Origin of the sequence: Marinomonas foliarum, from assembly GCF_003337275.1 — a bacterium.
Lineage (GTDB): Bacteria > Pseudomonadota > Gammaproteobacteria > Pseudomonadales > Marinomonadaceae > Marinomonas > Marinomonas foliarum.
This window is the reverse complement of record NZ_QPJQ01000026.1, coordinates 1-57,671: the sequence shown is the minus strand read 5'-3', so window position 1 is coordinate 57,671 and position 57,671 is coordinate 1. Positions and strand designations below refer to the sequence as shown.

Here is a 57,671-nt window from a genome sequence, read left to right as displayed (position 1 = left end):
TCATTTTATTAGGCGATAAAGATCAACTCGCCTCGGTAGAAGCGGGCAGTGTGTTAGGGGATTTATCTTACGGCATCGAAGAGGTCTACTTTCAACCAGAGTGGGCGGGTCGCCTCGCTCATCTAACCGGAGAAAATCTGGCGCCGTTTGGTAATCCGTCGGCACCGCCAATGAGTCGCGGGTTAACCTTATTGCGTACCAGTTATAGGTTTGATGCAAACAGCGGTATTGGGCACTTGGCAAAAGCAATGAACGCTGGTAACAGCTCTGCCGTGTTGCGTTGCCTTGAGTCTAATTACACCGATGTAGAGTGGCGAGTACCGGAAGATGGACAGAGCAAAGCCGATATTGCGACCTTGGCAAAAGGCTATGATGACTACTGGGACGCAGTACGTCAGAATTTAGATATTACCAAGCTCTATGAGGTGTTTTCCCGTTATCAGATTTTGACCGCTGTGCGCCAAGGTGAGTTTGGCGTCGAGAAGATCAATGCTCAGCTGGAACAGTATTTCTATCAACGTGGACGAGTAAAGGATCCGCATGTTTGGTATCCAGGAAAAGCGGTGATGCTAACCCGAAATGATGCCGCCTTGGGCTTGTTCAACGGTGACATCGGTCTTTGTATGCCTGATGAGTTTCAGCGTCTTCGAGTCTGGTTTATGCAGTCTGATGGCTCTTTTACCGGCTTGCTGCCGAGTCGTTTGAGTGAATTTGAAGTGGTGTTTGCAATGACAGTACATAAATCCCAAGGCTCTGAGTTTGATCAAGTTGCTTTGCTGTTGCCTCTGACGCCATCGCCAGTGTTGACCAAAGAGCTGCTTTACACTGGCATTACTCGGGCGAAAAAGTCTTTTAGTTTATGGGGATCGAGCGGATTAATTCGGGCAGCAAGCAGTGCGCGTATTCAGCGGGATTCTGGTCTTATCGGAGAGCTTTGGCATTGATATTTCATTATTCGCATCCATTATGGATAAGATATTGAATATAGGAATAAATAATCTTGTTGTGCGATTCTTGATGTGATTTTTTTATGTTAGGGTAAGCGGCATTTCAACACTATAAAATTTCAAATTTCGACATTATGTAAAGTAGGAAAGAGTAGCAGCAATGGCAAAAGAAATTGTTTTAACCGGTGTTACCACCACAGGCACTCCACACCTAGGAAACTATGTGGGGGCAATTCGTCCTGCGATCGAAGCAAGCCGTCAAGAAAATACGGAATCTTACTTCTTTCTTGCGGACTATCATGCGTTGATCAAGTGTCAGGATCCAGAGCGTGTGAAACAGTCTCGTTTAGAAATTGCGGCGACTTGGCTAGCGTGTGGTTTAGATACCGACAAAGCAACTTTCTACCGTCAGTCTGATATTCCTGAAATTGCCGAACTAAATTGGCTACTGACTTGCGTAACCGCAAAAGGTTTGATGAACCGTGCTCACGCTTATAAAGGCGCAGTGGACGAAAACCTTGCCAATGAGCAAGACCCAGACTTTGGTATTACCATGGGCTTGTTTTGCTATCCAGTATTAATGGCGGCTGATATTTTGGCGTTTAATGCGCATAAAGTACCAGTCGGCCGTGACCAAATTCAGCATATCGAAATGGCCCGTGATATTGCGGGTCGTTTTAACCATTTATTTGGTGAGCACTTCGTATTACCTGAAGCGGTTGTTGGCGAAGAGGGCTCTATTTTGAAAGGCTTAGACGGCCGTAAGATGAGTAAGAGTTACAATAATACGATTCCATTATTTGATACCGAGAAAAAACTGCAAAAAGGTATTAATAAGATCAAAACAAACTTGTTAGAACCAGGTGAAGCGAAAGACCCTGAGGATTCGACTGTGTTTGATATTTATAAAGCGTTCGCTACTCCAGAGCAAACAGCGCAAATGCGTCAGAATTTTGTAGATGGCATTGCGTGGGGAGAGGCAAAGAAGGAACTTTTTGCTTTGGTTAATGGTCAACTATCTGAACCACGTGAAAAGTACTTGGAGTTAATTGCTAATCCAACTCATGTAGAAGAAATTTTACAGGCCGGGGCGGAGAAGGCACGAGCTCGTGCACGTGGACTGATTTCAGACCTACGCAATGCCGTTGGTTTGGTCAATTTTAAATAAAGGAGAGTTTTGTGAAAACAACAGTATTTGCCATGTTAATGGCGTTTGTTTTGGCAATCGGCGCTGGCGGTTATAGTGCAGATGTTCATGCGAAGAAGTTTGGTGGTGGTAAAAGTTTTGGTAAAAGCTTTTCTATTTCTAAACCTAAAAGCGCAACAAATAGCACAGCTGGTACAACAAATGCGGCGGCTGGCGCTAAAAAACCTGGATTCTTAGGTGGAATGGGCGGCGGTTTGTTAGGCGGGTTATTGGCTGGTGGTATTTTTGCCGCCTTACTAGGAAGCGGTGCTTTTGACGGCATTTCTTTCGGTGATATTTTGCTATTTGCCTTGATTGGTTTCTTGGTTTACAAGTTCTTCATCGCGCCAAAACGTCGCGCAGCTCAAGCTGATGCTGCAGGTACTAATGGTATGTTCCGCGAGATGCCAAACTCAACTCGTGATGGCGTACAGCCTTCTCCAATGTCTGGTATTAGTGGCTTTGGTTCACAGCCAGAAATTAAGCTTCCGCCAGGTTTTAATGAGCAAGCGTTTGTTGCTGAAGCGAAAAACCATTACATCACTTTGCAAAAAGCCTGGGATGACAATAATTTTGATGAAATTCTAGATTATGTGAGCCCTGAGCTTTACAACCTTTTGGTGACTGAACGTGCTTCATACGGCAATGATAAGCCTCGTACTGAAGTGGTTTCCTTGATGGTTGAAATTGTTCGCGGTGAGTATGTAGGCTCTATCGCTTCTATTTCTTTGCAGTTTTCAGGCTGGATCAAAGAAGGTGATCAGACTTCCGAAACCAATGAAATTTGGCATTTGGAAAAGAACATGTCTGATGCAAATGGAAATTGGACAATAGTTGGGATACAACAAGACAACTAATTGTTACTTAACTTTGCTCGTAGGCTCATCACATTTTGTTTACACTAGACAAAGCTTGTGATGAGTTCTACATTACTCTTATTAAACTGAATATGGATGTGAGCCATGTCTGAATTAGCGCCTATTAAAGAAAATGGGAAAGCCTTATCTGAATCGAATAAAGGTGAGTTGTTACAGTATCTAACTTTTAAGCTGATTGACGAGACCTATGGTATTAACGTCATGCAGATTAAAGAAGTGCTACGTTATAGCGAAATCGCTCCAGTTCCAGGTGCGCCTTCTTATGTTTTAGGTATCGTTAATTTACGTGGTAATGTCGTGACTGTTGTAGACACTCGAGTTCGCTTTAGCCTGCCTGAGTGTACAATTTCTGACGATACTCGCATCATTATTATTGAGCACGATGGTGAGCAAGTTGGCTTGCTGGTTGATGCTGTTCAAGAAGTATTCTATTTGTACCAAGGCGAGATTGAGCAAAGCCCTAGCGTTGGTAATGATGAAGCATTGAAGTTCATTCAAGGTGTTTATCAGAAAGAAGAAGAGTTGGTTATTTTGCTTGAGCTTAATCGAATGTTTGAGCGTAATGAAGCACTTGGCATCGAAGCGATGAGTTAAGCGAACCGCTTCTTTACTTAGAGCAATTCTCTTTAATAAGAATATAAAAAACCATGCATTGCATGGTTTTTTTATGTCTGTAAGAAACTGAGTGTGGTGTTATCTTTCCCAATAAGCTTCTTCTAAGCTGTCTTCTCGTTCAGGTAACCCTTTGGATAAACGTGATGCATTTTGAGCAAGTATTTCGTAACTCACACGGTTTGAATATTTGCAGATTTGCGCGAAAGATGAGTAAGCCAAAAACGGTGCTAAATGCTTGCTAGAGTTTGGAATCACTTCTTTGTGAAAGTGATTGGCTGAAATGTCATGCAGCAAAGCGGATAGAGCGCCATCTCCAACGCCATTGGTATTGCGAATTTTTTCAGGTCCACCCATATAAGGGTCAATGTGAGAAAAGACTTTTACAGGCTGTTTACAGGCTTCTCGTAACATTGGGCGGCTGAATTCCCAACGATTGAAATCGGCTAAGCTGCCAGATTTAATCGGGTTGGTAGTCTCGCGTTTTAGCTCATCATCAGTGTGGCCACATAAATACATGCCATCTGGGCCAGCTGTCAGCAATACAATATCGACATAATCTAGAATTGCACTGGCGGCTTGCAAAGGATCAGATAAGCCTGTTAATGCTTCGGCTTCCAGTTCGTTCATGGCTAAAACATTGACGTGTTTCTTGATGATATCAAGTAGTTCGTCTCTGTTTTCTTCTACTAGGTGCTTGGTGCCTAATGTCAGAACTGTTGGGACCTGATTATTGTGCGCGTATTCCAAAGCTTTTAGCATGGCTTTTTTGATGGGTTTGCCTTGATGGCGTAATGGGTACGCACAAGTTACCAATGCTGCACCACCTGCGATGATGTGCTCTGGAATATGTTCTACATTCAGTTCGTCCATGTCTCCTGGCGCGATAGCAAAAGTACGCTCGCCATCTGGTGTGATTAGCGTAATACCGCGGCCAATGTCTCCTGGTACACCTTGCAGGTGATTCATGTCTACTTTACTGCTGGTATGGCAGATATAATGGTAAGCTGGGGAGCCTAAAGTGATGTTGGCTGACATAACGCCAAGTAGAACGGATTTATCATCGGCCAACACTGAATAGTTGTGTATGGTGTTGCCAATAGTGCCACCGGCAAAATGATCTGAGATACTGTTTTGTGCCGTTAACTCGCTGTAAATAGCAGAGGCAGTCTCAGCGTCGACAAGATTTGATAAGCCTTTTTGGATGTTAAACGTTTCTAGAAATTGATCAGATACATTGGCAACCACATCGACAATGGTTTCGTCCAAGCCAACAATGTAAGTGTCTTTGTCGGGTCTAACTTCTGACGTAGGCAGAACTGGCTTTGGTTGTGAAACGGGAAAGTAATGTTTAAGTTTGCGTCTGCCTGGAAACTTCATATCGGTGCTCGTGGGTAAGATAGTAAAGCGAGTTTAGCAAAGAATTGACCAGTCGGGCAGGATGAGTAACAAGAAAGTAAGGTGAAAATGAACGAATTAGAGTTAGATCGTTATAGTCGTCAGTTATTATTGCCCAATTTTGATATTCAGGGGCAGCTCAATCTTGCCCAAGCAAAAGTGTTGGTTATTGGTTTAGGTGGGCTTGGCAATATTGCAGCGACTTATTTGGCAACGTCTGGTGTTGGTCATCTGGCTTTGGCGGATGGCGATCAACTAGAAAGTAGTAATCTGCCACGCCAAGTGCTTTATGATGAGAGTCAGATTGGCCTGAATAAGGTGGAAGCTGCTGCGAAGCAAATTGCTCTCAAAAATTCGGCGATCAAAGTAGAGGTGATCACGCATAAATTAGCGGACGCTTCTTTACTAAAAGCAGTCGAGCAAGCGGATGTGGTGTTAGATTGCACGGATAATTTTACTGCTAGGCAAGCTATCAACCGCGCGTGTTTGTCTCTTAAAAAACCATTAGTCAGTGCGGCTGCGATTCGTTGGGAAGGGCAGTTGGTAAGCTTTTTATACGATCAACAATCTACACCTTGTTACGAGTGTTTATACCCGTCATTGTCTGATCAGCAGCTAAGCTGCAACGAAAGTGGCATTGTCGCTCCTGTTGTGGGTTTGTTAGGTGTGTATCAGGCCCTTGAGGCGTTGAAATTGGTAAGTGGTTGTGGAAAGGTTAAGCATGGCGTGTTGAGGCTGTTTGATGGTTTTGAGGGAAGCTGGCGTGAAATGCGTTTAACTCAGGACCCTGAATGTTCTGCGTGTGCAATTGAAAACAGCGAGACGCTTGAAAAGTCATAGATAGTCCCTATTTTAGTAATTAATATTTTTCTCTAAGAATTTCAGCAGATTTTCGTTAGAATTCATCACAGTCTTTTTAGCCGACCATCTTTGAGTCTGGCAAGCATTCATTTACAGGAGCAATAACATGAGCGATGTGAAACACGCTAAATTAATGATTTTAGGTTCTGGACCAGCTGGCTACACAGCCGCTGTATACGCAGCTCGCGCGAACCTTAATCCTGTGATGATTACAGGTATGCAAATGGGTGGACAGCTAACTACGACAACAGATGTAGACAACTGGCCAGGTGATGACCAAGGCGTACAAGGTCCAGAACTGATGGAGCGTATGCGTAAACATGCTGAGCGCTTTGAAACAGAAGTTATTTTTGACCACGTAAACAAAGTAGATCTTAAAAATCGTCCATTCCGTTTGGAAGGCGACAGCGGTGTTTACACTTGTGATGCATTGATTATTTCTACTGGCGCAAGTGCTCAATACTTAGGTTTAGAAAGCGAAACTAAATTCATGGGCCAAGGTGTGTCTGCCTGCGCAACCTGTGACGGTTTCTTTTACCGTAACCAAGACGTTGCGGTAATTGGTGGTGGTAATACTGCTGTAGAAGAAGCGCTTTATCTTTCTAATATTGCAAAAACGGTTACCGTGATTCATCGCCGTGACAAATTCCGTTCTGAAAAAATTCTTGCGGACAAATTGATGGAAAAAGCGAAAAACGGCAACGTAAAAATCGAATGGCATTCCGAGCTTGATGAAGTATTGGGTGATAGTGCTGGTGTGACAGGTGTCCGTATTAAAAATAGTCAAACAGGCGAGAAAAAAGAGCTGGCGGTTGCTGGTTTGTTCGTTGCTATTGGTCACAAGCCAAACACTGACATTTTCCAAGGTCAGCTAGACATGAAAGATGGCTACCTGACGGTTCAGTCTGGTACGCATGGCAATGCGACTCAAACAAGCATTGAAGGTGTTTTTGCGGCAGGTGATGTGTCTGATCACATTTATCGTCAAGCAATCACTTCTGCTGGAACGGGTTGCATGGCTGCGTTGGATGCAGAACGTTTCTTAGATTCTCAAGACTAAGGTCAAAGGTTCTAAACAAAAAAACCGATCTCAGGATCGGTTTTTTTATGCCTACAATAAAGCGTTTAGAATAAACGAATTACTGAGCGTTGTATGCTTCTACGCCTTCAACGATGGCTTTTTTCGCTTCTTCGGCGTTCGCCCAACCTTCTACTTTTACCCACTTGCCTTTTTCAAGGGTTTTGTAGTTTTCGAAGAAATGTTCGATCTGATCACGTAGCAATTGTGGAATGTCGTTCACATCTTGGATATGACCGTATTCTTTGCTTAGTTTTTCGTGAGGAACGGCAACCAATTTTGCGTCCATGCCAGCTTCGTCAGACATGTTCAATACGCCAACAGGGCGGCAACGAATAACAGAGCCAGGAACAACTGGGTAAGGTGTGATAACTAGAACGTCAACTGGGTCGCCGTCGTCAGCCAATGTGTTGTTCACATAACCGTAGTTTGCTGGGTAAAACATTGGTGCCGTCATGAAGCGATCAACAACAAGCGCGTCCATGTCATGGTCCACTTCGTATTTTACAGGGTTCGCTTGAGCTGGAATTTCAATGATTACGTTGATGTCGTTTGGAGCATCTTTGCCAGCAGGGATCTTGTTATAGCTCATTTTATTTCTTCCAATGTGGTAAATATTGGCGATATTATAAAAGCTAGGCAGCTTCTATGCTAGTTGTGGAAGCTGTCCATTCGTAATATTCTCTATTTCTTAGGAATTAAATACGTAAAAACAGCCTTAAAATACGTTAACTTATTGCTTTCTTTCTGAATTTAGCTAGTCTTACAGTGTGATCAAATTATAGTCGCGAGGACAGTAATGACAAAATCTGAGCTGATAGAGCTACTAATCGATCAGCAATCTCATTTGCCAGTGAAAGATGTTGAGCAAGCAATCAAGGCGATGCTTGAACATATGTCTGATTCTTTGGCAAATGGTGAGCGCATAGAGATAAGAGGCTTTGGTAGTTTTTCTTTACATTATCGAGCACCTAGAATTGGCAGAAACCCTAAAACGGGTGAGTCTGTTGATCTAAGTGCGAAGTATGTGCCGCATTTTAAACCGGGTAAAGAGTTGAGAGAGTTGGTCAACTTCCCCGAAGGTGATGAGATAAACGAACTTAACTAATTTACATCTTATGCCTCGAAATCTTTGAGCTATCACGGCATAATATCGCCATTCTATTGTTGGTAGGTTGTTTTATGCTTAAGTGGCTGAAAAGAGTTATTTACATCGTTCTTGTTACTTTTTTTCTCGCTGTCGGCGTGTTTTTTGCCATCCGTAACCCGCAATTGATTCATCTTGACCTTGTCTTTTGGCAAGGCCCAGAGCTGAGTGTTGCTCTCTATACTATTTTGTCTTTCACTGCTGGAGCGTGTGTGGCTCTATTTGTGAGTTCAGTTGCTTATTTACGCAGTGAGCGTCAAATCAGAGTATTGACTCGTCGATACGAAAAAGCGCGTGATGAAGTAGATGCCTTACGTAAAGCTTCTATTACTAAAGAGCTTTCTGTAGGGAAGGAGTAATTGCGTTGACCGAAATAGGATTGTTTCTGGTTCTTTTTGTCGCGCTCTTTGTTGGCTGGGCAATGGGGCGAAAAAGTCCGACTAAAAAAAATAAGCAAGCTAAAAAGAATATTCCAACAGACTACTTTCGCGGTCTGAATCACCTGCTTAATGATCAACATTCCGAAGCCATTGACGCCTTTGTTGATTCCTTAGAAGTCAATTCTGATACTTTTGATATTCACCTTACATTAGGGAATTTGTTCCGTAAAAAGGGGGAAATACAAAAGGCGATTAATATTCATCAAAGCTTATTGGCGCGCCCTGAAATATCTCAACGCGAAATGCGTATGGTGCAGTTAGAGCTAGCAAGCGATTTTATGTCCGCAGGGTTGCTCGATAGGGCGGGTCGATTACTGTTGAATATGGCATCCACGTCACGAAAAAGTGAATTTCAGCCAAAGATACTGGCCTTGTTGGTTGATCTGTACGAATTCGAACAGAGCTGGGACAAAGCGATCCAGATTGGACTTGAGCTAATAAAAGAAAGCCCTAATAAAAAAGAAATTAAGCGCTTGGCACATTTCCACTGTGAAATGGCGCAAGAGCTACAGAAGAAAGAGCAATGGAAACCCGCTTTTCAACATTACAAGAAAGCGCTAGATGTAGATTCTAGCTGTATCCGAGCCAGTATAGGGGCGGCTGACGTATTGAATAGCCAAGGCCGTTATCGCGATGCGATCAAGGAGCTAAAGCACGCAGCGGATCAGGACCCTGAATTTATTTCGATCATTATTCCTAAGTTAAAAGAGTGCTACCAGAAGGTCTGGGGAAGCGGCGGTTACATTAAGTTTTTGCAAGAGCAAAACCAGAAAAAGCCGTCTACTGCATTGATTATGGCGCTTGTGCAGCATTACATGGAAACAGATAAAGATTATGCTGAAATGTTTTTGGTCGAGCAGCTTAGACTGCACCCAACTATTAAAGGCTTTAAGGAATTAATTAGCCTGCAACTCGCCGATTCTCATGGCTATAACCAGCAACACCTAGTTGTACTATTTGAGCTTATTGACCAGCTAGTACAAGTAAAGCCTAAATACCAATGCCGCCAGTGCGGCTTCCCAGGGCACCAATTACATTGGCAATGTCCAAGTTGTAAAAACTGGGGTGTGGTTAAACCAATTCATGGTTTAGAAGGCGAGTAGAGCGCAGCATTTGTATTTAGGCGCGACTGACATAGATAACACTGAAATATTGATAAACTGAAAAAAGAGGACACTGAATGAGCTGCCAATCCCCTATTGTGGTTGCCCTAGATTACCCAACCATGGCGCAATCAATCGAGATGGCGAAACGACTAGATCCAAAGCAATGTCGAGTAAAAGTCGGCAAAGAGCTGTTCACAACATCAGGTCCTGTTATTTTAGATGAGTTACACAAACTGGGCTTTGACATATTTTTAGATCTGAAATTTCATGATATTCCCAATACAGTAGCGAATGCGGTTAGTGTGGCGGCGAGAGCAGGAGTGTGGATGGTGAATGTACACGCCTCTGGCGGTCGACGAATGATGGAGGCTTCTGCTAATGCGTTGCAGCAATTGCCAGATAATAAAACCTTGTTAATTGCCGTGACAGTGCTGACTAGCATGGATCAATCTGACCTTGTAGAGATTGGTGTAGATGCCACGCCAGAACAACATGTTAAACGCCTTGCCGCATTGGCTCAGTCTTCCGGCATGGACGGTGTTGTTTGCTCTGCACAAGAGTCTAGTATGTTATCTGCTGACCTAGGCAAAGACTTTGTGCTAGTTACGCCAGGCATTCGACCTAATGGTTCTGATCAAGGCGATCAGAAACGTATCATGACACCAGCAGAAGCAATGGCAGCTGGGAGCCATTACCTTGTAATGGGGCGTCCTATTACTCAGGCGAGTGACCCTATTGCTGTGTTGACCCAAGCTAATACAGATTTAGGTGTGATAGTTTAAATTGATGTGTTAACAGTTGAAGTCTAATTAAAAAGCTTTTACTCTAAAAACCACTTACTTGTTTTGGCTTAGTCGCTGATTCGATAAGTGGTTTTTTATTGGCAAGATGCCGCTTTTTTATTAAAAGAGTTTAAAAGGAATTTAATATGACGAATCTTAATCGTACCTTCCGTATTTTTGTGTCCCGTACACTTCTGGTTATTTCATTGGTGCTTGCACCTTTCTCACTTTTTGCCGCTACGCCTTTAGATATTAATACAGCAACTGCAGCACAGCTGACCGCTGTGATGTCTGGTGTTGGCACTAAGAAAGCAGAGGCGATTGTTGCTTACAGAGAAGCAAATGGCCGCTTTGAATCTGTTGATCAGTTATCTAATGTAAAAGGGATTGGTGGTGTGCTATTGAACCGCAATCGAGAGTTACTGCAAGTCGCTACAGCTGATGGTGATTCAGATAAATAGTTCGGAGCATTATTAATACCGAAAAATAAGCGGATCGAGGTCCGCTTATTTTGTAGTTAGGGATTTTGTCGCCTGATGCTGGGTCAAAAAAACTTGTCCACTTAGGTTTTTTATTAAACTTGAGCCTGTCAGTTTATCCATGACGGGGCCTTTGATCTCAGAGAAATGCAAGGTAACTCCCGCTGATTTTAATCTATCATCTATGGCTTCTAGGCTTGCCAATGCACTAGCATCAATCATATTAACGGCATTACACATAAGAATTAAATGCTTAATGTCGTTGTGCTGAGATACAAGGGTTAAGACATAGTCTTCTAGTACTCTTGCATTCGCAAAGAATAGATTTTCATCGATACGAACGGTTATAACGCTTGGTGTTGTTTCTACATCAAAGCGCTTAACGTTACGAAAATGCTCTGTTCCCGGAAGGCGACCGACTACAGCAATATGTGGGTGGCTGGTATGCCAAAGAAAAAACAGTAGCGACAAAGAAACGCCAACGATTATTCCTGTCTCCATACTGATAAAGAGTACAACAAAGAAAGTGGCCAATAGTCCCACGGCTTCCTGTTTAGAAAAATGATATAACCGAGTAAACTCTTTAAAATCGATAAGTTGCAAAATAGAAGTGATGATACAGCTTGCTAATACGGCTGTTGGTAGGTAATAAAACAGCGGTGTTAAAAACAGCAGGGTAAAAAGCATGAGTAGCCCTGTTAATATCCCCGCCATTGGGGTTGTCGCCCCCGCACTAACGTTGACGACTGAGCGTGAAAAACCGCCTGTCACAGGAAACGAACCACTGAATGCCGCCCCTAAATTTGCTAAACCTAATCCGACAAGTTCTTGGTTTGGGTTGATATTTTGTTTGCGTTTTGCTGCAAAGGATTGGGCTACCGAAACAGAGCCGACGAAGCCAACGATGCTTATTAAAAACGCCCCAGGTAGCAGATCAATCATATTGTCTAAGGTGAAATATTCGACAGGAATAATGGGTAAGTGGTTATTAATATCTCCGACGATTTTGATGCCTAACGAATCGAGTGAGAAGGCGCCAACGCAGCTGGTGGTTGTTATAACTACAATGACCGGACCAGACTTGCCAAGCATATTAGATGTGCTCTCTGATAGGCCAAGTTTGCTTAACATAGGTGTTAGGTGGCGCTTGAATAGAAGTAAGGAAAAGATAGAGATAATGCTTAAAATCACGGTGGGGAGATTAATGTCATTAATATGCAAGATCATGCTTTTACCAAGCTCGATTAGGTTGTTGCCTTGAGCTTGAACACCTATTAAATGTTTGAACTGTCCAACAGCAATCAAGATGGCTGAGGCGCTAATGAAGCCAGAGATAACTGGGTGGCTGAGTAGGTTGGATAAAAAGCCCATTTTTAATAGGCTCATTAATATCAAAAATATACCAGATAAAAACGCCAGCATTATTGCAATGGCTACATAATGCTCGCTTCCAGCTATGGCGAATGGTGCCAGTATCGTTGCTGTCATCATGGATGTTATGGCGACAGGGCCAACGGCGAGAGTGCGGCTAGTACCGAATAAGGAATACAAAATAGAAGGGATGATGCCTGCGTATAAACCCACTACAGCGGGCAGCCCTGCTAACAAGGCATAACCCATACTTTGTGGAATCAAAAGTATAGTGGCAATAAAGCTGGCCATGGTATCGGCTTGTAGCTTGTCTCTTGAATATTCTTTGATCCAAGCCATTGCAGGTAAGTATTTTTCAAGCTTATTCATGAGGCGTTCTCAGGATAGATGCAGAAAAAGGCGTCATAAGAATACAAGAATCCATCTGGTGTCTATTAGGAATATGAATATTTCCTTATGTTATATATGGTGGCTTTGATGGTAAAGACGAATCTCTGTTGTTTTCTTTTTTTATGTTCTTTTTTGTTTTAAAGGAATAAGAATAAAGGCGTAAACATCGGACGCCTTAAGCAAAATTTGTTAATCTATTGCGTCGATTGTAAAGCTTAGGGAAAATATCCGTGTCGCAAGAGTTTCAAGTTGTTTCATCTTATTCACCTGCAGGCGACCAGCCAAAAGCCATCGAAAAACTTGTGAGTGGCGTAGAAGCTGGTTTAGCACATCAAACACTGCTTGGTGTTACAGGTTCAGGTAAAACCTACACCATTGCCAATGTGATTTCTCAAGTGAAGCGCCCAACCATTGTAATGGCGCATAACAAAACCTTGGCGGCACAGCTTTATGGCGAATTTAAAGAGTTCTTCCCCAATAATGCCGTAGAGTATTTTGTTTCCTACTACGATTATTACCAGCCAGAAGCCTACGTTGCTGCATCTGATACTTTTATTGAGAAAGACGCGTCGGTCAACGAGCATATAGAGCAAATGCGTTTGTCCGCTACCAAGGCTTTGCTAGAGCGTGATGACGTTATTATCGTCGCCACAGTGTCGGCGATTTATGGCTTGGGTGATCCGCAATCTTATTTAAAAATGATGTTGCACCTTGACCGTGGTGATCGTATTGATCAGCGTGATGTTCTGCGTCGTTTGGCTGAACTGCAATACAGTCGCAACGATTTGGTACTAGAACGTGGTAATTTCCGTGTTCGTGGCGATGTGATTGAAGTTTTTCCTGCAGACTCCGAAGATACTGCAATTCGTATCGAATTGTTTGATGATGAAATTGAAGCCTTGTCGATGATCGATCCTCTTACCAACAAAACCATTCGCAAAGTGCCTCGAGTGACGATTTACCCGAAAACTCACTACGTGACGCCAAAAGAAACCGTGCAAGCGGCGATTGAGCGTATTAAAGTGGAGTTGGATCAGCGCCTTGAACAGCTAAAATCACTGAACAAATTAGTGGAAATGCAGCGTCTTGATCAGCGTACGCGATACGATCTAGAAATGATGCAAGAGCTTGGCTACTGCAACGGCATCGAAAACTATTCGCGCTACTTATCGGGCCGAGAAGAAGGTTCACCACCCCCAACGTTATTTGATTATTTACCAGCGAATGCTCTGCTCGTTATCGATGAATCCCACGTTACCGTGTCGCAGATTGGCGCCATGTACAAAGGTGACAGATCACGTAAAGAGAACCTTGTTGAATATGGCTTCCGTTTGCCTTCAGCTCTTGATAACCGTCCTATGCGATTTGAAGAGTGGGAACAGATTAAACCGCAGACCATTTTTGTCTCAGCCACGCCTGGAAAATACGAAGAAGAGCATCAGGACTGGGTAGTCGAGCAGATTGTGCGTCCGACTGGCTTGATAGATCCAACTTTAGAAGTTCGACCAGTGGCGACTCAGGTGGACGATTTATTGTCAGAGATAAACTTACGACTACCTCTTGGTGAGCGCGTATTGGTGACAACTCTGACAAAACGTATGGCAGAAGATTTAAGCGATTACCTAAGTGACCATGGTGTTCGAGTACGTTATTTACATTCGGACATTGATACCGTTGAACGTGTTGAGATCATTCGAGATTTACGTCTTGGCGAGTTTGATGTTCTCGTCGGTATCAACTTATTACGAGAAGGTTTGGACATTCCAGAAGTGAGCTTAGTGGCGATTCTTGATGCTGATAAAGAAGGCTTCTTACGCTCGGAAAAATCACTTATTCAAACCATTGGTCGTGCTGCTCGTAATGTTAACGGTAAAGCTATTTTATACGCAGACCGTATTACGGGTTCAATGGATCGGGCGATTAGTGAAACGAATCGACGTCGAGAAAAACAGCAAGCCCACAACGAAGAGCATGGTATTACACCAACAGGTATTACGAAATCTGTCGAAGATATCATGGAAGGGGCGTACAACCCAGGTGCAGGTAAACGTGGTAACAAAACGAAAAAAGTCGCTGAAACCGCCAAAGATTACCAAGTGGAAAGCATGGAAGACGTGGCTCAAGTGCGTAAAGCCATGATCCAATTGCAGAAAGAAATGATGCAGGCATCAGAAGAGCTGAAATTCGAACTGGCAGCAGGCTACCGTGACCAAATTCGCCAGCTACAGAAAAAACTAAAAGACGTCGGTGAATGATAAAAGGGAGGAGATAAGAGTGGCGATTACCTTAAGGAATTACAACATAGTTCGCGTTATCGACAACGGCGTCATCGTAAACTGCACCGTGATCGAAATGTGCTACGACTACGCGCTGGTACGATTTAAAGATAAAAAATATAAAGTACCGTACGGATTAATCGACGAAGTCATTGGTCACGAACTGCTTGTCCCTGTTGTCGAATAATGGTTTTAAAACAAAGGCTTCAAAAAATATCAACGAAGGCTTGTCAAAAGCAAACCTCTGCGTATAATAGCCAACACTTTTTAGGACTATAGCTCAGTTGGTTAGAGCGCTACCTTGACATGGTAGAGGTCAGCAGTTCGAATCTGCTTAGTCCTACCACCTAATTTAGTAATAGAATCAAGGGCTTACGTTAATTTGTAAGCCCTTTTTTTGTGTCTGTTTATCCTTACTTTATCCAATTCTTACCCTTTGTTATCCGTTTTTTGGTAGTGTTTTGCGGCTTTTTGGCATGTTTTGTGTGTTTGTTAGGTTGGTGATATTACTGTCATTTTCGCTCAGGCATAAAAAAGAGAGCGGTTAGCTCTCTTCTTCGTCGATCAGCTTGTCGAGTTCTTGCTGTATTCGTTGTTTTTTCAGTTGATGTTGGTTATGTAGATGGTGCTTTCTTACTAAGACCTTTGGAAAGTCAAAAATAAATTCTTGACAGCGTTAGTTGCCGTGTATATTTTAAAGTATACTTTATGTATACATGAGGTATACTTTGAAATATTAAATTAAAAAGGCAATAAAATGAATTTAAAGGCGAGTGTATGGCTAACTGAGCCATCAAGTGCAGCAGTTGATATAGCGAAAATAGCAGGGTACGAAATTGTAGTATTAGATGTAGAGCATGGGTTGTTTGATCTTGCTGCTATGGATTGGATCATTCCATTTATTAGATCTCGAGGTATGAAAGTTATAGTTAAGGTGCTTGGACCTGAGCGTGGTCCTATTCAGCAAGCCTTAGATTTTGGTGCGAATGCGGTAGCGATTCCGCACATAGAGTCTGCTGAACATGCTGCTCGAGTATGTGGTTATGCAAAGTTCCCACCATTAGGGGATCGTAGTTTTGCTGGTGGGAGAACTTCCAATTATGTAGGTTTCACAGACGAGTGGGTGAAAGAGCAAGATTCAGAGTACCAGTGTTTTCCAATGATTGAAGATGGCTCTGCGTTTGATTCTATTGATGAAATCTTAGCTTTAGACTGTGTTGATGGAATATTTATTGGCCCATCAGACTTGAGTCTTCGCCGAGAAAGAGGAGCTTATAGTGTCACCGAAGAAGATCTTGATGATATCAGATACCTAGCTAGAGCAGCTCAGAAAGTTAATAAACCATGGATTCTACCTGCATGGAGTGAGGCTGAACAACGTCTTGCAATAGAAGAGAATGCTGCTGTTGTTATTTTAAATATGCAATATGGTGCATTGCTTCAAGGATTTACTAATGCTTTAGATAAGTTCAAAAAATTTGGTTTGGAGGAGAAAAAATGAGTTTTATTACAGCCGTTGCTCAATATGCACCTAATGATAATAAAGAGGAAAACTTAAATTCAATCGAGGCTTTAGTCCGTGAAGCTCATAAAAAGGGAGCGCGACTAATTGTACTCCCCGAATATGCTATCTATACGGTTTCAACAATGGATGACAGGTTTGTAGAAAATGCGGAGTTGCTTGGTGGCCCAAGTGTAACAAAGATTGCTAGCTTATCCCTAGAGCTAAATGTCGCCATTGTTTTCGGAATTAATGAAAAGGCGAGCGAGGATCGTATTCACAATACTCTTATAGGTATAGAAAAAGGTGAAGTGTCAGCTTTATACCGAAAAGTACACCTCTACGATGCATTTGGTTATCGCGAGTCTGATAAGGTCATTGCAGCAGAGCCTAATAATGGGTCATTACTTTCTGTGGAGGGAATGAACATTGGCATGCAAACATGTTACGACTTGCGTTTTCCTGAGGTTACTCGGGCATTAGTTGACTCTGGCGCTGATATTATTGCTCTTCCTGCTGAATGGATTCCCGGACCTTTAAAAGAATACCACTGGAATACGTTGATTAGAGCAAGAGCTATTGAAAATACAGTGTTTATATTAGCTGCAGACCAAAGTGCTCCTAATGGTGTAGGTAATAGTGCAATCATAGACCCTATGGGAATTACTCTTGCGTCAGTGGGTGAAAATTCTGGTGTGGCTTTAGCTGAATTGTCTAATGAAAGATTAGGAAATGTTCGTAAAATCAACCCTGCTTTGACACTACGACGTTATAAAGTAGTTGGAAAATAAAATAGATTAAAGATAAATAATTAAAAAATAAAATATTCAAAAGGAACAAGTTAATGAAATCGTTAAATATAGGAAAGATAGTAAAAATGTCAGCTCTTGCTACAGCTGTAGCAACATTAAGTGGGTGCAGTGAAGAAGATAAATCTAATTATGTTCTCCAATACAGTACTTATACAACTTCAACATCTGATCAATCTAAAACTGTTCAGCGTTGGGCTAAAGAAGTGGAGCGCTTAACAGAAGGAGGTGTAAAAGTAGAGTTTCATTATAGTCAGAGCCTCGCCAAAGCCGATGATTCGCTTTCGGCCACTGTCGATGGCAGAGCTGACATCGCACAAATAGGTTCAATATATGCAACTTCCGGGTTGCCAATGTTTACTGTTGTCGAGCTACCTTTTGAAACCAATAACCCTGAAACACAAATGAAAGCCATAGAACGTTTGTATCAGGAAAATAGCGAATTCAAACGTGATTTTGATGAAAATGGCGTAAAGCTTTTATTCCCTTTACCTCTTGGGTCAGTCCTCATCGGTTTAAAAGAACCAGCTAGCACCCCTTCGCAACTTAGTGGTCGGTCTATTCGATCTGGTGGGCTGACTTCAGAAGTTCTGATGGCTGAAAATGTTAACCCTGTCTCTATGACAGCAACTGATATTTATGAGTCTATGTCACGAGGAATAGTGGATGGTTATTCTGCGCTTGCTTTGGCAAATTTACCTACGTTTGGACTTGCTCCCATAACACCATATCTTGTTAACCCAGGTATTGGTGCCTATTCAAGTTCCATTGTTGTTATAAATAAAGGTGTATTTGATTCGATGCCAGAAAAATATCAAAACGCCGTTATGCAAGCTTCAAAAAATAGTATTTCTTATGGTCTTGAGGAGATGGATGCTGCCGGACAAGTTGCATGTTCTCAGCTTAAAGAGTCGGATGTAAAAATTACTGAATTCTCAAATGAAAGTGTTGCTGATTGGAAAGCTAAAGTAAGTGCTGATAAAGATTGGGTTGATCGTTATAACTCTCGTGGCTATAAATCTCAGTTAGTCATTAATAGCTATAGAAATATTATAAAAGAAGAGGAAGATAAATCTAAATATATTAGCCCAATAGATTCGTGTTTAGGAGGTTAGTATGCATAGATTTCAGCACTTTTTGAAAAGTGTTATGTCTTGCCTGACTGTATTATCTGGTATCTGTTTGATTTTTATTTTGGGTATTACTGTTTTAGATGTTGTATCCAGAAATGTATTTGGAAAGTCAATACTTGGTACCGTTGATCTGTCTTCGCTTTTATTGGTTACAGTAGCTTTTCTTGGTCTCGCATTAGCTGAAATAGAGGGGCGTCATGTATCAGTGGATTTGGTTGAAAGAGGTCTGAAAGATAAAAGTAAATTTATTTTTTCTATAATTAGATTGACTCTTTTCTTAATTATTTCATTGATAGTGTCTTGGGGGCTTTTTAATGACGTTCTCACTTCTATAGATAGAAGTGAGACGACTAATGGTGTTTTAAGAATTAGTACTTGGCCAACAAAAATAGTATTGTTTTTTTCATTTATATTGTATTTTTTTGTTTTGGTTGTTAAGTCAACGATAGAGATGCTGAACCTTAAAAATAAAGTCTATAAAAAAAATATTAATACTGAAGTTTCTATTAATAATAAGTCTTTAGATAGGTCTAATGTGAAAAAGGAAGGGGGAGAGTATGGCGCCTGATAATATATTATCTTTAGGTGTGACTATTACTATATTTATAGTATTACTCGGCATCAGATTTCATGTAGGTCTAGCATTAATGTTGTCTGGACTTGTTGGTATTTCCATTATCCGCTCTTCTGGTACGGCTATGTCAACTATTTCCGGTGCGCCTTATGCGGTTGCTTATAACTACTCTTTAGTTATTATTCCGCTTTTTATACTAATGGGGGTACTTGCAGTAAGAGCAGGTCTTGCTCAGGCCGGTTTTGATTTAGCCTCGCGATTGTTAAAGCGATTACCCGGTGGTTCCGCTCTCTCTTCATTGGCTGGTTCAGGGTTATTTGCCGCCGTTACCGGTTCAAGTGTCGCGACGGTGGCGACAATGGCTCGTGTCTCTACAGATGCAATTGTGGAGTCAGGTCAAAAATCAACTCTTGCAGCTGGCGTTGTATGCGCAGGAGGAACATTAGGAGTACTAATCCCTCCATCCATTGTTCTTGTGCTTTATGGTGTCGTTACTGGGGAATCAATAGGTCGATTATTACTTTCTGGTATTGGCCCAGGACTGCTAACTATACTAGCTTATGCGGTAACGATAGTTATTTTAGCTACATTTCATAAACGTAAGAGATTAATTGATGGTAATAAAGATACCATACTTAAAGTTAAAGAAAACTCTGTTGATATAATAGGATGCCTGTATCTTTTTGTAATATTTATAGTCTCTATTGGAACCATATATATGGGGATAGCTACCCCAACTGAAGCTGCATCATTTGGTGCGCTTACATCGCTTATTGTCTTTTTTTTACGTGTAAAGGTATCTGATATTTCGAGCATGTTAAAAGAGTCATTAAGTGAGTCAATAGGGCTAACATCAATGACGTTTCTTCTAATTGCGGGGGCAAGTGTTTTTACCTACTTTTTAGCTATATCAGGTGCGTCTTCGGCTTTAGTTCAAAGCGTGACAGCATCAGCTATTCCACCCTATATGGTTTTAATTTTATGTCTTCTTTTACTTTTACCACTTGGTATGTTCTTAGATGGCATTTCGATGATTCTTGTTGCAGCCCCTCTATTACATCAAATTTTAACTAGCTATGGATTTGATGGTGTATGGCTAGCGATTTTGATAGTTAAAGTAGCCGAAATGGCACTTATTACTCCTCCTGTAGGAATGAATATCTTTGTTTATTCTGGAACTGTAAAGGAGGTTGGTATATCAACGGCGTTTCGAGGTGTTATTCCATTTATTATTGCAGACCTTTTTGTCGTTGCAATCATTATTTTCATACCAGGAATTGCTACTTTTTTACCAGAATATTCAGGAATTAATTAAAGGAGAGTTAATATGTTTTTAAAATCATCTATGCCTAAACAAGTAGATCAGTCAATATTAGACGAGCTTAAGGGGACATGCGTGTCAACTCTAGGGCATTTAAGAGATCATGGTTTTGCTTTAGGATTAGTTCCTAATAAGCGACCATTAAAGTTTGTCGGAACCGCTGTCACCGTTAGAATCCCACACCTTGATTCAACAGCTGTTCATGTTGCTGCCGATCTTCTTCGTCCAGGAGATGTATTAGTTATTGATCAAAGTGGCGATGTCCAGAGATCTTGTTTTGGCGGACTTGTTGCCTATACTGCAAAAGTGAGAGGTGCAGTTGGGGCTGTAATTGATGGTTGTGTAAATGATTATGATGAAACCCAAGAGTATGATTTTCCAACATTATCAAGGGGGTTTAGCCCTTTAACTACTAGAATTAGTGGGATTGAAGGAGCTATAAATGTTCCAGTTAGTATTTGCGGTACTGTCGTGAACCCCGGAGACGTGGTATTTGCAGACTCTGATGGTGTTGCATTTATTTCCCCAAGCGATGCTGTTGGGCTAGGTGAGTTATTGAAGAGTAAAGAGAATGCAGAGATTCCTGCACGCTCAAAAATATTAGCCGGAGGGAAAGTGTCTGAATTCTCTGGGGCTGAAAAGTTTTTTAATTAATAATTATTAAAGCCACAACTATATTTAGTTGTGGCTAATTTTAAATTTTTTGGAAAAATAAATGAATTTTAAAAAGGTAAAAGTGAATAATCCTCCTATAAAAGATAAGGTTTATACATATTTAAGAGATAAAATTATAAAAGGCGAAATTAATAGTGGCGATTTTATAGAAGAAGAAACTATAACTAATGAAACAGGGTTCTCAAGAACACCTGTTCGCGAAGCTTTTGTCAAGTTAGAGGCTGAGAGATTTATTGATTTGATTCCGAGAAAAGGTGCTCGTGTCAGACAGGTCACAGGAACTGAAATAATAAATATATATGAAACTAGAAGGTTAATAGAAAAACATGCTGCAAAAAGGATTTGTGAAGAAAATATAGTAGTACCTGTAAAGATGATAGATTGTCATGAGTCAATGATAGAGCGTTATGAAGCTTATAAAGACGATTTGAATGAAATTGATTTCTATCAACATATTTTTATGGATGTGGCTTTTCATGGATCTATGGTTGCAGCAGTTAATAATCCCGTACTCATGGATATGTATGAGGCAATACAAAATAGAAAAATCCGTGTTGCTTATACTGCGCTTAGTATAGAGCCTGAGCGTATTCACTTGATTATAAAAGAACATACAGAAATACTTGACTCTTTATTGAAGAGGGATGTATCCAGGGTTGTTGATGCTCTTGAGAACCATTTAAAACCATTGGATAGCATATTATCTAGACTTCCTTAGTAAATAGCTGTTTATTATTTTTTATATTTAGATGGATGAGTTATTTATAAATCATACTAATGAAAATATTGACAGCTATAAATTACTTTTTTTGAGCGAGGTAATCTCAGTAGAGTAAAAATAACTCATTAAATTCTCGATATACTTAAGGCGTTACCGGTAGTTTTTTATTATATTTTATGAGGAATTAGTAGACTGATTTTTCTTAGTCTTTCCAATTTTATATCTACTAATTTTATTAATTAGAACGTGTAAATTATAAAGGCCGAACCTAGTGTTTGGTCTTTATTGTTGTATCTTATTTGTATAAAAAATTTTAGCCGGCTGTTTTTGTAAGAATGCATAATTAGTAGTTGGCTCGTATCTTTTATTCAGTAATATATAGATTACTAATTTTTATTTTCATGCATGATGAACGACAATAGTTTAATGGGGACTTGTTCAAGCACCTCTGGACCATGAGGAATTTCAGCGTCAAATGATAAAGAGTCTCCCGCCTGCATGTTATATAAGTGGTTGCCGTGACGATAAAGTATTTGGCCTTCCAGTAAGTGTATAAACTCTTGTCCAGGGTGAGAGAAAGTAGGAAAAACCTCACTTGCATCATCCATAGTAATTAAGAAAGGTTCATAGAGCTGCTTTTTGCCACGACTATAGCTCAGCAGCTGATAGGTATGGCCTTTTTCTGTTCCTCTACGTACCACTTCCATGCCCTGTCCAGATTTAGTAAGTAGAGCACCGCCTTCAGGGCGGTCATAGTCGGCAAATAACTGTGAGATTGATAAGCCAATAGCGTCGCAAAGACGGCTAAGCGTATCAAGGCTCGTCGATACTTGTGCATTTTCTATTTTACTCACCATTCCTTGGCTTAATTTTGCTATACGTGCGACGTCAGTGATTTTTAAATCTTGTGCTACACGTTTGCGTCTTACGTGCATCGCAATGTATTCCTCAAGCTTTAATTTAGGGGACGTGTCTCTTGTTTGAATGATCTCGCCCTCATTTAGCGCATTGGCGTGCCTGGATGGTGCATTTTTCTTCATTGTTATTGGCCTTCTTGTCTCTTTGCAATGGTTATTCCGTTCTTTAAGTAATTTTAGACCATAAAAATCATTATCTTACACTGCTAGGAAAAAAAAATTCCTAAAAATCAATTTTTGGCAGGCATGTTGCTTTCCTATAGGGAAATAAAAATTCCTATAGAGAATATTATGGGGTTTTTATCTGATGCGATATCGACTCAGGCAAGATTATAAAGGGTTATTACTAACAGTATTAGTGAGATTTTTGGATATTTTGCTTTGGTTGTTTGGTTCATCAACAAGAACACACATTACGTTCACCATAAGTTAGGAGATCAGCAATGCAATCAGATGCAGTAGAAGGCTTTCTTAAAGATAATAATATCAAATATGTTTTAGCGCAGTTTGTGGATATTCATGGCGTAGCAAAAACAAAATCGGTGCCTGCAAAGAATATTTTTGATGTTGTCGAAAAGGGGGCTGGCTTTGCAGGTTTTGCCGTTACTGGTCTTGCTATGGAACCTCATGGTCCTGATTTTTTGGCACGTGGTGATCTCTCTACATTAAGTATTGTCCCTTGGCAGCCAGGTTATGCAAGGTTGGTCTGCGATGGATATGTGAATAATGAGCCTCATCCATATTGCTCACGTGTCGTGCTAAAAAATCAAATTAAGCGCTTAGAAGACAAAGGTTGGACTTTAAATACTGGGCTTGAGCCAGAGTTTTACTTGTTCAAAAAAGGCGAGTATGGCGAGCTACTTCCAGTGGACAAGTCCGATAAGCTTGCTAAGCCCTGTTATGACTATAAAGGACTTTCTCGTTCTCGTGAGTTCCTAGAGCGTTTAGTCGAGTCATTACAAGCGGTAAATTTTGATGTTTACCAAATTGATCACGAAGATGCGAATGGCCAGTTTGAAATTAACTACACCTATGGCGATGCGCTAGAGTCTGCTGATCGATTCACATTTGTTCGTATGGCAGCTGGTGAAATTGCTAACGATATGGGGATGATCTGTTCATTTATGCCAAAACCTGCCCCAGATAAAACAGGCAATGGCATGCATTTCCATTTATCTATCACAGATGAGTCTGGTAAGAACTTATTCAACGATGACAGTGATAAAAATGGCATGGGCCTTTCAAAATTAGCGTATCACTTTACGGCGGGTATTCTGGCGCACGCCAAAGCGATTTGTGCGTTTGCCGCTCCGACAGTGAATTCATATAAGCGTTTAGTTGTTGGTGGCAATAGTTCAGGTGCGACCTGGGCACCAGCTTACGTGTGCTACGGCGATAACAATCGTTCAGCTTTGGTTCGTGTGCCGTATGGTCGTTTGGAGTTTCGACTACCTGATTCTGGGTGCAATCCTTATCTTGTTCATTCCGCTTTAATTGCTGCGGGCCTAGACGGTATAGAACGTGAGCTTGATCCAGGCGAACCGATGAACATCAATCTTTATGATCTTTCTCTAGAAGATATTATTGCCAAGAATATTTCTATTCTTCCTCAATCCCTTGGTGATGCACTTGATGAATTAGAAAAGGATTCTGTTTTTATTGAGGCCATGGGGGAAAACCTTGTCGCGGAATTTATTAAAGTGAAACGTGCCGAATGGAATGAGTATTCTCGCCAAGTATCTTCTTGGGAAGTCGAAAAATATGCCGAGTTCTTTTAATTATCCAATGTTAAGTTTTAAAAATATATTGAGGTTTCTACTATGTGTGGAATTGTTGGGCTTTATTTAAAAAACGATAAGTTTGAAAAAAATTTGGGTGAGTTGTTTGAGCCAATGCTCATTTCAATGACAGATCGTGGTCCAGATAGTGCAGGTTTTGCCATTTATGGTGATGAAGTTGGTGAAGGTTGGGTCAAGTTAACATTAAGACATCCTGATGAAGCCTTTAGCTGGGAAAAGCTGAGTGACAAGCTATCAGCGTCATTAGGTTGTGAAATCAAATGGATGCAAAACGCGAATGTCGCAGTGCTAAAAATTAACACGGATGAGAGTTCTGCCCGTAGCGCGCTGGATGAGCTTTATCCTGATGTTTTGATTTTGAGTGCAGGCTCTTCTATTGAAATTCTAAAAGAAGTTGGGTTGCCTGAAAATATTGCTTCGAAATTTAACCTAAGTGGAATGAAGGGCAGTCATATCATTGGCCATACTCGTATGGCGACAGAGTCTGCAGTAACCATGGAAGGTAGCCACCCTTTTTCGACGGGTTCTGATTTGTGTCTTGTCCATAATGGATCGCTGTCAAATCACAATCGTCTGCGAGATAAACTAAAACGCGAAGGCATTACGTTTGAAACGGAAAACGATTCCGAAGTGGCGGCTGGCTATTTAACTTGGCGTCTTAACCAAGGTGATACATTAAAAGAGGCCTTGGAAAATGCACTGAAAGATCTTGATGGATTTTTTACTTTTACTATTGGTACTAAAGACGGCTTTGCTGTTATGCGTGACCCAATTGCTTGTAAACCTGCGGTGCTTGCTGAAACAGATGATTACGTTGCAATGGCATCAGAGTACCAAGCTTTGGTTACCTTACCTGGTATCGAAAATGCCAAAGTTTGGGAGCCAGAGCCCGCTACTTTCTACATTTGGGAACGTAAATAGTTTTAGGAGAATTTGAAAATGATGACTGTCGATTTAGCCGCTCAATCTGTACGAGATTTAAATAAAGCCTTACATGAGTGCAAAGATAATTTAACTGAAAAAGAATGGGTTGTGACCAACCCTAAAGGTAATCACAACATTGCTGTTGGGTTGGACGCGGATATCTCGGTTGATATTCATGGGCATGCAGGTTACTTCTGCGCAGGGATGAATAAAACCGCCAATATCACGGTTCATGGAAATGCAGGGCAGGGGGTTGCTGAAAATATGATGTCAGGCGTTGTGCGTATCAAAGGTGATGCGTCTCAAGCTGCCGGAGCAACGGCGCATGGTGGGCTTTTGGTTATCGAAGGCAATGCGGGTGCTCGTTGTGGTATTTCGATGAAAGGCGTCGACATTGTTGTTAAAGGCAGTATCGGTCACATGAGTTGTTTTATGGGGCAATCTGGATCACTTGTTGTGTGTGGAGATGCGGGTGAGGCATTAGGTGACTCTTTGTATGAAGTGCATATCTATGTAAAAGGGACGGTTAAATCCCTTGGGGCAGATTGCATTGAAAAAGAAATGCGAAGCGAGCATGTTGCTGAGTTGAAAGGTTTATTAGAGAAAGCGGGAGTGGATGAAAATCCTCTTGATTTTAAGCGCTATGGATCAGCTCGCCAGCTTTACACCTTCAAAGTTGACAATGCATCGGCTTACTAATTTTCTGAGAGGTTTTTACTATGAGCAATGATACAAACAACAATCCTAGCTTAAAAGAGTCCGCTACGTTTGATCGTGCCACGATGGCTGAAATTCGCCGTGCAGCAAATACTGGTATTTATGACATCCGTGGTTTTGGGGCAAAACGTAAAGTGCCGCATTTTGATGACCTTTTGTTCTTAGGGGCGAGTATGTCTCGCTACCCATTAGAAGGTTATCGTGAGACTTGTAATACGTCAGTTATTTTGGGTGATCGCTTCGCCAAGAAACCCATTAAGTTAGATATTCCGGTGACCATAGCAGGGATGAGTTTTGGGGCTTTATCGGCGAATGCAAAAGAAGCATTGGGACGAGGCGCGTCGATTGTTGGCACATCTACAACCACAGGGGATGGCGGCATGACGCCTGAAGAACGTGGTCAATCTAGTAAATTGGTTTATCAGTATCTGCCTTCTCGTTACGGTATGAATCCAGATGATCTGCGTAAAGCGGATGCTATTGAAGTCGTGCTTGGTCAAGGCGCTAAACCTGGTGGCGGCGGTATGCTACTTGGGCAGAAGATCACAGATCGTGTTGCTCAAATGCGTAACTTACCGAAAGGTATTGATCAGCGTTCAGCTTGCCGTCATCCAGATTGGACTGGGCCTGATGATCTTGCTATTAAGATTCAAGAGTTACGAGAAATTACCGACTGGGAAGTACCTATTTATATTAAAGTAGGTGCGACACGAACTTACTATGATGTGAAGTTAGCAGTAAAAGCTGGCGCAGATGTGATTGTTGTTGATGGTATGCAAGGTGGCACAGCGGCAACGCAAGATGTCTTTATCGAGCATGTTGGTATTCCAACGATGGCGGCTATTCCTCAAGCAGTTCAAGCATTGCAAGAAATGGGTATGCACCGCAAAGTGCAGCTTATTGTTTCTGGAGGTATCCGAAATGGTGCTGATGTTGCGAAGTGTATGGCGCTAGGCGCAGATGCCGTAGCGATAGGTACGGCAGCGTTGGTTGCTTTAGGATGTAACGATCCTAAATGGGATGAAGACTATAAGGCGATTGGCTCTGCTGCTGGTTTTTATGATGATTACCAAGAAGGTAAAGATCCGGCCGGTATATCCACTCAGGATCCTGAACTAATGAAACGTCTAGACCCTGTGGAGGCTGGTCGCCGTTTGGCAAATTATCTTCGTGTATTAACGCTTGAGGCACAAACATTGGCGCGTGCCTGCGGTAAGAATGATTTACGTAATTTAGAGCCAGAAGACCTTGTTGCTTTGACAGTTGAATCTGCTGCAATGGCGCGAGTTCCTTTAGCGGGAACAAACTGGATTCCTGGTCAAAGATTCTAAATTAATTGAATGTCACCCAGTTTTGGCCACGTTTATGACGTGGCTTTTTTTTGTGCGAAATTTATTTTTTTGATTCTTTCTAGTGCCTTACTAATGTTGTTCTTTTGCCCAGATAAACTTTCATTTCATATATCAAATATTAATAAATTACTTCTTATTTTTCAGTATCTTAAATATTGTTGGCCTAGAACTTGAAGTTGTCCTATGAAGAAATTTATTTTCTTGATAGTAAATTTTATGTTTTCTCAACTTGGAGTTTATATCTATGGGCAATATGGTAATTGAAGTTAGCTATGCGCTGGATACATTTTATTTCCTGATGTGTGCTGCGCTAGTAATGTGGATGGCCGCTGGTTTTGCAATGTTAGAAGCCGGGCTTGTTCGTGGTAAAAATACAGTGGAGATATTAAATAAAAACGCACTACTTTATGGTATTGCGTGCTTTGTTTATCTATGTGTTGGCTACAACATCATGTATCCAGTTGATCCTATTAGTGCCTATATTCCCGGCATTAACTTTTTCTTGGGAGACGATAATGTTGTCGATGCTGTCATAGGAGGCTCTGATGACGCTCCGTATTATTCGTCTATGGCTGACTTTATTTTCCAAGCTGTTTTTGCCGCTGCAACAATGTCGATTGTATCCGGCGCTGTTGCAGAAAGGATGCGTTTATGGCCTTTCCTAGTTTTTGCTGTGGTAATGGTTGCAGTTATCTATCCTGTAGAAGGGTATTGGAAATGGGGCGGTGGCTTTCTAGATCAATTGGGCTTCCAGGATTTTGCGGGATCAGTTGTTGTGCATATGGCTGGCGCCTCTGCAGCGTTGGCGGCTGTAATTATGGTTGGCCCTCGTAAAGGTCGTTATGGGAAGAACGGAGAAGTTCGTGCTATTCCAGGTGCTAACTTGCCACTTGCTACATTAGGTATGTTTATTCTTTGGATGGGATGGTTTGGTTTTAATGGTGGCTCAGAACTAAAAATATCCAATGTTGAAGAGGCCAACGCGGTTGCCAAAATTTTTGTTAATACCAATGCGGCAGCTGCAACAGGAATGATTGCAGCGGCTCTTTTTGCGCGTTTCTTATTTGGTAAGACTGATTTAACAATGACAATTAATGGTGCGTTAGCAGGCCTAGTGGCTATTACCGCTGAACCACTTGCGCCTTCAGCGGCTATGTCATCATTGATTGGTGCGGTTGGCGGTATTGTTGTTGTGCTTTCTGTTTTAGCAATGGATAAATTGAAAATTGATGATCCAGTTGGAGCCATTTCTGTTCATGGTTCAGCAGGTATTTGGGGCATCTTTGCTGTTCTGATATCAAACGATGACGCGACTTTTTTCGGTCAATTCACCGGCATGATTTGTACCTTTATTTGGATGTTTGTGATGACCATTATTTCTTTGTGGATTATTAAGAAAATTATGGGTCTTCGTGCAAGCGAAGAGGAAGAATTAGAGGGAATGGATATGCATGAGTGTGGTATGCATGCTTACCCAGAGTTTGGTGTAGAAGCCAATAAGTAGTGTTTTACGCTACTGTATGTCGCGCCCCCCGATAGCGTGACCTAAAGGCCCCGAAAGGGGCCTTTTATTATTTATTCCCCTCAAATTCCTTTCAATCCCCCAGCCTTTATAAAGCATTAGTAATGTATTTATTGAAAGACTTTTAGCATATAAAAGGGAATGTATATTCCATTCCCCTAAGGTGACTAATTATACTTTTGAGGATTATTGGGCTGAATTCTTATTAATATCACTTTGCTCCCATTTTGAATACAGAGAGCTATGCTTGCTATTCCATCGAATGAAAACAGTTGAGCCCGGTTCTAAATCAGGCTGCTCAGTTGCGATGTTCTTACTGATTAATTGTTCACCGGATGGGATCGTGATACTGCAAGTAAGGCTTTCTCCAAGAAAAACAGATTCATTGACTGTTCCAGATATTTGATTAAATCCGTTTATTAAAGCCTCATTTTTAGCTTGTTCTGGGGTGAGTATTTGTAGATTTTCTGGTCGAATCATTAGTAGTGCTTGTTGGTTTATTGGCATCACATGTAAATCGTCCAATATAATGTGATGTTTATCTAGTTGTGCAGAAGCTGCACCAGTCACATTGATTTTTAAGAAATTTGAGTTTCCTAAAAACGAAGCGACGAATGCATTTGGTGGTTTACGATATAAATCTTTACCTGTACCTAAACCAACGATTTCACCCTCTTTAAAAATGGCAATTCGTTCAGATAGGCGCATAGCCTCATCTTGGTCATGAGTGACATAGACAATCGTAATGCCAAGTCTTTTATGTAATAAGCGAAGTTCATCTTGCAAATCTTCCCTTAGCTTTTTATCAAGAGCGCCTAATGGCTCATCCATTAATAGTATTTCAGGCTCGTAGACCAAAGCTCGGGCAATGGCAACACGTTGTTTTTGTCCACCAGATAGCATAGATGGACGGCGATCTGCAAAAGCTTCAAGTTGTACTAGTTGTAATATTTCATCCACTTTTTTGTCGCGTTCATCTTTTGCTACTTTGCGAATATCGAGTGGAAAGCCAATGTTGTCTCGCACGCTCATATGCGGGAATAAAGAGTAATGTTGAAAGACCATGCCAATACCTCGCTTATGCGAGGGAATGTTAATAAGGGAAGCATCATTCAGTAATATTTCGCCTGATGTCGGTGTTTCAAAGCCTGCAATCATGGAAAGTGTCGTGCTTTTACCCGAACCGCTAGATCCTAAAAAGGTTAAAAATTCGCCTTTTCTAATGTCCAAATTGATATGGTCTACAGCAGTAAAGTTGCCATATTCTTTATTTAATTCTCGTAAACAAACTAAAGGGGATTGAGTCATCGTGTTTGTCTGTAAGCTCATAATATGTCTCCTAGTGGTGATTACTTTGTTTACGAACAAAGCTGGCAATGATCATAATTAACAATGAAAGTAAAATAAGAAGTGTCGATGCGACGGCAATAACCGGAGTCAGGTCCTGTCGAAGGGTTGACCACATTTTGACTGGAAGCGTTTGTAAGTTTGGGCTGGCCATCATTACACTAATAACTACTTCGTCCCATGACACCAAAAATGAGAACAGTGCAGCGGAAATAACCCCCGGTTTAATGGCAGGAAACGTCACTTTGATAATCGCTTGAATGCGATGAGCGCCACAGATTACAGCCGCATCTTCAATGGATTTATCAAAAAGTCGAAGGGAGTTAATGATTGAAATAATAGCAAAAGGCAATGCAATTATGACGTGACTGGCAACAAAGGCGAACAAGGTCCCAGTGAGTCCTAAATTAAGAAAGGTTCCGTAGACTGCAACCGCAATAATAACAACCGGCACCACCATTGGTAGAGTGAAGAAAGTATATAAATAATCTCTTCCTCGGAATTGACCTCGTACCAGCGCGAAAGAGGCGGGGATGGCGAGCAATGTGGCAATGATAGACGTCAGACTGGCAACTTGTAAGCTTGTTATTGCTGACTCAATCCATTGTGAGTTATCAAAAAAGCGTTCGTACCATTTTAGTGTCCAAGATGGTGGTGGAAACACAAGCCACTGAGACGAACCAAAGGATAAGGCCATTATAAAAAAAATAGGCAATGCTAAAAAAGCGGCAATAACCCCCGTAATGATATAAAGAGATGATTTAAGCTTCCATCCAAGTGAACCGTGTGAAAGTAGCATAGTTAGGCTCCTGTGTTCGACGAAACGGGTGAGTCTGTTTGTACTTTTAAATAGAGGTAAAACAGAACGAGAGTAATAAGAATCAGTAGAACGGCTGATGCACTTGCCATACCCCAGTTCAAGAAATTCTGTATTTGCTGAACGATAAATTCAGGCAGCATCATATCTCTAACACCACCCAGTAGCGCTGGAGTTACGTAGTAGCCTAGTGACATAACAAATACCATTAGTGCACCAGAGAAAAGTCCTGGTTTACATAAAGGTAAAAAAATACGGAAAAAGACGGTTCGAGCAGAAGCTCCACAAATGGATGCCGCTTGTAAAACCATAGGATCAATCGCAGACATACAAGCCTGTAAGGGCAGAACAATAAAAGGAACCATTATGTAACTCATGCCAATGATGACGCCTGTTAGGTTGTGCACCATCTCTAGAGGCTGGTTGATTATGCCAATCGCCATCAATGTTTTATTAATAATGCCCGATGATTGCAGTAAAACCAGCCATGAATAGGTTCTTGCCAATAAGCTAGTCCACATGGACAGTAAGATAATGCTGATTAAAAAACGTCCCCATCCTTTAGGCATTAAGGTGATACACCAAGCTAAAGGAAACCCTATTAACAACGAAATTACGGTCACTAAGGTAGCAACAAGGAAGGTATTGAATAGAACCTGTACGTAAGTTGATGTGGCTAACAACTGCTCAAAGTTTTGCAGCCCAAACGTTGGCTCGGTCAAGCTGCGTAGAAGCAAACTTGCTAAAGGTATTATAAAGAAGAGAAACAAGAACAGGATTATTGGAAATAAAAGAGTGACGTTGTTCCATTTCTTTCTAGAAGAAATCATAAACATCGTGAAAGTCCCCTAAATATAAGAGGATGGTGTGTGAACACCATCCTAAAAAAAGTAAATCAGAACGACGGAATAGGCATTATTTTAATAGCCAATTATTCCATCGTTGAGCGATTTCAGGACCATTTTCTGCCCAATAGCGGTAATCTAGGGAAACTTGATCATTAGTATAATTAGTTGGTAAGTAGGCTGCTAAACCTTCATCTAACAACTCTTCACTGCCTGTGTTGATAGGTGAATACGCTGTTATTGTCGCAAAATCTGCCTGTCCTTGGGCGCTAGATGAGTATGCTAGGAACTTCATTGCAGCCCCTTTGTTTTTCGCGCCTTTCGGAATGACTAGAAAATCAGACATAACTAGGTTCTGTTTCCAACTAATACCAACAGGTAAACCATCGGCTTGAAGAGAGAATATTCGTCCATTCCAGAATTGACCAAGAGCCACTTCACCAGAGGCAAGTAATTGTTGCGATTGAGCACCACCGCCCCACCAAACGATGTCTTTCTTAATAGTGTCTAATTTTTTAAAGGCTCGCTCTAGATCAAGAGGATATAGGTTGGCTGCAGGAACACCATCGGCTAATAACGCTAACTCTAATACGCCAGGGCTTGGCCATTTGTATAAAGCTCGCTTGCCTGGGTAGGTTTTTGTGTCAAATAGGGCGTTCCAATTTTGGGGTTCTCCAGAAGGGAGTTTGCTCTTGTTGTAGGCTAAGACAAATGAGAAATAGAAAGAGCCAATACCATAATCGGAGACGAAACGAGGATCTATATTTGACTTATCGATGACTGAAAAGTCTAAAGGCTCAAGAAGTCCTTCTGCTGCTGCACGATAAGCAAAGTCAGCTTCAACATCGACGATGTCCCACTGAACATTACCACTTTCAACCATCGCTTTTAGTTTGCCGTAATCTGTTGGACCATCTTGAATAACTTTGATGCCTGTTTCACCAGTGAACGGGAGTGCCCACGCTTCTGTTTGAGCGTCTTGAGTAGACCCCCCCCAGCTTACAAAGTTGATAGATTCCTGAGCATAAACATTGGCAACACCTGCCGTGCAGAGTGCAGCAATGACTACATTTTTTAATTTAGTTTTCATCAATTTTGTTCCTCTTGTGAATTTTTACACACCAATTTTTTGTGTTTTTGGCGACAAGATTGTATTTAAAACACTGATTTTTTTATTGAGCAAAAAACAACCTTATCTATCGATAATATGGTATACCATATTATATGCAAGTATATTTTTGCTTTTTTTTAGATTCTTCGCAGAGGAAATAATTGCTTATATACGCAGTATTAAATCGGATGAAAAAGTACGTTTTGAGACGTTATTCAGCTACTTCAGAGAAGGTTATTATTTATTAAGGATAAAGAAATACAGAAATATTTGGTAGAAAGCTGACGGTAAGGTTCTACCAAATTGTATAAGACTCCCTAAAAAATTAGGGTTCTATTTGAGTCCATTCATAATAAGTATGTTTGCGCTTGCGCAGTCACTTCGATGTTTTTTTGCTTCTTGATATTCTGGTGAGTGGTAACACTGTAATGCGATATCATAACTTTCGAATTCAAATACTACCGCTCTATCTGGTGGAGTATTAAAGCCTTCGATGACGGTAATATCTTCACCTCGGGAAAGCAGTTTAGCACCATACTTTTGTAGTGCGGCTGGAGCTAGCCCTAAATAATCTTGGTATTTTGCTTTATCATTAACGTTTACAAATGCAACCCAGTATCCTTTCATATATTTTTCCTCTTATTGATTACATGTTAAAGTAGGCCTTGTTCAGTAAGTACCGCTCGTGCTATTCGGAAACATTCAACGCCTTGTGGTACGCCACAATAGATAGCAATAACATGAATAATTGCGCGTATTTCTTCAACACTAACACCATTGTTAATGGCACCCTTGAGATGCAGTTCCCACTCTTCCATTTTTCCTAGGGCAGCAATCATTGATAAGTTCATCATTGAGCGAGTTTTTGCTTCGATGGTTTCGTCTCCCCAACCAAATCCCCAGCACCATTCTGTCATTGCTTCTTGAAAGGGACGATTAAACCCATCGGCTTTCGTTAGGTTGTTCTCAACGTACTCTGAGCCTAATGTTTCTTTGCGTTTACTTATTCCTAGTTCAAATAACTCTTTATTCATTTTTCTATTCCTTGGTCAGTTTGCATGGCGATTTCATAAGCTTCTTGTAAATGGCGAGCACAAATTTCTCCTGCTTGCTCAGAATCCTTTTTTTCCAGTGCTTTGATGATGTCGAATAAGTCTTTTGGTCCTGATGTTTTTCGGCCTGTTGAGCTGAGCGTTAGGGCTCTTAATCGAGAAATTCGAGAGTTGAGTTGTTCAACCAGATCCCAAGAAACGTGTTTTTCAGCGGTTTTAAAAATGAGCTCGTAATAGTCTTTTGTAATATTTAAGCTTGTTTTCACATCATCATTAAGCAAATGGTGTGCGATTTCATCGTGTAGTTTATAGAGTTGTTTAATGACGTCTGGTGTGGCTTTTTGGCTACAGGCTTTCACTGCTGAGCATTCAAGTAAGGTACGGATTTCATAAATTTCTTTTACTTCTGCATCGCTGATTGAGGCAACGATAAAGCCGGAGTTTGGTATCCCCACAACGAGCCTTTCACTTTCTAGGTGTCGAATACATTCTCTAACAACTGTTCTACTTACGCCCATACTTTCACATAGGGTTCTCTCTACTAATCTGTCTCCTGGTTTTAGTAGATTACTTGTAATGGCTCCTCGTAAAGATTCAAGTGCACTTTCCTTTAATGTCTTTGGGCGCTCAACTTTCTGCATTAGATATTCCTCTAATAATGCCTTAATCAATTATTTCGAAATAGTAGCATATTTCCTATTGCACCCAGTAGGATAGTATGTTTAATATTGTGTCATATGGTATACCATATGACAAATAAATATTTTTATTGTAGGAATGAGTATGTCTTTAGAAATTCGCAAAATCGTTAGTTTTGAAGAAGAGACACTAGTTGAAGGTTTTAAAGAAGCGGATAAGTCTCTTCGAATGTTTGCCGTTGCCGCAGTCATTAAAAACCCATGGTCTGGAAGGTATGTTGAAGATTTAAAACCGATCGTTTTGGAGTACGGCCCACAACTTGGCAAGCTATTAACCGATAGAATTTGTGAGTTGGCTGGTGGCGCAGACAAGATAGAAGCCTTTGGTAAGGCCGCTCTTGTTGGTTTAAATGGTGAGATAGAGCATGCTTCTGCTCTGATTCATACCTTGCACTTTGGGAATTTCTATAGGGAAGCGGTAGAAGCGAAATCCTTCCTATCTTTTACTAATACTCGCGGTCCAGCAAATGCGCCTATCTCTGTTCCAATGATGGACAAAAACGATGGCGGCAAGCGATCTCACTATTTAACACTCCAATTCAACATTAATGATGCCCCAAGTGCTGATGAAGTTGTAGTTGTGTTAGGTGGCGCAACAGGCGGTAGACCACATCATCGTATTGGGGATCGTTACCAGGAGCTGAAGGAGCTAGGGCATGATATTGAAAACCCTGCAGCGGTTTAAATCTCCGTCAGGTCTGTCCTATGTAAAATTAGGACAAGGCCCATCTCTTGTTCTTATTCATGGTGTAGGTCTTAGGCTAGAAGCTTGGGTTAATCAATTTGAAGCCTTGTCTAAAAACTATACCGTCTATGCTGTCGATATGCCTGGTCATGGAGAGAGTAGTCTGATGAAAGAATGTACTGATATCTCTAAATATACAGATGTAATTGCCCGCTGGATAAAAACAGAGTTGAAGTCCTCTGTTGTGATTGCGGGGCACTCTATGGGCTCGATGATTGCGCTTAATTTCGCTATTCGTTATTCAGAACTTTGTGCTGGAGTGATAGCGCTTAACTCCGTTTATCGCCGATCTATCGAGGCTAAAAAAGCAGTTTTGGCGAGAGTTCAGCAAATCAAGAATGATATTACTGCTCAAAATGTAACTGGCCCGGTAGCTCGTTGGTTTGATTACCCTGTGCAGGGTAATGATGTGATTTATGCGGATTTGTGTTGTCAGTGGTTGAGCCAAGCTCCATTAGATGGTTACCGACAAGCCTACGAGGTTTTTTGTTTAAATGATGGACCGGCAGAAAGTGATTTACATGCGCTTGATGTGCCGACGATGTTTATTACTAGTCGAAATGATCCAAACTCATTGCCTTCTATGTCGGAGAATATGGCTGGAATTAGTCCCCAAGGTCAGTCGTATATTGTTGAAAACGCAAAACATATGGCGCCATTGACTCATTCAAATGAAATAAACCCTATTATGATTGATTTTGCGTCTCGCTGTTTTAATCAATCAGAGGAGATGTCTTATGAGTAATTTTGACGTACGAGAACTACGTAATGCTTTTGGTTCGTTTATGACTGGAGTAACCGTTGTTACGGCAGTAAGTAAAACCGGAGAGAAAGTAGGCTTCACTGCTAACTCATTTACTTCTGTATCTATGGATCCACCTTTGTTGTTGGTTTGTCCTGCGATGCGTTTATCGAGTTATGACATTTTTGAATCTTGTGATCACTTCGCTGTTAGTGTTTTAGCTGAAGATCAGCAACATGCTTCAAATACCTTTGCTGGCTCTAAAGGCGATCGTTTTGCTGAAGTTGAGTGGCATGCAGATGAATTTGGAACACCTCTCATTGATGGGGCGGTAGCACATTTTTCTTGTTCTTCTTTTCAAAAAGTTGAGGCTGGAGATCATTTGTTGCTGATGGGGAAGGTGGAGCAATTCTCAAGCAATGAAAAGTTCGGACTCGGTTATGCAAAAGGCGGTTATTTTAGCTTAGGTATGGAGCATAAAGCTGAAGAAATCACACACGAGCAATATGCGCAAGTGGGGGCTTTGGTTGAATGCAATGAAAAGCTATTACTGAAAAAAACTGATAAAGGATTCAGTTTGCCTCAAGGCAAGATGCAGGCGGATATTTCATCTCTTCAAACTTTAAAGAATATGCTTGTTTCTTTAGGTATAGAGGCAGAAGTAGGGCAGGTGTTTTCTGTCTATGAAAAGTCTGTTTCTGGAAACTTTGTTGCCTTCTATCGTGCAGAGAGCATGACAGAGAAAGAGATTGAAGGTTATGAATATGTTGCGATAGATGAACTTTCTGGCGCTGTTTTTGCTTCATCGGACCTTTCGTCCATGGTCACGCGCTTCGTTCATGAAAAGCGTAATGGTGTTTTCCGTTTATATGTCGGTAATGAATTGGAAGGAGATGTACGATGAAATTTTCACTTTTTGCTCACATGGAGCGAGTAGACGAACAACAACGCCAGAAAGATCTTTATGATGAATTTATGTCACTTTGTAAAATGGCCGACGAAGGTGGTATGACAACCGTTTGGACGGGAGAACATCATGGGATGGACTTTACTATAGCGCCCAATCCATTTTTGAATTTAATTGATATCTCTCATCAGACTAAGAACATACGCTTGGGCACAGGTACCGTTGTTGCGCCATATTGGCACCCAATTAAGCTTGCGGGCGAAGCGGCCATGACAGACATAATAACCAAAGGTCGTCTTGAATTAGGCATTGCTCGCGGTGCTTATTCTTTCGAATATGAGCGTATGGTATCAGGTGGCATGGATGCTTGGGGTGCTGGTGAATGCTTACGAGAAATGGTGCCTGCCATTAAAGGGCTATGGAAGGGCGATCACATTCAAGAAAGCAAACATTATAACTTTCCTAAAACCACGTCATCACCAAAACCATTAACAGAAGGTGGACCTCCAATTTGGATTGCTGCGCGTGATATCAATAGCCATGAATTTGCTATTAGCCATGATTGCAATGTGCAAGTGACTCCTTTATGGCAAGGCTTAGAAGAAGTTGAAGGGTTAATTGAAAAATACAATGAAGCCTGCGCTAAGTTTGATCGTCGTACCAAAATAATGATTTTGCAGCATGCATACGTTGCGAAAGATGATGCAGATGCAGACAAAGCAGCGACTAAGCTACATGAATTCTATTGTTATTTTGGCGCATGGTTTAAGAATGAACGTCCAATTAATCAAGGTCTGATTCAATCTCTTACTCAAGAGGAAATTGACAATCACCCGTTCTATAAAAAAGAAACGATTAAAAATGATCTTATGATAGGCACGTCAAAACAGATTATTGAACGTCTTAAGCACTATGAAGCGCTTGGCTATGATGAGTTTGCATACTGGTCTGATTCCGGTATGAGTCGCGAAGAAAAAGAAACGTCCTTACGCCGCTTTATTGATGAAGTAATGCCCGCTTTTAATTAAGGAACAGGTCCATGTCTAATAATAAGTTACCGCATTATAAGTTGCTCATTGATGGTGTCTGGACTGATGGCGCCAGCGCCCGTTTAATGACAACCACGAATCCTGCGACAGGTGAAGCTTGGGCAACCTTTGCTATGGCTGAAGCCGAAGATGTTGATCGTGCCGTTAAAGCTGCACGCCATGCACTTTCTAAGAAAGAATGGGGCGGATTAAGTCCGACACAGCGTGGCGTTTTAATGCATAAATTGGCTGATCTGTTAGAGCAGCATTCGGAAGTGTTAGGTGAAATAGAAACCACAGACAGTGGTAAATTGGCAGCAGAAACTAAAAGCCAAGCCAAATACGTGGCAGGATATTACCGTTACTACGCTGGTTTAGCTGACAAAATAGAAGGGCATACTTTACCGATTGATAAGCCGGACATGCATGTCTTTACTAAGCCTGAACCGATTGGCGTTGTGGCTGCCGTTGTACCCTGGAATGCGCAAATGTTCCTCACCGCAACAAAACTGGCTCCTGCATTAGCGGCTGGTTGTACGGTGATAATCAAGGCATCTGAAATTGCTCCAATTGCTATTTTAGAATTTGCTAAGTTGATTGAAAAAGCAGGATTTCCGAGTGGTGTTGTCTCTGTTATTACCGGTGATGCTGAAGGTTGTGCGATTGCGTTGACTTCTCATCCAGATATTGATCGTCTTGCTTTTACGGGTGGTCCTGAAACAGCCAAACATGTGGTCAGAAATACAGCGAACAACTTTGCCGTGACTTCTTTAGAGTTGGGGGGGAAATCTCCAATCCTAGTTTTTGACGATGCCAATATCGAAAGTGCAGCGAACGGTATTATCGCGGGCAATTTTGGCGCTTCTGGTCAGTCATGTGTTGCCGGTTCTCGGGTCTATGTTCAGCGCGAGATTTACCCCAAAATTTTGGCTCGCTTGTTAGAAAAAACGGCTGCCATTGTGGTTGGAAATCCGTTGGATGCGACTAGTCACATAGGTCCTTTATGTACATTGGAACAATTGGAAGGCATTGAGCGAGCGTTAGAAAAAGCCAAAAATCAAGGCGGTCTAATTCTAGCTGGTGGAACGCGTTTAAAAGACTTAGGGTCTAATTATTACTTTGCCCCAACCATTGTTGAATGCCCAACTTACGATATTGAAACATTACATGTTGAACTGTTTGGCCCTGTTTTATCAATAGCATGCTTTGACATGGAAGAAGAGGCAATTGTGTTGGCGAATGACTCTGAGTTTGGTCTTGGATCAGGTGTCTTCACTGAAAATTTAGCACGCGCAATGCGTGTATCACAGCAAATTAAGTCAGGCATTTGCTGGGTTAATACGTATCGAGCGGTTTCGCCCATGGCGCCTTTTGGTGGTATTAACCAGTCGGGTTATGGACGAGAAGCGGGCATTCAAGCCATTCAAGATTACATTAGAGTTCGTACCACTTGGATCAGTACCTCAAGCGAGCCTATGGGGAACCCTTTTGTAATGCGATAAATACAGGTTATCCGTGCCTTTTAATTATCTAGAATCTGCACATTAGTAAGCGGATGGGGATGTTTTTACCTGATTCCAATTGCGGTGAGTCTGTGTACTTAAGCAAACTATTTCTAAATTACTGGTTTGTATAGATTTTTTAAAGAGAAGCGCTGTAACAGCCTAAACCAATAAAAATAAACTCAAATAATATATTTGAAGGCTTATGCTTAGGAGTTGTAATGAAACCAAGCAGTACAGAAAACAAAAAAAATCACCAGAAAATGTATAACATCATGTCCTACGGTTCCATTTTTATGGTTGGGGCATTCGTACTTTTTTCAATTTTAAATGTAGAGCTATCCAATAATATAGCAAACGGAATCAATGTTTGGATCCAAAGCAATCTGAGTTGGTATTACATCGCTGTTGTTTGCTTTGTACTATTTTTCTCTATCTGGGTTGCCTTGAGTCGCTATGGCAATATTCGCTTAGGTAAGGACGATGAAAAGCCGGAATTTGGCTTCATCGCTTGGTTCTCCATGCTATTCAGTTGTGCCATTGGTACAGGGTTATTATTCTGGAGTATCGCGGAACCCATTACCTACCTTCAAGGGAATCCATTTTTAGACATGGAGCATGTACAGCCTAATACAGTGGAAGCGGCGCAAATTGCACTGCGTATCACCATGTTCCATTGGGGGGTTCATGGTTGGGCTATCTACATCTTAGTTGGTCTTTGTTTAGCCTATTTTTGTTATCGAAGAGGTTTACCACTCACTGTCCGCTCAGGGTTATATCCATTACTAGGTGATAAAATTTATGGACCAATTGGACATGCCGTTGATTTTCTAGCCATCTTTAGCACACTTTTTGGAACGGCCACCACGTTAGGGCTAGGTGTGTCACAAATGAATGCAGGCTTGAATTACCTTTTTGATATAGAAATTTCATCAACGACGCAAATCATATTAATTGCCATTGTCTCTATTGTAGCTACTATTTCGGCCATTTCTGGGGTGGGGAAAGGTATTCGAATATTGAGTATTTGGAATATTCGCTTAAGTGTTTTACTTGTTGGTTTTTTTGTTTTGGCTGGTCCTACAGTATTTTTGCTAAAAATGACGGTTTCTAGTCTGGGTGATTATTTTACTCACTTTATTCCAATGGGCTTTTGGGTTGATACGGACCCTAGTCGCCAATGGCAGAGCTGGTGGACAATCTTCTATTGGGGCTGGTGGTTATCTTGGGGTCCATTGGTTGGGATGTTTATTGCTCGTATCTCCCGTGGACGCACCATACGTCAGTTTATGTTAACAGCTTTGATAATTCCTCCTCTAGGCGGTTTCGTTTGGATTATTGTCTTTGGCGGAACGGCATTAAATATTCAAATATTTGGTGATGGTAGTTTGGCAGGTATTGTAAATGAAAATATGACGTTGGCACTGTACAGCACTATTGAAGCGATTAACGTACCGTCTTTAACAAATCTTGTAGCGGGTCTTGCTACGTTTCTTATTGTTACTTGGTTTGTTACTTCTGCGGATTCTGGAACCTTGGTGATTTGTACGATTATTTCACTGGGTGATAAAAATCCACCTAGATTTTTACGTGTTATTTGGGGACTTGGACTAGGTGCTGTTTCCGCTATTTTGTTGATAGCAGGAGGGCTTGACTCACTTAAAACAGCTTCGATTGTCGCTGCGTTACCTTTCTCTGTGGTCTTATTATTTATGTGTTGGGCACTGGTGAAAGGGTTGCGTGATGAAGCAAATGGCATTTGTTATAACCAAGAGGATCTTGCCGGTAGTGAACCTCAAGCAAAAGATCAATCTAAATCAAACTCTACCTCTCCAAATGAAGTACTTACTTTAAACTGAGTAAATAGGCTGGAGAGAATTTTTCGATGGAGCACGTATGTTAGAGCAAAAGTTAAATGACCTTTCGTTACTTAAGCACGCAGGGTTTATAAATGGTCAATGGATTAATGATAAGAACGGGAAAACCTTTGAGGTGTTTAACCCTGCTGTCGGAGAGGTTATTGCGAATGTTGCGGATTTAGGGGCTAAAGAAACATTACATGCCATTGAAGCGGCGCAAGCTGCTTTTGAGAAATGGAAAGTGATGCCGGCAAAACAGCGTTCTTCTCTTTTACGTCGCTGGTTTGATCTTGTTATTGAGAATCAAGAGGATCTTGCCTTAATCATGACATTCGAGCAGGGAAAAGTTATCTCGGAGTCCCGTGGTGAAGTGGTTTATGGCGCCTCTTATATTGAGTGGTTTGCAGAAGAGGCAAAGCGTATTTATGGCGATGTTCTCCCTAATACGACTGCGGATAGACGTTCTTTAGTGATAAAGCAGCCAGTAGGTGTTGTCGGAGCGATTACACCTTGGAACTTTCCTAATGCCATGATTACTCGTAAGGTTGCTCCTGCTCTGGCTGCAGGTTGCACGATTGTTTTAAAACCTGCATCAGAAACACCGCTTTCTGCGTTAGCTCTAGCCCAATTAGCGGATCGTGCAGGTATTCCAGCTGGCGTTTTTAATGTGGTTGTCGGAACTGATGCTAAAGCCATTGGTGCAGAACTAACTTCGAATCCTACTGTGAAAAAAATCACATTCACTGGTTCTACCGTGGTTGGTAAATTGTTAATGGAGCAATCCGCTAAGACAGTTAAAAAAACGTCTATGGAGCTTGGTGGTAATGCGCCAGTCTTAATATTTGAAGACGCAGACTTGGATAAAGCCATTGAAGGTGCGTTGGTAGCGAAGTTCCGTAATGCTGGTCAAACCTGTATTTGTGCCAATCGTATTTTAGTTCAGGATTCTATTTACGAAGAGTTTATAAGTCGTTTCACTGCTCGTGTATCAGAGTTCGTATTAGGCGATGGCGTATCTTCTGAAAGTACAATGGGGCCTTTGATTACTAGAAAGGCGGTGGCTGGTGTCGTCTCTTTGGTGAATGACGCAATGAGTCAGGGGGCGAAAATTTGTATTGGTGGAAGTGTTGCCGATAATGGCGATTATTTCTTTCAGCCGACCGTGCTTAGGGATATGAATACTTCCATGCGCCTTGCTAAGGAAGAGGTATTTGGTCCGGTCGCTCCAGTATTTAAGTTCAGTACAGAAAAAGAAGCGGTTGCTATGGCGAATGATACTGAGTTTGGACTTGCTGCTTATATGTACACAAAAGACCATTCACGCATTTGGAGAGTTGGGGAGGCTCTAGAGTACGGAATGGTTGGTATTAATGAAACGGCTATCAGTTCTGAGATGATTCCATTTGGTGGCGTAAAGGAATCCGGCCAAGGGCGTGAAGGTTCGAAATATGGCCTAGAAGATTACTTAGAAATCAAATATTTATGTCTAGGTGATATCTAATTAATGTTGTTGCTTTAATAACATCTGAATAAGGTGGGCATTTCTGAATTTATTTTCAGAGATGCCCATTTTTTAGGGTGTTAACTGTGAAATGGCTTTTGCTGTATTGAGTAATTCCTCTTTCGCGGCTTCAAATTGTTCTTGGTTATTCATGACTTGGTCGGCACCAGATATGTTGATAGCCGCTATAGTTTTGCCTAAATAATTGGTTATTGGTACAGCAATGGCGGTTGCATTATCAGATCGGTTGCTTGAATAGCCTTGATCCCATTCTTTTTTCAAAAGCGCTTTTAATTCAGGGAATGATTGAGGATAAGGGCCTGGATAGGAGTCCAATTGCTGGGTTTGATACATGGCATTGAGCTCAATATCACTGAGTTGTTGCAGTAGCACTCGCCCCATTGCATTTGTATGGCAAGGCAAGCGTGACCCCAGCGGGATATTCACCGATAAGCGTTGAGAGGCTTGAGATCGATAAATATAAACTGTTTCTAATCCGTCGCGTATTCCTAGATGACATGAAATAGAGGTTCTGTCTCTTAGCTCGTTTAAATGAGGTGCTGCGATATCGACTAAATCTTTGCCAGCCAAAAAAGCAAAGCCACGAGAAACGACTTGAGGTCCAAGCTCGTAAGCATTCCGGGTGACTTTCTTTAGATAACCCATATCCAATAAGGTTTGAACTATACGATAAGTGGAGGATGCGCTCACTCCTAGGTTGTCAGCAAAATCTTGTGTGTTTAATACTCTTCTTTCTTTATCAAACATCTCAATTATTTGCAGTCCTCGAGATAACGCAGGAACGTGATATTCAGTGTTTTTTGTCATCTTTTATTCCATATATGATTGATTTTTTCGTATACGTACTAATTTTGTATTATTTTAAAAATTTTGGCTGTTTTACTTTCAAAAATAATTAAATTTAATATATTTGAATGTAACTGATTTTTAAAGCGTAAAAATAAAACTTTTTAATTTGTATATGAATAATTCTTTTATATTTGAGGTTTAGTGATATGTCTAAAGAGTTCGTTTTAAAGGCTTCCTGCGATGCTACAAGTGGCATTGTGGCAGCGGTGTCTTCTTATCTTGCAGAGCATGATTGCTATATTTCTGAAATGCATCAATTTGATGATGAAGAAAGCAGTCGCTTTTTTATGCGCGCCGAGTGTCGAATAGAAGGCAATGCTCAGACTATTGTGTCAATTCGAGAGGACTTTGATGCACAGGTTGCCCGTTTCAATATGGACTGGGAGATTTTAGATAAGAACCAACCTGTAAAAGTATTGCTGATGGTCAGTAAGTTTGATCACTGTCTTGATGACCTTTTATACCGTCACCGCAAAGGTGAGTTACCCATGGACATTACAGCGGTAGTGTCAAATCATAGAGATTTAAGGCCTATGGTTGAGCGGGAAGGCATTCGTTTTGTGCATTTACCAGTCAATAAAGAGAACAAAGCTGAACAAGAAGCGGCGTTATTGGACATCATTACTGAAACCAATACGGACTTAGTGGTTTTAGCTCGTTATATGCAGATTTTATCAGATGCACTTTGTAAAAAATTACATGGGCGCGCAATCAATATCCATCATTCCTTTTTACCTGGGTTTAAAGGTGCCAAGCCATATCATCAAGCTCATCAACGCGGGGTTAAACTCATTGGGGCTACAGCACACTATGTCACATCGGATCTGGATGAAGGGCCAATCATAGCGCAGTCCGTTCAACCTGTGGATCATACTTATTCTCCTGAACGGTTAGTCGCAATCGGTCGAGATACCGAGACAGTGGCATTGGCGACGGCGGTTCGAATGCATCTTGAGCATCGAGTGTTCATGTATGGCAATAAAACAGTGGTTTTTAAGTAGTCCGATGAGGGGAGAGCATCATGACAGTTATGATTGATGGCAAAGAGCTTGCCGATGAAATTGTCCAAAACGTGGCGAAAGAAGTGTCTGCTTTTAAACTTAAATACAAGGTGACGCCTGGATTAGCGGTTGTTTTAGTCGGTGAAGATCCTGCAAGTAGCGTGTATGTTCGCAATAAAATCAAACGCTCAGAGCAGGCGGGTCTTCAATCCATCGCGCATTATTTACCAGAAGAAACGACGCAACAGCAGTTGGATGAATTAATTGATCAGTTAAATCGAGACAACTCAGTGCATGGCATCTTGGTGCAGCTCCCTTTGCCTGCACATTTATCTGAAAGCCGAGTGATTGAAGCCATTTCACCTTCAAAAGACGTCGATGGTTTTCATCCGGAAAATGTGGGTAAGCTAGTGACGGGGCAACAAGTCCTTGTGCCATGTACGCCATTGGGTTGCATGATCATGCTGAAACGACATATTGATGGTTTATCGGGTAAGCATGCCGTAGTGATAGGTCGTTCTAATATTGTAGGAAAGCCAATTGCCAATTTGCTCCTGCAATCCCATTGTACTGTGACGATTGTGCACTCTCGTACACAAAATATTGAAGAGATCTGTCGTAGTGCGGACATTCTAGTCGCTGCTGTTGGTCAACCTCTTATTGTTAAAGAAAACTGGGTAAAGCCCGGCGCAGTCGTCATAGATGTTGGTATCAATCAAATCTCATCAGCAGGCAAAAGAAAATTAGTTGGGGATGTCGACTATAGTGCTGTATTTCCAAAAGTATCCGCAATAACACCTGTTCCTGGTGGCGTTGGCCCTATGACCATTGCTTGTCTTATGCAGAACACCTTAACCGCCGCTCAGCACCAACTCAACTAGGTGTTTAGTCGAATACGAATTTATATTTTCTAAGGAGCTGATAAATGCCTTTTTCACTACTTAAATACGGTTTAAAAAACGACTACCCATTTGAAAATGATGTTGATTTACCGTCCCCTACGGAACTTAAAAAACATTACGATGTTGTCATTATTGGTGGGGGCGGACACGGTGTCGCAACGGCTTATTACCTAGCCAAATACCACGGTATTACTAACGTCGCTATTTTAGAAAAAGGTTATCTTGGTGGTGGTAATACAGCACGGAATACAGCGGTGATTCGCTCTAATTATCTTACCTCTGAAGGGGTTAAGTTTTATAAAGAGTCCGTTGATATGTTTAAAGGGCTTTCGAATGAGTTTGACTTCAATATCATGTATTCCTCTCGTGGACAATTGACACTGGCGCACACAGATTCGACGGTTCGATCATTCCGTCAGCGTACAGAAGTGAATACACATTTTGGCGGTAAGACTGAGCTAATTGACCCTCAACAAATTAAAGAACTTGTGCCAACTTTGAATATGAATCCAGCTGATATGCCTATTTTGGCGGGCTTGTGGCACATTGATGGCGCGACGGCGCGTCACGACGCTGTTGCTTGGGGTTATGCAAAAGGGGCCACTCAACGTGGTGTTGAGCTTCATCAATTGACTGAAGTCACGGATGTTATTGTCGAAAATGGTAAGGCGACAGGGGTCAAAACCAACCGAGGTACCGTCACTTGCGGTTGTATTGTTCAGGCCGTGGCAGGTCATAGCTCAATTGTTGCGGCCATGGCGGGCATCAAAATGCCGATTACCACTTACCCTCTTCAAGCCATGGTGACTCAACCTGTCAAACCTTTTCTTGATCCATTGGTTAGCTCATCTGCATTGCATTGTTATGTACAGCAAACCGGACGAGGCGAAATTGTATTTGGTGGCGGATCTGATCCTTATCCACTTTATAACACACGCTCGACTCTTGATTTAAAAGAAAGCTTATTGGCAAGTGCGGTTGAAATGTTCCCTTTCATGACGAACCTGAAATTGATGCGCCAATGGGCCGGCATTACTGATATGACCTCTGATTACAGCCCTATCATGGGCTTAAGCCCTGTTGAGAATTATTACCTTGATGCCGGTTGGGGGACATGGGGATTCAAATCAACCCCTATTTGCGGGAAATCAATGGCTGAGCTAGTGGCAAGTGGCGGCAAAGTGCCAGAGTTAATTGCGCCATTTTCCATGGATCGTTTTGATGAGTTTCGTCAAGTGAATGAAATGGGCGCCACAGCAGCTAGTCACTAAGAGATTTCCTAGAATAGGAGGCAATATGAAAATTATGAACTGCCCGTTAAATGGGCCAAGAAATATAAGCGAATTTGTTTATGGTGGTGAAGTGAAAGCCATGCCTAACGCTTTAACCTGTTCGGATAAAGAGTGGGCTGAGTATGTTTTTTATTCTGAAAATACCATTCGAGTGGTGACAGAGTGGTGGTTTCACTCGCCTTCTGGCTATTGGTTTATTGCAGAACGCCATACTGCTAGTGATGAAATTCTTAAAACCTATGATCCATCTGAGCTGTTTAACAAACGAGTTGAGTTTGAAAGCGCACCGGAATCAGCTGAGGAGAAAACTGTATGAGCATAAATCGACTACCAGCCCCATTAGGCTTATACATTAAACGCGACAAAACGATCAACTTCATGTTTGAGGGGCAGCGTTACCAAGGCGTGGAAGGCGATACGATAGCCAGTGCCTTGATCGCCAATGATCAGTGGCTAATGTCGCGCTCATTTAAATACCATCGACCACGCGGTCCATTAACCATGGCGGGTCAAGATGCCAATACGTTAGTTCAGCTCAAAAGCGAGCCGAATGTATTAGCTGACAAACACTTTATTCGTGCTGATTTGGAGGTTGTTGGGCAAAACTATAACGGCTCTCTTGAAAATGATAAGGATGCAAAATTGTCCTATGCAGGACGGTTTATGCCAGTGGGATTTTATTACCGCGCATTTTATAAGCCAATTGGAATCTGGGATAAATGGGAACCCTTTATACGTAAAAAAGCAGGATTAGGCTTTGCCGATCTCACCTTTAAGCCTGTTTACCATGATAAAGCCTATTTATTTCATGATGTTGCCGTAATAGGTGCCGGTCCTGCTGGTCTCGCTGCAGCATTGAAAGCCGCTGATGCAGGCGCAAGTGTGTTATTGGTTGATGAAAATCCTATATTAGGGGGCGCTCTGACCTACCATCGTTTTGATGTAGAAGGAGTACGTGCTAACGAGTTAAGAACTCAGCTTACAGAGAGTGTTGTAAATCACTCAAACATCACGATATTGAATAACGCAACCTGTAATGGTTGGTTTACCGATAATTACTTGCCCATTATTCAGGGCAATCGCATGTATAAAGCGCGAGCCAAGCAATGCATCGTCGCGTCTGGAGCGTTTGAACAACATGTTGTCTTTCGTAATAACGATGTGCCAGGTGTGGTGATGTCGAGTGCAGCGATGCGACTTATGTCTCAATATGCGATTAAACCCGCAAACAAAGCAGTAGTGCTGACAGGCAATGATGATGGGTATCTATGTGCTCTTGAGTTAGTTAGGAATGGTGTGCAAGTCCCTGTCATTGTTGATATGCGTCCCAACGGAGCGGATGAGGCCTTACAAAAAGCCGTGGCAGAACAAGGCATAAAGATACGCTTAAATGCGACTGTTTATGAAGCCTTGCCTAGCTCTGATAAGAAGCGCTTATCTGCTGTTCAAGTGCATGACATCACAGGGAAAGGACAGGTTTCTGCTGGTGGCGTAACGATTCCTTGCGACTTGTTGTGTATGTCCGCAGGTTATATGCCGGTTTACCAATTGCTTTGTCAGGCTGGGGCGAAACTTAGCTATAACGATGACAGTGCGCGTTTTTCACTGACTAATTTGCCTAAAAATCTCTATGTGGCAGGGTCTGCAAATGGTGTTCATGAATTAGATGCCGTGATCCGTGATGGTGAGTTAGCGGCATACAAAAGCTTAACATCATTGGGGATCCCAAGTAGTGAGCCTGAAGTGGTGTCTTGTGTTAAGCAGACGAACTTTCCTTGGCCTATCTTTAAACACCCTAAAGGCAAAGATTTTGTCGACTTTGATGAAGATCTACAGGCTAAAGACATCGTCAATGCCACTCGCCTAGGTTATCGGGATGTGCAGTTAGTCAAACGATTTTCTACGGTTGGAATGGGGCCATCTCAAGGTCGTCACTCGGCATTACCGACGGCTCGATTGGTCGCAGAGGCAACGAACCGAACCGTGACTGAAACGGGTGTAACAACAGCCAGACCACCATTTGTTCCAGAAAAATTAGCCCATATTGCGGGTCGTATATTTAGCCCTCACAAATATACGCCAATGCATCAGCGTCATTTAGAACTGGGTGCTCATATGATCCCAGCTGGCATTTGGCGTCGCCCAGCGTATTACGGTGATCCTGTTAATCGCGACAAGTTGATTCAGCAAGAAGCAGAAATGGTTCGTAATGCGGTTGGTATGATTGATGTCAGTACCTTGGGTGGCCTAGAAGTTCGAGGTCCAGATGCGGCTGAATTTGTTAACCGTATTTATACTTTTGGATTTTTGAAACAGCCAATTGGCAAAACACGCTATGCCGTTTTAACGAATGAGCAGGGTGTGGTTGTGGATGATGGCGTTGCCTGTCGTATCGCTGAAGATCATTTCTACGTTACGGCAACCACCAGTGGAGTGGATGCTGTGTATCGTGAAATGACAAAATGGAACGCGCAATGGCGCTTAAAAGTCGATATTGCCAACGTCACATCCGCTTTTTCTGCCGTCAACGTGGCAGGTCCTCTTGCTAGAAAAGTGCTGAGTAAGGTCTGTTTTGATGTGGACTTTTCAAACGAGGCCTTTCCTTATCTAGCCTATAAAGAAGGCACGATAGACGGTGTGCCTGTGCGATTATTGAGAGTCGGGTTTGTCGGAGAATTAGGATATGAAATACACATGCCTAGCTTGTTTGGTGAGGGTATTTGGGATCGGTTAATGGATGCTGGGAAAGAGTTTGAAATGAAACCATTTGGTGTCGAAACTCAGCGATTACTGCGTTTGGAAAAAGGCCATATTATTGTAAGCCAAGATACAGATGGCATGTCGCATCCAGGTGAGCTTTCTTTAAATTGGGCGATTAATCGTAAGAAGCCGTTTTTTGTCGGCAGTCGATCTGTCGACATTGTTATGGCACGAAAACAGACTCGAAAATTGGTTGGTTTTAAATTAGATTCGCAGGCAACACGACCTAAAGAGGGTCATTTAGTCTTGGCCAATGCCAGCCAAGTAGATTGCGCCATTACGGGCAATATTACCTCTTCAGAATATTCCAGTACGATGGGGGCAAATATCGGCATGGCATTTGTTGGAATCGATCAGCAAGAAGTCGGTTCAACATTCCCTATTCGAGTTGATAAGGGTGAAGTCGTCATGGCAGAAGTCGTTAAACTCCCTTTTTATGATGCAAACAATGCTCGTCAGGAGGTGTTGTAATGGAATCTTTTAATTTAAGTTCAGTGCCTAGCTTACGCAAAAATATGCTTGATTTAACTCATTCTGGGTTATCTAACGCCAGTATTAAAAGTCAAGATTGCACCGTACATTCGAGAGTTGGCTTTAGGGGGATGGGCGTAGAGAACTTTTTGACGTCGCAAGGTTTGCCTATTCCTAGTGAGCCAAATCAATCGCTGCTTTTTGACGAGAGTCTTGTCGTATTGCGCTTAAGTAAATCCGAATTTTGGCTGGTAGATATTGAGAATACTCACCATGAATTAATTGAAACGCTAGAGCTTGGTGCAAAAGGCTTAGATGATGTGTACCGTTTATTTTGTCAACACAGTCATGCTTGCTTCTTATTTAAAGGTGAGCAAACGGCAACCATGTTTTCTAAAGTGTGCGGTGTTGATTTAAGGCGTAGTGTATTTCCAATCGGTAGCATTGCTCAAACGTCAGTTGCTCGGACCAATGCGATAGTGACCAGACAGGAAGGGAAGGGGAAGGAGTATTTTCTCTTACTTTCTGACTTGGCCAGCTCTCAATATTTATGGGAAGCCTTGGCAGATGCTGCGTCAGAGTTTGTCTGAATGGTTTATATCCTATTAAAAAAAGCGGATATTGCTTTTTTTAAGTAAATCACTTTACTGATCTATTTTGTTGTTAAAAGAAAGTAGCAGGGTAGCTGCTGCTTTCTTTTCTTCGTATAGGTACTTTTTTTTTATATTTGTATTATGTCGTATGAAATTTGTAGATTTTTGAGTTTGTGATGTTTTTTGCAAAAAAATCTAATACATTAAAAGATGATCATTTTTAGTGTTATGTCGTTGTTGTAAGAAATCGATAGTCCCAATGAGGATTTTCTTTTTAATATAAAATACAAAAAGGAATGTAATTATGAAAAATAAAATAGGTACATTATTAGTATCTGTAGGGTTAGGCTTAGGTTTAGCTTCTGGCAGTGTGATGGCTCAAGATCGTGTGTTTTTCGGGATTGCTACCGGCGGTACAGGAGGCACGTATTATCCTCTTGGGGGGATGCTTGCGCAGGTTATATCTAATAACTCCGATTTGGGAGATAAAAAAATATCTGCAACAGCAGAAACTGGTAACGCTTCTGTTGCAAACGCGACTTTGTTAGGACGTGGAGGCATTGAGTCTGCTTTTGTAGCGGCGGATGTGCTAGATGCAGCCTATAACGGTAAAAGTCAGTTTGATGGAAAAGCCATTAAAAATTTACGTGCGTTAGGCGCACTTTACCCAGAAACAGTTCAACTAGTATCACAACCTGATATTAAAAGCTTTTCTGATTTGAAAGGTAAGTCAGTTAGTTCAGGGTCACCAGGCTCAGGCCAATGGCAGTTACTGGGCGATCTGCTTGCCGCTTACGGTATGGAACGTAGTGATGTAAAAGAAGATTATTCTTCGTTCTCTCAATCTGCAGAGAAGATAAAAGACGGTAACTTAAGCGCGTCTTTAATCACGGCAGGTTCCCCAACTTCCTCTATTGTTGAGCTGTCTAATAGCCATGATGTGAATATCATTCCGTTATCTGGCGCTCCAATTGAAAAATTGCGTAAAAGTCAGCCATATTATGCAAAAGTAATTTTGCCAGCAGGTACTTATAAAGGAATCGATAAGGATATTGAGACTATTGCGGTTCGCGCTATTTGGGCTACACATTCGGAATTATCCGATGACGTAGCTTATGCAGTGACCAAAGCTTTGTATGAAAATACAGATACTTTGGCAAAAGTGCATGTTAAAGGTAAAGAAATTACCCTTAAAACCGCTTTGGAGTCTATCTCTATTCCTATACACCCAGGTGCTGAGCGTTATTATCGTGAAAAAGGCCTTATTAAATAAGATTTCTTTGCTTGGGGTGGGGGTCGCATCTTTTGCGACCTCTTTTCCTTCATTTGGGACTGCGTTAAGTATTAGCCAAACTAGAAGCGAGAAATTTTTAGAATGTATTGAATTGCGTGATGATAGCTTTGACTTAACGTTCATCCATTCCGTTTCTCTTACTCCTGTTATTGATAAATATGTTGTTATTTCTAAAGGAGGACAGCTGTCTATTCTTCAGACGGCCGAACATTTTTTAGCGCACGGACAAGGGTTACCATCGCTGGTGAATGAACCTGACGCTTATTCCTTTGAGTCTAAAAATGGTGAGTTTATTTTAAAGCTTAATCGAGCAATCCACGACCTTATTGTTCGAACGGATAGTAGGTTTCAGAATAGGCTTCATACAGCGGATGTTATGGTGAACCTTAATCAATGGTCTGATATTGGCCTTCATATTGTCCCAATAAAATCCTGTGAATCAGGCATGAAGACGGTGATAGAAAATGAATAAATCTCATGAAAAAACAAATGACAATGAAGCTATATTGAGTCAAGAAGAGCTCGATAACCTAGTTAAAAAATACGATAGTGAAAGTAATTTTCGTAATTCGAGAGGTTTTTTGAAGCTATTCATAACTGTGACATGTGTTGTATTAAGTTTGTTTCATGTTTATACATCAGGGTTTGGTTTATTGAATGAAATATCGCATAGAGCAACACATCTTACTTTTATCATGGGATTGTTATTTCTTGTTTTTCCGCGCAGGGAGCCAAAAAATAAGCCATTGAGTATGGTGTTGGGTTTTGCTTATGGTGTGTTTTATTTGTTTATCGGTAATCAACTTGCAACAGCCTTATCTGGACAAATAGATACTTGGCAGATGTATGGTATTTACTTATTTACTATCATTATTTCTGTGTCTGCTTTACCTCTTTCTTTTTTGAAAGGTAAAAGAGATAGTGTTGGCGTGCTAGATTGGCTATTGGCAATTATGGGCGCAAGTTTTTCTGGATATCTTGTCTTCTTTTTTCAAGACATTTTCGTAACAAATATTGGCTTCCCGCAACCACAAGAATACATCATGGGGGGGATGGCTATTTTATTGGTGCTGGAAGCCGCTAGACGTACAATGGGAGAGTCATTATCTATCATTGGCGTAGTATCTTTATTGTATGCCATTTTTGGTCAATCGCTACCTGGAATGATGGCGCATCGCGGGTATGATATTATCCGCTTGGTTGAGCACCTATATTTGGGGACCGAAGGTATTTATGGTATTGCCATCGGTGTTGTCGCTACCTATGTTTTTCATTTTGTTTTATTTGGTGTTCTTGCTCAAGCTTCGGGCCTCGGGAAATTATTTATCGACCTAGCCTCGGTGTTGTCCGGGCGTTATGTTGGCGGACCAGCTAAAGTATCTGTTGTTTCATCAGGATTCTTTGGCATGATATCAGGCTCTCCAGTGGCGAATACGGTTACCACAGGAGCTTTTACCATTCCAATGATGAAGAAATATGGGTTTAGCGGCAGATTCGCTGCAGCAACAGAGGCCGCTTCCTCTTGCGGAGGGCAGATTACTCCTCCAATTATGGGGGCTTCAGCGTTTGTAATGTCTGAAATGCTTGGTGTCCCCTATAATGAACTCATACTTGTTGCAATTATCCCTGCCGCATTTCATTACTTAGCAGCCTTGTGTATGGTTCATTTTGAAGCCAGGCGCTTAGGATTGAAAGGTATGCCAGCTGAAGATATTCCAAGGCTATCCAATGTCATTGCCCGTCATTGGCACCAAATGATTCCATTGATCGTAATGATTTCCATGCTATTAATGCAGTTTACTCCATTTTTAGCGGCATTCTGGGGCATTATATTGACGGTTGTTTGCTCATATATTCCATTATTTTTAAAACCATTGGGATTTACTAGACTCGATGCAGACAGTGTTTTAACTCCTAAAAAATTAGTGCAGGGTTTAGAGGAAGGTGCAAAACAATCCATTGCTATTACAGCTGCCTGTGCATGCGTTGGCTTTTTATTAGGTGTAACAACGCTTACGGGTCTAGGCTTTAAGTTTTCTGGCGCTATTGTTGGGCTAGCAACAGATTTAGGAATTTGGTTCTCAGCTTTAATACCTTTCGGTCTACTTGATCAATCTGGTGTGATATTGTTTTTTGCGCTGGTCTTAGTAGCCATTGCGTGTATTTTGATGGGGGCTGGTATACCTACTACGCCAACTTATATAATCCTTGCGTCCATTGTAGCTCCCGCCTTAGATGATTTTGGGGTTGCTATATTAGCCTCTCACTTTTTCATATTTTATTACGGCGTTTTGGCTGACGTTACTCCCCCAGTTGCATTAGCAGCTTATGCGGGCGCTGGGATTGCTGGCTCTGAACCAATGAGGACTGGTGTAACAGCATTTAGACTGTCTATGGGGAAAGCCTTAGTACCTTTCATGTTTATCTATGCTCCAAGCTTGCTTTTTCTTAACTTTGATGTGGTTGAATTTGCACTCGCTATGTTTAGTGGCATTTTGTGTATTGTTGCTTTGTCTGCGGCTTATATAGGTTTTTTTAATTCGGAATTAAGTACATTTCAGAAGCGAGTACTTACCATCGCAGGGTTAGTTTTGGTAGGTAACAATCCTTGGTTAATCGCTCTATCTTCGGTTATTGTGATAACCATACTTTCCCGTAACTATATTACCGGTAATCGTCAGCTTTCTTTAGGTTCTTAGGAACTCTATTTCTAATATTGATTAAACATATTTTAATATGGCTTATTAAACCTTCCAATCTTTGAAAGATTGGAAGGTGTTTACGATATGAAAATATTCAAGCGAATAATTGTTTTAAATGAAATGTCGTTATGAATGTAACGGCCTAACTTTTCAGTTTAAGTTTATCCTTTTTACTTCTAAAATTAGATGATCGGTTTAAATGAGATTCTATATGTTTTATTTTAAAACTACTTAGATAAGTTTTCTAAATAGTACTCGTCGAGTAGGTTTATATATTTAAGCAGAGAGTTCTTTTTACTATTAATTTAACAAGGATCCAATTGTAATGCAGAATTCTTATAGACAAGGATATTTTGCAAAGCGCGCTTTGTTACCTCAAGGTTGGGCGCATAATGTTCGTTTTACTATACAAAATGGCCTTATTTACGATATCGCTCCTGATAGTAAGGAGCAAAATCAAGATGTTCTTTTATCTGGTCCAGTTTTGCCAACACTTGCCAATTTACATTCTCATGCTTTTCAGAGGGTAATGGCTGGTGTTGCCGAAGTTAGCTTAAACCCCAGTGATAGTTTTTGGAGTTGGCGTGACTTAATGTATAAAGTTGTACAAAAGCTTACGCCAAATGATGTGCAAGTTATTGCTACACAGCTTTATATCGACATGCTAAAAGCAGGCTATTCACAGGTTGGGGAATTTCATTATTTGCATCATGGAGTTGGTGGGAATGCCTACCAACAGCCTGCAGAAATGGCTATGCAATTATTACAGGCTGCTGATCAATCAGGTATTGGAATTACTTTATTACCTGTACTGTACTCTCATTCAGGTTTTGGGGGGCAAATACCCAATGCTGGCCAGGTGCGTTTTATTCATTCTTGCGATTCCTATTTAGCGCTTCATCATGCCTGTGAAAAGGCCATATCAGGGGATAGGTCTAATGATGTTAGACACAAACTTGGCATTTGCTTTCATTCCTTGCGAGCCGTAACGAAAGAACAGATTGAGACTGTGTTAGAGAGCCTTAATAAATCTATGCCAATTCATATTCATATTGCTGAGCAACAAAAGGAAGTACAGGACTGTCTTAATTGGAGTGGGCTACGTCCAGTTCAATGGTTACATAATGAGATCGGTTTGGATGAGCGTTGGTGTTTAGTGCATGCAACACACCTTGATAACAGTGAGCTAAACGCAATTGCTAGCAGTAATTCGGTAGCGGGATTATGCCCTACTACTGAAGCTAATCTCGGTGATGGTATTTTTCCTGCGGTTGCGTATGAAAATGCAAAAGGCCGCTGGGGCATTGGTTCTGACAGTCATGTTAGCTTATCGGTTATCGAAGAGCTGCGTAGTTTAGAATACAGTCAACGCTTGCGTGATCAACAGCGTAATCGCTTGCATTGCGCAGCACAAAATCATATTGGCGATCATCTTTTTCAGCAGGCGTTGCTAGGCGGTAATCAAGCTTGCGATGTGTCATTAGGGTTAGCTTTAGGGAACCGTGCGGACTTTATGGTGCTTGATAGTAAGCATCCTTTTATTGATGCTAGTGAGAGTAAAGATCTACTTAATCGCTGGGTTTTTGCTTGCAATGAAAATCTAATAAAAGATGTTTTTGTTGCTGGGCAACAAGTTATTTGTGATTTTAAGCATGAGTATGAAGAGAGTAGTCAAAAGGCGTTTACGCAGGTTATCAAGAAAATTATGTACAAATAAGCAATAATCTTCCTAAATATATTTTAGCTCTTTTCTGATGCTAAAAGCTTATAGTTGTGCGTAAACCTTATTTTACTACGAATCAAAGCAGAAAAAATGTCCAAAAGTATGCTTTGATTCAAAGTAATTGAAGCCATGTATTTATAGATATTTTTGCCTTGAAAGTATGGGCTAATTTGAGATGCTTTGATTCGAAGGGTAGAGGTCATGGGCCAAAATGGGATCAAAATGGGCCAAAATCCCCTGATATTGAGTTTTATTGCCTTATATTGCTTTGATTCAAAGGATGTGTGTTTACTAAGGCATTGAATACGTTATATAAAGTAGTTCATTGCCATGTAAGGGAATATTCAGAGTAACCTTGACATGGTAGAGGTCAGCAGTTCGAATCTGCTTAGTCCTACCAAAATTTATACTTACTACTCAGTAAGTTACGAAAGCCGAACCTAGTGTTCGGCTTTTTTGTATCTGATTTTGGCCCATTTTTGTCCCACCTTTGGCCCATTTATGTCCCATGCGACTAAACACTGGTGAAATTAGTGACCTTTACTCTATTTTTCCAATGATGTGTTGAGCGAGAAACTGTAGTAATCTTTACAATTACTAAGCAGTTGTTTTTATTAGGGATGTATTTGTGGCGGAAAAAGTACTTTTTTCATGGGTTGGTGATACAGATTTAAGGGCTGCTATCTCTGATATGCCATTAGATGCACCTATATCGTCTACTTTGGCGAATTTTTCCTTTGATCGAGTTATTCTTCTTTGTTCATACCCAAAAGCTAGGAGCACTCCCTATATCGAGTGGTTGAGACGCCAAACGGTTGATGCAATAGAGAGTTATCAAGAAACATTAGTTTCTCCTGTTGATTTTGAATCAATATTTCATGCTGCTGATAAACACCTTCGGCGTCTTTCAAGGTAGTTGTCGCCTAAAATAATTAAGCAGCGTCTTTGTGTTGCTCTGGATTTAATTCCACATCACCTATTGGCTGCCAGTTT

Annotated in this window: 55 protein-coding genes and 1 tRNA gene (1 of these 56 running past the window's edge); 44 read left to right on the top strand and 12 right to left on the bottom strand. The window is 41.3% G+C overall.

Features of this window, described 5'->3' with window-relative positions:
- The 4 genes from recD to DFP77_RS13490 all read left to right on the top strand — a co-directional run.
- Positions 1-944 carry the 3' end of an exodeoxyribonuclease V subunit alpha gene (gene recD / locus DFP77_RS13505; RefSeq protein ID WP_114412772.1) on the top strand. It extends 991 nt beyond the left edge of the window, so only the last 944 of its 1,935 coding nucleotides appear in the window; its start codon lies beyond the left edge, outside the window; the stop codon is at positions 942-944.
- Between the two features lie 163 nt (positions 945-1,107).
- Positions 1,108-2,115 (top strand): tryptophan--tRNA ligase, encoded by a 1,008-nt coding sequence (locus DFP77_RS13500; RefSeq protein ID WP_114412771.1) that lies wholly within the window; start codon positions 1,108-1,110, stop codon positions 2,113-2,115.
- A gap of 11 nt (positions 2,116-2,126) precedes the next feature.
- A complete protein-coding gene (locus tag DFP77_RS13495; RefSeq protein ID WP_114412770.1) occupies positions 2,127-2,990 on the top strand; it encodes a Tim44 domain-containing protein in 864 nt (287 codons plus the stop codon).
- A 105-nt stretch (positions 2,991-3,095) separates the two neighbouring features.
- The gene (locus DFP77_RS13490) at positions 3,096-3,605 is read left to right on the top strand and encodes a chemotaxis protein CheW (protein ID WP_181858560.1); all 510 of its coding nucleotides are present in this window, start codon (positions 3,096-3,098) and stop codon (positions 3,603-3,605) included.
- Positions 3,606-3,704: 99 nt separating this feature from the next.
- On the opposite strand, the gene DFP77_RS13485 is transcribed toward DFP77_RS13490, so the two are convergent.
- Complete coding sequence (locus tag DFP77_RS13485) at positions 3,705-5,003, bottom strand: inosine/guanosine kinase (protein ID WP_114412769.1); 1,299 nt, start codon at positions 5,001-5,003, stop codon at positions 3,705-3,707.
- A gap of 87 nt (positions 5,004-5,090) precedes the next feature.
- On the opposite strand from DFP77_RS13485, the gene DFP77_RS13480 reads away from it, so the two are divergent.
- Together DFP77_RS13480 and trxB are read left to right on the top strand one after the other, a co-directional pair.
- Positions 5,091-5,861 carry a HesA/MoeB/ThiF family protein gene (locus DFP77_RS13480; protein WP_114412768.1) on the top strand — a complete coding sequence of 257 codons (771 nt, stop codon included), beginning with the start codon at positions 5,091-5,093 and terminating at the stop codon, positions 5,859-5,861.
- 127 nt (positions 5,862-5,988) lie between these two features.
- Complete coding sequence (gene trxB, locus DFP77_RS13475; protein WP_114412767.1) at positions 5,989-6,942, top strand: thioredoxin-disulfide reductase; 954 nt, start codon at positions 5,989-5,991, stop codon at positions 6,940-6,942.
- Between the two features lie 79 nt (positions 6,943-7,021).
- Here the strand turns inward: trxB and ppa are convergent, their stop codons facing one another.
- A complete protein-coding gene (gene ppa, locus DFP77_RS13470) occupies positions 7,022-7,552 on the bottom strand; it encodes an inorganic diphosphatase (RefSeq protein WP_114412766.1) in 531 nt (176 codons plus the stop codon).
- 207 nt (positions 7,553-7,759) lie between these two features.
- Between ppa and ihfB the strand changes: the two genes are divergently transcribed.
- The 5 genes from ihfB to DFP77_RS13445 all read left to right on the top strand — a co-directional run bounded on the left by ihfB (position 7,760) and on the right by DFP77_RS13445 (position 10,896).
- A complete protein-coding gene (gene ihfB, locus DFP77_RS13465) occupies positions 7,760-8,068 on the top strand; it encodes an integration host factor subunit beta (protein ID WP_114412765.1) in 309 nt (102 codons plus the stop codon).
- A 74-nt stretch (positions 8,069-8,142) separates the two neighbouring features.
- Entirely contained in the window at positions 8,143-8,466 is a 324-nt protein-coding gene (locus tag DFP77_RS13460; protein WP_114412764.1) for a lipopolysaccharide assembly protein LapA domain-containing protein, read from the top strand.
- Positions 8,467-8,471: 5 nt separating this feature from the next.
- Positions 8,472-9,650, top strand: a complete 1,179-nt coding sequence (gene lapB / locus DFP77_RS13455; protein ID WP_114412763.1) for a lipopolysaccharide assembly protein LapB — start codon at positions 8,472-8,474, stop codon at positions 9,648-9,650.
- A gap of 77 nt (positions 9,651-9,727) precedes the next feature.
- Positions 9,728-10,435, top strand: a complete 708-nt coding sequence (gene pyrF, locus DFP77_RS13450; RefSeq protein ID WP_114412762.1) for an orotidine-5'-phosphate decarboxylase — start codon at positions 9,728-9,730, stop codon at positions 10,433-10,435.
- A 146-nt stretch (positions 10,436-10,581) separates the two neighbouring features.
- Positions 10,582-10,896, top strand: coding sequence for a ComEA family DNA-binding protein (locus DFP77_RS13445; protein WP_114412761.1), 315 nt, complete (start codon positions 10,582-10,584; stop codon positions 10,894-10,896).
- A 45-nt stretch (positions 10,897-10,941) separates the two neighbouring features.
- Here the strand turns inward: DFP77_RS13445 and DFP77_RS13440 are convergent, their stop codons facing one another.
- Positions 10,942-12,654 (bottom strand): SulP family inorganic anion transporter, encoded by a 1,713-nt coding sequence (locus tag DFP77_RS13440; protein WP_110571569.1) that lies wholly within the window; start codon positions 12,652-12,654, stop codon positions 10,942-10,944.
- A gap of 251 nt (positions 12,655-12,905) precedes the next feature.
- Here DFP77_RS13440 and uvrB point away from each other — a divergent pair, with 251 nt between their 5' ends.
- From uvrB to DFP77_RS13390, 10 genes are all read left to right on the top strand, one after another.
- Positions 12,906-14,930 (top strand): excinuclease ABC subunit UvrB, encoded by a 2,025-nt coding sequence (uvrB, locus tag DFP77_RS13435; protein WP_114412760.1) that lies wholly within the window; start codon positions 12,906-12,908, stop codon positions 14,928-14,930.
- A gap of 19 nt (positions 14,931-14,949) precedes the next feature.
- Positions 14,950-15,138, top strand: a complete 189-nt coding sequence (locus DFP77_RS13430; protein ID WP_114412775.1) for a hypothetical protein — start codon at positions 14,950-14,952, stop codon at positions 15,136-15,138.
- 82 nt (positions 15,139-15,220) lie between these two features.
- Positions 15,221-15,297: transfer RNA gene (locus DFP77_RS13425), tRNA-Val, on the top strand.
- Positions 15,298-15,708: 411 nt separating this feature from the next.
- The gene (locus DFP77_RS13420) at positions 15,709-16,452 is read left to right on the top strand and encodes an HpcH/HpaI aldolase family protein (RefSeq protein WP_114412759.1); all 744 of its coding nucleotides are present in this window, start codon (positions 15,709-15,711) and stop codon (positions 16,450-16,452) included.
- A complete protein-coding gene (locus DFP77_RS13415) occupies positions 16,449-17,243 on the top strand; it encodes a carbon-nitrogen hydrolase family protein (RefSeq protein ID WP_114412758.1) in 795 nt (264 codons plus the stop codon). The genes DFP77_RS13420 and DFP77_RS13415 overlap by 4 nt, the downstream gene beginning before the upstream one ends.
- 53 nt (positions 17,244-17,296) lie before the next feature.
- Complete coding sequence (gene dctP, locus DFP77_RS13410) at positions 17,297-18,376, top strand: TRAP transporter substrate-binding protein DctP (RefSeq protein WP_114412757.1); 1,080 nt, start codon at positions 17,297-17,299, stop codon at positions 18,374-18,376.
- Position 18,377: 1 nt separating this feature from the next.
- A complete protein-coding gene (locus DFP77_RS13405; protein ID WP_114412756.1) occupies positions 18,378-18,962 on the top strand; it encodes a TRAP transporter small permease in 585 nt (194 codons plus the stop codon).
- On the top strand, positions 18,952-20,283 hold the full coding sequence (locus DFP77_RS13400; protein ID WP_114412755.1) for a TRAP transporter large permease: 1,332 nt from the start codon (positions 18,952-18,954) through the stop codon (positions 20,281-20,283). The genes DFP77_RS13405 and DFP77_RS13400 overlap by 11 nt, the downstream gene beginning before the upstream one ends.
- A 12-nt stretch (positions 20,284-20,295) precedes the next feature.
- Complete coding sequence (locus DFP77_RS13395; RefSeq protein ID WP_114412754.1) at positions 20,296-20,943, top strand: RraA family protein; 648 nt, start codon at positions 20,296-20,298, stop codon at positions 20,941-20,943.
- A 61-nt stretch (positions 20,944-21,004) separates the two neighbouring features.
- Entirely contained in the window at positions 21,005-21,682 is a 678-nt protein-coding gene (locus DFP77_RS13390) for a GntR family transcriptional regulator (protein WP_114412753.1), read from the top strand.
- A 389-nt stretch (positions 21,683-22,071) separates the two neighbouring features.
- On the opposite strand, the gene DFP77_RS13385 is transcribed toward DFP77_RS13390, so the two are convergent.
- A complete protein-coding gene (locus DFP77_RS13385) occupies positions 22,072-22,725 on the bottom strand; it encodes a helix-turn-helix domain-containing protein (RefSeq protein WP_114412752.1) in 654 nt (217 codons plus the stop codon).
- A 320-nt stretch (positions 22,726-23,045) separates the two neighbouring features.
- Here DFP77_RS13385 and glnT point away from each other — a divergent pair, with 320 nt between their 5' ends.
- From glnT to DFP77_RS13360, 5 genes are all read left to right on the top strand, one after another.
- Positions 23,046-24,380 (top strand): type III glutamate--ammonia ligase, encoded by a 1,335-nt coding sequence (gene glnT / locus DFP77_RS13380; RefSeq protein ID WP_114412751.1) that lies wholly within the window; start codon positions 23,046-23,048, stop codon positions 24,378-24,380.
- 42 nt (positions 24,381-24,422) lie between these two features.
- Positions 24,423-25,322 carry a class II glutamine amidotransferase gene (locus tag DFP77_RS13375; RefSeq protein ID WP_114412750.1) on the top strand — a complete coding sequence of 300 codons (900 nt, stop codon included), beginning with the start codon at positions 24,423-24,425 and terminating at the stop codon, positions 25,320-25,322.
- 18 nt (positions 25,323-25,340) lie between these two features.
- Positions 25,341-26,024: a GltB/FmdC/FwdC-like GXGXG domain-containing protein gene (locus DFP77_RS13370; protein ID WP_114412749.1), complete on the top strand. Its 684-nt coding sequence runs from the start codon at positions 25,341-25,343 to the stop codon at positions 26,022-26,024.
- A gap of 20 nt (positions 26,025-26,044) precedes the next feature.
- Positions 26,045-27,373: an FMN-binding glutamate synthase family protein gene (locus DFP77_RS13365; protein WP_114412748.1), complete on the top strand. Its 1,329-nt coding sequence runs from the start codon at positions 26,045-26,047 to the stop codon at positions 27,371-27,373.
- A 265-nt stretch (positions 27,374-27,638) separates the two neighbouring features.
- A complete protein-coding gene (locus DFP77_RS13360) occupies positions 27,639-28,898 on the top strand; it encodes an ammonium transporter AmtB (RefSeq protein WP_114412747.1) in 1,260 nt (419 codons plus the stop codon).
- Positions 28,899-29,102: 204 nt separating this feature from the next.
- On the opposite strand, the gene DFP77_RS13355 is transcribed toward DFP77_RS13360, so the two are convergent.
- The 7 genes from DFP77_RS13355 to DFP77_RS13320 all read right to left on the bottom strand — a co-directional run bounded on the left by DFP77_RS13355 (position 29,103) and on the right by DFP77_RS13320 (position 34,729).
- Positions 29,103-30,245, bottom strand: coding sequence for an ABC transporter ATP-binding protein (locus tag DFP77_RS13355; protein ID WP_114412746.1), 1,143 nt, complete (start codon positions 30,243-30,245; stop codon positions 29,103-29,105).
- 10 nt (positions 30,246-30,255) lie between these two features.
- Entirely contained in the window at positions 30,256-31,062 is an 807-nt protein-coding gene (locus DFP77_RS13350; RefSeq protein ID WP_114412745.1) for an ABC transporter permease, read from the bottom strand.
- A 2-nt stretch (positions 31,063-31,064) separates the two neighbouring features.
- Positions 31,065-31,916: an ABC transporter permease gene (locus DFP77_RS13345; protein ID WP_114412744.1), complete on the bottom strand. Its 852-nt coding sequence runs from the start codon at positions 31,914-31,916 to the stop codon at positions 31,065-31,067.
- Positions 31,917-31,995: 79 nt separating this feature from the next.
- Positions 31,996-33,015, bottom strand: coding sequence for an ABC transporter substrate-binding protein (locus DFP77_RS13340; protein ID WP_114412743.1), 1,020 nt, complete (start codon positions 33,013-33,015; stop codon positions 31,996-31,998).
- A 354-nt stretch (positions 33,016-33,369) separates the two neighbouring features.
- Positions 33,370-33,663, bottom strand: coding sequence for a DUF1330 domain-containing protein (locus DFP77_RS13330; protein WP_114412741.1), 294 nt, complete (start codon positions 33,661-33,663; stop codon positions 33,370-33,372).
- Positions 33,664-33,689: 26 nt separating this feature from the next.
- Entirely contained in the window at positions 33,690-34,070 is a 381-nt protein-coding gene (locus tag DFP77_RS13325; RefSeq protein WP_114412740.1) for a carboxymuconolactone decarboxylase family protein, read from the bottom strand.
- Positions 34,067-34,729 (bottom strand): GntR family transcriptional regulator, encoded by a 663-nt coding sequence (locus DFP77_RS13320; RefSeq protein WP_114412739.1) that lies wholly within the window; start codon positions 34,727-34,729, stop codon positions 34,067-34,069. Before DFP77_RS13320 ends, DFP77_RS13325 begins: the two co-directional genes overlap by 4 nt.
- Positions 34,730-34,871: 142 nt before the next feature.
- On the opposite strand from DFP77_RS13320, the gene DFP77_RS13315 reads away from it, so the two are divergent.
- The 7 genes from DFP77_RS13315 (at position 34,872) to DFP77_RS13285 (ending at position 43,070) form a co-directional block, all read left to right on the top strand.
- Positions 34,872-35,471: an amino acid synthesis family protein gene (locus tag DFP77_RS13315; RefSeq protein WP_114412738.1), complete on the top strand. Its 600-nt coding sequence runs from the start codon at positions 34,872-34,874 to the stop codon at positions 35,469-35,471.
- Positions 35,443-36,276, top strand: coding sequence for an alpha/beta fold hydrolase (locus DFP77_RS13310; protein ID WP_114412737.1), 834 nt, complete (start codon positions 35,443-35,445; stop codon positions 36,274-36,276). The genes DFP77_RS13315 and DFP77_RS13310 overlap by 29 nt, the downstream gene beginning before the upstream one ends.
- Entirely contained in the window at positions 36,269-37,177 is a 909-nt protein-coding gene (locus DFP77_RS13305) for a flavin reductase family protein (protein WP_114412736.1), read from the top strand. Before DFP77_RS13310 ends, DFP77_RS13305 begins: the two co-directional genes overlap by 8 nt.
- Entirely contained in the window at positions 37,174-38,208 is a 1,035-nt protein-coding gene (locus tag DFP77_RS13300) for an LLM class flavin-dependent oxidoreductase (protein ID WP_114412735.1), read from the top strand. Before DFP77_RS13305 ends, DFP77_RS13300 begins: the two co-directional genes overlap by 4 nt.
- A gap of 11 nt (positions 38,209-38,219) precedes the next feature.
- Complete coding sequence (locus tag DFP77_RS13295) at positions 38,220-39,710, top strand: aldehyde dehydrogenase (protein WP_114412734.1); 1,491 nt, start codon at positions 38,220-38,222, stop codon at positions 39,708-39,710.
- 221 nt (positions 39,711-39,931) lie between these two features.
- Positions 39,932-41,569, top strand: a complete 1,638-nt coding sequence (locus DFP77_RS13290) for a BCCT family transporter (RefSeq protein WP_258861163.1) — start codon at positions 39,932-39,934, stop codon at positions 41,567-41,569.
- Between the two features lie 37 nt (positions 41,570-41,606).
- Positions 41,607-43,070 carry an NAD-dependent succinate-semialdehyde dehydrogenase gene (locus tag DFP77_RS13285; protein ID WP_114412733.1) on the top strand — a complete coding sequence of 488 codons (1,464 nt, stop codon included), beginning with the start codon at positions 41,607-41,609 and terminating at the stop codon, positions 43,068-43,070.
- Positions 43,071-43,142: 72 nt separating this feature from the next.
- Here DFP77_RS13285 and DFP77_RS13280 read toward each other — a convergent pair whose 3' ends face one another.
- Positions 43,143-43,898 carry an IclR family transcriptional regulator gene (locus DFP77_RS13280; RefSeq protein ID WP_114412732.1) on the bottom strand — a complete coding sequence of 252 codons (756 nt, stop codon included), beginning with the start codon at positions 43,896-43,898 and terminating at the stop codon, positions 43,143-43,145.
- Between the two features lie 188 nt (positions 43,899-44,086).
- On the opposite strand from DFP77_RS13280, the gene purU reads away from it, so the two are divergent.
- From purU to DFP77_RS13225, 11 genes are all read left to right on the top strand, one after another.
- Positions 44,087-44,941 (top strand): formyltetrahydrofolate deformylase, encoded by an 855-nt coding sequence (gene purU / locus DFP77_RS13275; protein WP_114412731.1) that lies wholly within the window; start codon positions 44,087-44,089, stop codon positions 44,939-44,941.
- A 20-nt stretch (positions 44,942-44,961) separates the two neighbouring features.
- Positions 44,962-45,822, top strand: a complete 861-nt coding sequence (gene folD / locus DFP77_RS13270; RefSeq protein WP_114412730.1) for a bifunctional methylenetetrahydrofolate dehydrogenase/methenyltetrahydrofolate cyclohydrolase FolD — start codon at positions 44,962-44,964, stop codon at positions 45,820-45,822.
- Positions 45,823-45,866: 44 nt separating this feature from the next.
- Entirely contained in the window at positions 45,867-47,114 is a 1,248-nt protein-coding gene (locus tag DFP77_RS13265; protein WP_114412729.1) for an FAD-dependent oxidoreductase, read from the top strand.
- Positions 47,115-47,139: 25 nt separating this feature from the next.
- Complete coding sequence (locus DFP77_RS13260) at positions 47,140-47,451, top strand: sarcosine oxidase subunit delta (RefSeq protein ID WP_114412728.1); 312 nt, start codon at positions 47,140-47,142, stop codon at positions 47,449-47,451.
- The gene (locus DFP77_RS19965) at positions 47,448-50,366 is read left to right on the top strand and encodes an FAD-dependent oxidoreductase (protein WP_114412727.1); all 2,919 of its coding nucleotides are present in this window, start codon (positions 47,448-47,450) and stop codon (positions 50,364-50,366) included. The genes DFP77_RS13260 and DFP77_RS19965 overlap by 4 nt, the downstream gene beginning before the upstream one ends.
- Positions 50,366-50,956, top strand: a complete 591-nt coding sequence (locus DFP77_RS13250) for an aminomethyltransferase family protein (RefSeq protein WP_114412726.1) — start codon at positions 50,366-50,368, stop codon at positions 50,954-50,956. Before DFP77_RS19965 ends, DFP77_RS13250 begins: the two co-directional genes overlap by 1 nt.
- Positions 50,957-51,263: 307 nt before the next feature.
- A complete protein-coding gene (locus DFP77_RS13245; RefSeq protein WP_114412725.1) occupies positions 51,264-52,232 on the top strand; it encodes a TAXI family TRAP transporter solute-binding subunit in 969 nt (322 codons plus the stop codon).
- Positions 52,210-52,725, top strand: a complete 516-nt coding sequence (locus DFP77_RS13240; protein WP_181858559.1) for a DUF1850 domain-containing protein — start codon at positions 52,210-52,212, stop codon at positions 52,723-52,725. Before DFP77_RS13245 ends, DFP77_RS13240 begins: the two co-directional genes overlap by 23 nt.
- Entirely contained in the window at positions 52,718-54,952 is a 2,235-nt protein-coding gene (locus DFP77_RS13235; protein WP_114412723.1) for a TRAP transporter permease, read from the top strand. Before DFP77_RS13240 ends, DFP77_RS13235 begins: the two co-directional genes overlap by 8 nt.
- 328 nt (positions 54,953-55,280) lie before the next feature.
- Complete coding sequence (locus DFP77_RS13230; RefSeq protein ID WP_114412722.1) at positions 55,281-56,672, top strand: formimidoylglutamate deiminase; 1,392 nt, start codon at positions 55,281-55,283, stop codon at positions 56,670-56,672.
- Positions 56,673-57,306: 634 nt separating this feature from the next.
- Complete coding sequence (locus DFP77_RS13225) at positions 57,307-57,594, top strand: hypothetical protein (protein ID WP_181858558.1); 288 nt, start codon at positions 57,307-57,309, stop codon at positions 57,592-57,594.
- Positions 57,595-57,671 lie beyond the last annotated feature (77 nt).

Coding starts and splice junctions, on each gene's coding strand:
- DFP77_RS13500 (WP_114412771.1), top strand. CDS start 1,108: ATGGCAAAAGAAATTGTTTTAACCGGTGTTACCACCACAGGCACTCCA.
- DFP77_RS13490 (WP_181858560.1), top strand. CDS start 3,096: ATGTCTGAATTAGCGCCTATTAAAGAAAATGGGAAAGCCTTATCTGAA.
- DFP77_RS13485 (WP_114412769.1), bottom strand. CDS start 5,003: ATGAAGTTTCCAGGCAGACGCAAACTTAAACATTACTTTCCCGTTTCA.
- DFP77_RS13480 (WP_114412768.1), top strand. CDS start 5,091: ATGAACGAATTAGAGTTAGATCGTTATAGTCGTCAGTTATTATTGCCC.
- trxB (WP_114412767.1), top strand. CDS start 5,989: ATGAGCGATGTGAAACACGCTAAATTAATGATTTTAGGTTCTGGACCA.
- ppa (WP_114412766.1), bottom strand. CDS start 7,552: ATGAGCTATAACAAGATCCCTGCTGGCAAAGATGCTCCAAACGACATC.
- ihfB (WP_114412765.1), top strand. CDS start 7,760: ATGACAAAATCTGAGCTGATAGAGCTACTAATCGATCAGCAATCTCAT.
- DFP77_RS13460 (WP_114412764.1), top strand. CDS start 8,143: ATGCTTAAGTGGCTGAAAAGAGTTATTTACATCGTTCTTGTTACTTTT.
- pyrF (WP_114412762.1), top strand. CDS start 9,728: ATGAGCTGCCAATCCCCTATTGTGGTTGCCCTAGATTACCCAACCATG.
- DFP77_RS13445 (WP_114412761.1), top strand. CDS start 10,582: ATGACGAATCTTAATCGTACCTTCCGTATTTTTGTGTCCCGTACACTT.
- DFP77_RS13440 (WP_110571569.1), bottom strand. CDS start 12,654: ATGAATAAGCTTGAAAAATACTTACCTGCAATGGCTTGGATCAAAGAA.
- DFP77_RS13420 (WP_114412759.1), top strand. CDS start 15,709: ATGAATTTAAAGGCGAGTGTATGGCTAACTGAGCCATCAAGTGCAGCA.
- DFP77_RS13415 (WP_114412758.1), top strand. CDS start 16,449: ATGAGTTTTATTACAGCCGTTGCTCAATATGCACCTAATGATAATAAA.
- dctP (WP_114412757.1), top strand. CDS start 17,297: ATGAAATCGTTAAATATAGGAAAGATAGTAAAAATGTCAGCTCTTGCT.
- DFP77_RS13405 (WP_114412756.1), top strand. CDS start 18,378: ATGCATAGATTTCAGCACTTTTTGAAAAGTGTTATGTCTTGCCTGACT.
- DFP77_RS13400 (WP_114412755.1), top strand. CDS start 18,952: ATGGCGCCTGATAATATATTATCTTTAGGTGTGACTATTACTATATTT.
- DFP77_RS13395 (WP_114412754.1), top strand. CDS start 20,296: ATGTTTTTAAAATCATCTATGCCTAAACAAGTAGATCAGTCAATATTA.
- DFP77_RS13390 (WP_114412753.1), top strand. CDS start 21,005: ATGAATTTTAAAAAGGTAAAAGTGAATAATCCTCCTATAAAAGATAAG.
- DFP77_RS13385 (WP_114412752.1), bottom strand. CDS start 22,725: ATGAAGAAAAATGCACCATCCAGGCACGCCAATGCGCTAAATGAGGGC.
- glnT (WP_114412751.1), top strand. CDS start 23,046: ATGCAATCAGATGCAGTAGAAGGCTTTCTTAAAGATAATAATATCAAA.
- DFP77_RS13375 (WP_114412750.1), top strand. CDS start 24,423: ATGTGTGGAATTGTTGGGCTTTATTTAAAAAACGATAAGTTTGAAAAA.
- DFP77_RS13370 (WP_114412749.1), top strand. CDS start 25,341: ATGATGACTGTCGATTTAGCCGCTCAATCTGTACGAGATTTAAATAAA.
- DFP77_RS13365 (WP_114412748.1), top strand. CDS start 26,045: ATGAGCAATGATACAAACAACAATCCTAGCTTAAAAGAGTCCGCTACG.
- DFP77_RS13360 (WP_114412747.1), top strand. CDS start 27,639: ATGGGCAATATGGTAATTGAAGTTAGCTATGCGCTGGATACATTTTAT.
- DFP77_RS13355 (WP_114412746.1), bottom strand. CDS start 30,245: ATGAGCTTACAGACAAACACGATGACTCAATCCCCTTTAGTTTGTTTA.
- DFP77_RS13350 (WP_114412745.1), bottom strand. CDS start 31,062: ATGCTACTTTCACACGGTTCACTTGGATGGAAGCTTAAATCATCTCTT.
- DFP77_RS13345 (WP_114412744.1), bottom strand. CDS start 31,916: ATGTTTATGATTTCTTCTAGAAAGAAATGGAACAACGTCACTCTTTTA.
- DFP77_RS13340 (WP_114412743.1), bottom strand. CDS start 33,015: ATGAAAACTAAATTAAAAAATGTAGTCATTGCTGCACTCTGCACGGCA.
- DFP77_RS13330 (WP_114412741.1), bottom strand. CDS start 33,663: ATGAAAGGATACTGGGTTGCATTTGTAAACGTTAATGATAAAGCAAAA.
- DFP77_RS13325 (WP_114412740.1), bottom strand. CDS start 34,070: ATGAATAAAGAGTTATTTGAACTAGGAATAAGTAAACGCAAAGAAACA.
- DFP77_RS13320 (WP_114412739.1), bottom strand. CDS start 34,729: ATGCAGAAAGTTGAGCGCCCAAAGACATTAAAGGAAAGTGCACTTGAA.
- DFP77_RS13315 (WP_114412738.1), top strand. CDS start 34,872: ATGTCTTTAGAAATTCGCAAAATCGTTAGTTTTGAAGAAGAGACACTA.
- DFP77_RS13310 (WP_114412737.1), top strand. CDS start 35,443: ATGATATTGAAAACCCTGCAGCGGTTTAAATCTCCGTCAGGTCTGTCC.
- DFP77_RS13305 (WP_114412736.1), top strand. CDS start 36,269: ATGAGTAATTTTGACGTACGAGAACTACGTAATGCTTTTGGTTCGTTT.
- DFP77_RS13300 (WP_114412735.1), top strand. CDS start 37,174: ATGAAATTTTCACTTTTTGCTCACATGGAGCGAGTAGACGAACAACAA.
- DFP77_RS13295 (WP_114412734.1), top strand. CDS start 38,220: ATGTCTAATAATAAGTTACCGCATTATAAGTTGCTCATTGATGGTGTC.
- DFP77_RS13290 (WP_258861163.1), top strand. CDS start 39,932: ATGAAACCAAGCAGTACAGAAAACAAAAAAAATCACCAGAAAATGTAT.
- DFP77_RS13285 (WP_114412733.1), top strand. CDS start 41,607: ATGTTAGAGCAAAAGTTAAATGACCTTTCGTTACTTAAGCACGCAGGG.
- DFP77_RS13280 (WP_114412732.1), bottom strand. CDS start 43,898: ATGACAAAAAACACTGAATATCACGTTCCTGCGTTATCTCGAGGACTG.
- purU (WP_114412731.1), top strand. CDS start 44,087: ATGTCTAAAGAGTTCGTTTTAAAGGCTTCCTGCGATGCTACAAGTGGC.
- folD (WP_114412730.1), top strand. CDS start 44,962: ATGACAGTTATGATTGATGGCAAAGAGCTTGCCGATGAAATTGTCCAA.
- DFP77_RS13265 (WP_114412729.1), top strand. CDS start 45,867: ATGCCTTTTTCACTACTTAAATACGGTTTAAAAAACGACTACCCATTT.
- DFP77_RS13260 (WP_114412728.1), top strand. CDS start 47,140: ATGAAAATTATGAACTGCCCGTTAAATGGGCCAAGAAATATAAGCGAA.
- DFP77_RS19965 (WP_114412727.1), top strand. CDS start 47,448: ATGAGCATAAATCGACTACCAGCCCCATTAGGCTTATACATTAAACGC.
- DFP77_RS13250 (WP_114412726.1), top strand. CDS start 50,366: ATGGAATCTTTTAATTTAAGTTCAGTGCCTAGCTTACGCAAAAATATG.
- DFP77_RS13245 (WP_114412725.1), top strand. CDS start 51,264: ATGAAAAATAAAATAGGTACATTATTAGTATCTGTAGGGTTAGGCTTA.
- DFP77_RS13235 (WP_114412723.1), top strand. CDS start 52,718: ATGAATAAATCTCATGAAAAAACAAATGACAATGAAGCTATATTGAGT.
- DFP77_RS13230 (WP_114412722.1), top strand. CDS start 55,281: ATGCAGAATTCTTATAGACAAGGATATTTTGCAAAGCGCGCTTTGTTA.